This is a genomic window from Microbacterium alkaliflavum (assembly GCF_044325405.1).
In the GTDB taxonomy this organism is placed as follows: Bacteria; Actinomycetota; Actinomycetes; order Actinomycetales; family Microbacteriaceae; genus Microbacterium; species Microbacterium alkaliflavum.
Genome location: NZ_JBIQWL010000006.1, coordinates 1 through 57,671, shown reverse-complemented (window position 1 = coordinate 57,671; position 57,671 = coordinate 1). Strand labels below are relative to the sequence as shown.

Genomic DNA, 57,671 nt, shown 5'->3' with positions numbered 1-57,671 from the left:
GAATGACGACGATGGGCCGCGCGTCGCCCGATCTGAAGTCCTCGCGCCTGCCCGGACGCAGCGTGCCGCGCACCTGCCAGTAGGCGGCGTAGGCGTAGTCATTGCCCCACCACGACAGGATCCGCCCCAGGCTCGCCACGAGACGGAAGAATACTGCTCATGTCTGCACAACGCGTCCTCTTCCTCGGCGGCACCGGCACGATCAGCGCATCCTGTGTGGCCGACGCCGTCCGCGCCGGCCACGACGTCACCGTCCTCAACCGCGGATCCGGGCGCCGCGAGCTCCCCGACGGTGTGCGCGAGATCGTCGGCGACATCAGGGATGCGGCATCCGTCCGCGAGGCGGTGGGGGATGCCGAGTACGACGTCGTCGCCGAGTTCCTCGCCTTCACCCCCGACCACGTGCAGGCCGACCTCGACCTGTTCGAAGGCCGGACGGGTCAGTACGTCTTCATCAGCTCGGCGTCGGCGTACGACAAGCCGCCGCGCTCGGTGCCCGTCACCGAGTCGACGCCGCTGCGCAACCCGTTCTGGCAGTACTCGCGCGACAAGATCGCGTGCGAAGACCTCCTGGTCGACGCGTACCGCGAGCGCGGCCTGCCCATCACGATCGTGCGGCCGTCGCACACGTACGACCGCGGCCTGCTGCCCACGACGGGCCACTGGACCGACATCGCCCGGATGCGCGCCGGAAAGCCCGTCGTGGTCCACGGCGACGGCACGAGCCTGTGGACCCTCACACACGCCCGCGACTTCGCCGTCGGGTTCACGGGCCTGCTCGGACACCCCGCCGCGATCGGCGAGGCCTTCACCATCACGGGCGACCACGCGCCGAGCTGGAATCAGATCTACGAGTGGCTCGCGGATGCCGCGGGAGTCGCCGACCCCGAGTTCGTGCACATCGCGTCGGAGACGATCGCGGCATTCCTTCCCGATGCCGGTCCGGGGCTGCTCGGCGACAAGGCGCACACGGCGCTGTTCGACAACAGCAAGATCAAGGCGCTCGTGCCCGCGTTCGGAACGACGATCCGCTACGACGAAGGCGCACGCGAGACCATCGCGCACTACGACGCGCGGCCCGACCTGCAGCAGATCGACCCCGACCAGGATGCCGCCTTCGATCGCATGATCGCCCACGCCCGCTCCGCCGGCTGACCCCGGCTCCCTTTGGTCCCCGAGCTTGTCGAGGGGTCGACCCCGCGCTTCCCCGGTCCCCGAGCTTGTCGAGGGGTCGACCCCGTGCTTCCCCGGTCCCCGAGCTTGTCGAGGGGTCGACCCCGTGCTTCCCCGGTCCCCGAGCTTGTCGAGGGGTCGACCCCGTGCCTACGAGGAGCCTGAGACGACCTCGAACAGGTCGACCGGCCCGACCTGCCCGCCCTTCAGCAGCAGCTCGAGACCGTCGATCGCGGGATCGGCCGAACCCGCCCGCAGCAGCACGACGTTGGCGACCGGGTTCGCGACGATCGACAGCGACTCGACGCCCAGCAGACGCGCGACGCGGCTCGAGGTGTCTCCACCGCACACGATCACGCGGCGGGTCGCGCCCGCGCGCACGGCCGTGGAGACGACGGATGCCGCGGCCCGCGCGATCCGCTCGAGCGACACGTCGCCGTCCGCGTCGTCCGACGTGAGTGCGACGCTGCGCCCCGACGCGAGCGCCGCCACGACCCCGGGGGCCTGCCCGTCGTCGAACCGCAGCGGCTCCACCGTCCAGCCGGCGGCGGCTGCGGCATCCACCTGCCGTCTCGTCTGCGGCGAGCGGCTGCCCGATACCGCAAGCACGGGTCCCGAGGCCTCGGTGGGTGTCGGCAGCGACACCGGTGCGCCGAGCCCGGCGGCGAGGCCGCGGCTCAGCCCGCCCGACCCGATCGCGAACACCGGCGCCGGCAGGGCGCGCACGGCCCGGCCGACGAGTTCGACGTGCTCGTCGGTGAGCGCGTCGAGCACGACGGCTGCGGCATCCATCCCCTCGATCCGGCGCGTGAGATCGCCGTCGTACTCGGCCCACGGGATCGAGCCGATCGGCAACGCCGTCTGCGCCGCGAAGTGCGCCGCGAGGTCGGCCTCGCGCATCGGCGTCGACGGATGCCGCGACATCGTCGGCTGCCGATCGAGCCGGTAGACCGTGTCGCCCTCCCGCGCGAAGTGGTGTCCGAAGACGGTGTACCGGCCGAAGTCCGGCTGGGCGAAGAGCATCGGGATCGCACGCTCGCCGAACGATGCCCGCGCGAGCTCGATGACCCTGCCGATCGAGCCCACCGTCGGAGACGAGTCGGCCGTCGAGCACGCCTTGTACTGCACGACGTCGGCGCCGACCTCGCGCAGCGCGGCGAAGACGGGAGCCACCTCCGCCTCGAGCTCGTCCACGCCGAGCGACCGCGCGATGCCGGCCACGCCGACGACATCGACCTCGTCGGCGGCGGCACGCAGGGCGGCCGCCGACGGCAGCTGCGTGAAGAGCCGCCCCGCGAGCCCGAAGCGCGCGAACTGCAGCAGCACGTCGACGCTTCCCGTGAAGTCGTCGCCGTAGAACGCGACGGCGGCTCTCGTCACCGCGGCGGTCCGAACCGTTCGACGGCTCGCCGGAAGTCCGGAGACGCGGAAAGCGCGTCCGTGACGGTCTCCCCGCGCAGCGCGGAGTCCCAGGCCGCGCGCATGCTCGCGACGCCCGCAGCGGAGCCGTCGGGATGACCGTGGATGCCGCCACCGGCCAGCACGAGCAGGTCGGCCGTGCCCACGGAGGCGTAGGTCGCGTGCGCGAGCCCGGCCCACTGGCCCGACGAGAGGACGGGCACCGTCGGCACCAGGTCGAGCAGGGGAGCCCGCACGGCGGCGATCGAGTCGAGCACCTCGGCATCCGATTCGTAGAACTTGTTCGAGATGCCGTTGGTGTGCAGGTGATCGGCACCGGCGAGGCGTGCGAGCTGCTGCCACGCGCGGAAGCCGATGCCGACCTGGGCGGAGCGGCTGATCGCGCCGAAGCCGGCCCGGTGCCCGTGGATCGGCACCTGGGTCCGCCGAGACAGATACTCGAGCCCGGCCAGCCCCACGTTCGGGATCACGACCATGACGCACGTGCCGCCTGCGGCGACCACGAGGTCGTGGTTGGCCTCGAGCCGGTCGATGTCGTCGGTGATGTTGAAGGCGTACATCGGCTTCACGCCGGTGCGGTCGGCATGGCGTTCGAGCACGGGCATGACGGCACGCACGCGCTCCGCGAGAGGTGCCGACGGCCCATTGCCCTGCAGCTCGTCGTCTTTGATGAAGTCGACGCCCGCCTCGGCGAGCTCCGTCACGAGCGAGGCCAGATCGGGCGGCGAGAGCCCGATCGACGGCTTGACGATCGTGCCGATCATCGCGCCCTCCGGACGGCCCATGAGCGCCCGCGTGCCGGCCACGCCGAAGCGTGGGCCGCCGTACCGCGAGCCGAACGGGGCCGGCAGGTCGAGGTCGACGAGCTTGAGCGCCGCGAACTCTTTCAGCTCGAACAGGTTGCCCGCGACCGCGGCGAGGAGGTTCGGCAGCGACGGCCCGAAGTTGTCGAGCGGGAAGCGCAGCGTCAGCCGCGCTCGCCGCATTGGTCCGTCGCCGACCGTGCCGGGCAGGGCGGCGGCCCCGCCGGGCGGCAGCTCCGCGACCGACTCGACCTGCGCCGCGAACCGTGCCCGCAGGTCGTCGGTCTCGCGGGCGACCCGCACGAAGGTCCCGGTCGACTGCTCACCCGCGAGCACCTCGGCGGCGCGCTCGAGCGGCAGCGCCGTCTCGACGACGTACGTCGCCCGGACGGACCCCTCCATCACCACACCAACGGGAGCCACACCGACATCTCGGACGGCCCGCGGTTGCCCCACGCGAAGTACGGGATGAGCCGTGCCGGCGCGGTGCCGAGCGCCGTGTCGTCGAGGTCGGAGTACAGGCCGTCGTCGCCGTTGCGCGGAAGCACGGCGAAGTCGCCCGCGAGCTCGACGATCCGGTGGCCCTCGATGTCGCCCTCGCGAGGCTGCAGCTCGACGCCGCGCCGCAGCGCGACCTGCTCGAGCACGACGCCGTCGGGAAGGTCAGAGCTCTCCAGGCAGTACACGACGGGTCCGCGCTGCACGGCGACCTGGCCGGTGAGCTCCTCCGCGAGCCGGTGTCCACGCAGCACCCGCACGGGCATCGGCAGCGTCAGGACGACGACGTCGCCGACCTCCCACTCCCGCTCGATCGCGGTGTACGTGCCGGGCGCGGATGCCGCGACCAGCGCGCCGTTCACCTCGAGCACGGCTCCCGAAGACCATCCCGGCACGCGCAGGTGCAGCGGCATCCCGCTCCCGATCGCTTCGGTGACGGTGAACGTGATCCGCCCGTCCCACGGGTAGTCGCTGTCTTCGCGCAGAGCGAGCACGCGACCGTCGGGTGCCTCGCAGCGGAGGTCGCTGCCGCCGTACTGGTGCACGAACAGGCCCTCCGGCGAGACGGATGCCACCCGCTCGTGGAATCGCGCGAGCGTGCGGGCGAGGTTCGGCGGGCAGCAGAAGCAGCTGAGGTACGGCTCTCGGAGGCGCTCGTCCGACGCGGGAGGAGCGGGCACGGGGTGCAGGCCCGTGTCGCCGGGGCGGCGCAGCTCGAACGGCAGGTCGCGCACCTGGCGCAGGGCGTTCGTGTAGAAGTAGTCGGTGCCGGCGAGCGAGATGCCCGCGAGCAGCGTGTTGAACGCGATGCGCTCGATGACGTCGGCGTATTCGGCGTCGCCCGTGAGCGACAGCATCCGCTCGCTCCACAGGATCATGCCGATGTTGGCGCACGTCTCGCTGTGGGCCGTCGTGTGCGGCAGCTGGTAGGCGCGGCCGTAGGCCTGGTGCACGCGGCTGATCTGCTCCTGCCATGGCGAGCCGTCGGGCGAGGCCCCGTCGTACAGCGCGCCGCAGCCGCCGGTGAGGTAGAGCTTCGTGTCGACGACGTCGGTCCAGAGGTTCTCGAGCACACCCTGCAGCTCGGTGTCGCCGGTCTCGGCGACGAGGTCGGCGAGGCCCGCGTAGAGGTAGTTCGCCCGCACGGCGTGCCCGGCGACCACCGCCTGCTCGCGCACGGGGAGGCGGTCCTGGTTGTCGTCGCCGCCGTCGAAGTCGTCGCGGACGCGCAGGAACGCCTCGGCGAGCCGCAGGTACTGCTCGTCGTCCGTCGCGCGGTAGAGCTCGACGACCGCCATGTAGTGCGAGGGACAGATGGCGCTGCGGGCGAGTTCGAGCGGCTTGTTCGTCGCGAGGTCTTCCAGGAAGGATGCCGCGCCCCGGGCGACGTCGAGGAGGGTCGCCGAGCCCGTCACCTCGTAGTGCCGCACCCCGGCGGTGATGAGGTGGCCGAGGTTGTAGGTCTCGAAGTTGAAGCGGTCGGCGAGCGCGACCAAAGCCGGTCCCTGAGCCTGTCGAAGGGCGCGCGCCGAGATGATCGTCGGCGTGTGGACGTAGCCGTCCGCGCGCTGCACCGACGCGATGAGCTGGGCGACCTCCTCGATCGTCTCGGCGAGCCATGGCTCGGGGTCGGTCTCGAGCTGCGCGATCGCGGCCTCGAGCCACTTGTAGAAGTCGCCGTCCATGAACGGCGGTCCCTCATGGTCGCCCTCTTCGAGCCCCGCCGCGACGCGGAAGTTCTTCAGGCCCGCGCTCACGGACGGGTCGCTGAGCGAGCGCCACATCGCCGGAACGGTCGTCGCACGCGTGCGCTGATGGATGCCTCCCCAGAACCCGCGCGCCCACCGCGCGTTCGACGCCCCGAGCGGCGTGAGGCGCTGGGCCGGGTACGGTCCCCGAGCCTGTCGAGGGGTCGACGCGTCCACAGTCGTCATCGCTCCACCTCAGCGCCGCGCACGACCTCGCGCAGCCGCTCGATGCCCGGCCCGATGCTCGTGAGGACGGGCACGTCGACGGCTGCGGCATCGGCGGCCGAGGCCATCGACGCCTGTGCGAGCACGACGACGTCGGCGTCGGCAGCACGGCGCTCGACGGCGGCCGCGACGAGCTCGTCGTGGCGGGCCCGGTCGCCCGACGAGACGGCTGCGAACGCGCCCTCGACGATCTCCGTCACGATCGAGGGTGAGCGCCCCGCGAGTGCCGCACGCTCGCGGAGGAGCGCGACCGTCGGCGCGAGCGTCGTCGGCAGCGTGGCGATGACGGCGAGGCGGTCGCCTGCGGCGACGGCGTCATCGGCCATCGCCTCGTCGATGCGCAGCACCGGGATGCCCGCCTCGGCCGTGAGCGATTCCGCGAGCGGCGAGATCGACGAGCAGGTGAGCATCACGACGTCGGCCCCTCCCGCGCGTGCGGCGTGGACGAGGTCGGCGATGCGCCCCGGCACGGATGCAGCTCGCCCGGGGTCGCCCAGGTCTGCGACGATGCGGTCGTCGAGGTAGTTGACGAAGGTCGCGTCGGGAAGTGCCGCCCGTGCGCGCTCCGAGACGGGGCCGATGTTGACGGCTCCCGTGTGCAGGAATGCGATACGCGTCGCCTCGCTCATGCGATCTCCTTCACCCGTGCGGGCACCGTGCGCTCGTGCGTGCCGTGCCCGAGCATCTCGGGCTCTTCGCCCTCGAGGTCGAGGACGCCCTCGGCGCCGACCGGCACGACGACGCGCACCCGCAGGCCCTCCTCATCGAGCTGCCACGCTATCTCGGCCTCTCCGTAAGGGGTGACGTGGCGGGCGCTCGCCGAGGTGAGCCCGCCGCCGGGTCGCGGCGCGAAGCGGATGCGGCGGTAGCCGGGTGCGTCGGGTGCGAGACCCGCGACCACCCGGTGCAGCCAGTCGGCGACGGCGCCGAGCGCGTAGTGATTGAACGACGTCATCGACCCGGAGTTCACGGTGCCGTCGGGCAGCATCGAGTCCCAGCGCTCCCAGATCGTCGTCGCCCCCATCTGCACCTGGTACAGCCACGACGGGCACTCCTGCTCCAGGAGGAGGTCGTACGCCGTGTCGAGACGACCGTGGGCGCTCAGCGCGTCGGCGAGCACCGGTGTGCCGACGAATCCCGTCGCGATGCGGTTGCCCGCGTCGCGCACGAGTTCGGCGAGGCGCTCGGCCGCGGCATCCCTCAGTCCCTCGGGGAGGAGGTCGAAGCGCAGCGCGAGCGCATACGCGGTCTGCGCGTCGGAGGTCATTCGCCCGTGTTCGTCGACGTAGCGTGCGACGAAGGCGGCACGCACCTCGTCGGCGAGCGTGCCGTACCGCGCGGCCGACTCGGCGTCGCCGAGCGCGTCCGCCATGCCGGCGACGAGGCTCGCCGAGAGGGCGAAGTAGGCCGTCGCGACGAGGTGACGGTCGGTGCGCGCGTCGGCGGGATCGTGCGGCGGCGCCGCCGGGTCGAGCCAGTCGCCGAGCTGGAACCCGGTGTCCCACAGGCGTGAGGGTCCGGAGATCTCCGCCTGCAGATCGACCCACTTGCGTGCGCTCTCGTACTGCGCGCGCAGCACTCCGAGGTCGCCGAATCGCTCGTAGAGCGTCCACGGCACGACGGTCGCGGCGTCGCCCCACGCGGCGCCGGGGCGCTGCGGCGTCCACATCGTGTCGGCCGGGATGACCGGCACGAACCAGGGCACGGTGCCGTCGGGCAGCTGCTCGGCCTCGAGGTCGCGCAGCCATCCGGAGAGCATGCCGGAGCAGTCGTAGAGGAACGACGCCGTCGGAGCGAAGACCTGGATGTCGCCGGTCCAGCCCAGGCGCTCGTCGCGCTGCGGGCAGTCGGTGGGCACGTCGACGAAGTTGCCGCGCATGCCCCACACGACGTTGTCGTGGAGCTTGTTCAGGAGCGGATCCGACGACTCGAACCAGCCCGTGCGGGCGAGGTCGGTGTGGATGACGCGGGCGACGAGCGCGCCGTCCGCGACGGCGGCGTCCAGATCGCCGACCCAGCCGTCGACCTCGACGTAGCGGAAGCCGTGGAACGTGAACCGGGGCTCCCACTCCTCGCCGTCCCGGCGGCCCGCGAAGGTGTAGCGGTCGGTCGACTTCGCCTCGCGGAGCGGCCTCGTGTAGAGCTCGCCGTCCTGCAGCACTTCTGCGGTGCGCAGCGTCACGGTCGTCCCGGCCGGTGCCGAGCCCCGCAGGCGGACGAACCCGACGAGGTTCTGACCGAAATCGAGGATGCGGCGGCCCGACGGCGTCGTGAGCACCGCGACGGGATGCACCTCCTGCGTCACCCGCACGGGGGGCCCGGTCGGTGCGACGAGGGTCGCGGGGTCGCGTCGGCGCAGCTGGACTCGGCTCCACTCGCCGTCGTCGAATCCTGCATGCGACCATCCGGCGAGCTCTTCGCGGGCGTCGTAGTCCTCGCCGTCGTAGATGCCCGACGCGACGATGGGGCTCCGTGCGGCCTTCCACGTCGTGTCGGTCGCGACGACCTCGCGCGTGCCGTCGTCATACGTGAGCTCGAGCTGGCCGAGGAACGAGAGGTCGTCGCCCGAGAGGTTGCGGAAGCCGCCGCGCCAGCCGAGGCGGCCACGGTACCAGCCGTCGCCGAGCCACGCGCCGATCGCGTTGGCGCCCGGCTCGACGAGCTCCGTCACGTCGTACGTGTAGTAGCGGAGGCGCTCGCGGTAGACGGTCCAGCCGGGGGAGAGCAGGTCGTCGCCGACGCGCCTGCCGTTGAGCTCGACCTGGTACACGCCGTGCGCCGTCGCGTACAGCCGCGCGCGCACGATCCCTGGCCGGGCCGAGAACTCGGAGCGCAGCAGCGCGGGGCGCCGACGATCGGAGTGCGGATTCTCGTTCCAGATCGCCCCGATCGGTCCTGCCGTCCAGTCCGCCGCAGCGAGCAGACCGGCCTCGATGCTCGTCCAGTCGCTCGCCGGTGACCACGCGCCGTCGGCGCCGCGTGCGGCGATCCTCACTTCGGCCCGCTCGCGCGAGGCGAGCGGCGCGGAGGGCCAGGGCACGAGGACCTGATCGGCGGTGTTCCTTTCGAACGACTCGACGACACCCTCACGGCTGATCTCGACGCGGTACCCCGCCTGACGCCAGCCCGCCGGCGCGCTCGTCACGGCCCACGACAGGCGCGGGGTCGACTCGCCGATCCCGAGGGCCTCGCGGTGATGCTCGACGCGGGGGGCGGATACCGTGACCGTCATTGGACACTCCAGGTTCGAAGTCGAAACGTTTCATTTTGAACTATAGTCGATGCATAACGACTGAGACAACGAAGTTGTGACGTTTCAAACACGCGCCGCCGAGCGTGAGGCGATACGGTGGCGCCGACGCGGAGGAAGCCATGTTCATCGGTGTGACGGGAAGCGGCGGCAAGCTCGGGCGGGCGACCGTCGCGGCGCTGCGTGAGCGGGGCCACAACGTCGTCGGGTTCGACCTGACGGGAACGCCCGGCCCGGGTTTCGTGCGCGTCGACCTCACCGACTACGGACAGGTCCTCGACGCCTTCCTGGGCGTCACCGCCCGGCATGACGGGCTCGACGCGCTCGTGCATCTCGCCGCGCTGCCCGTCAACGGCCTCGTTCCGGATGCCGCGACGTTCGACAACAACGTGAGTGTGACGTTCCACGCCCTGTTCGCGGCGCATCGCGCCGGCGTCCGCCGGATCGTGAGCGCGTCGAGCATCACGGCGATGGGCTTCCCGTTCGAGACCGCGCCGCCGTTCCTCCCCGTCGACGAGACGTACACCCAGGCGAACAACACCTACGGACTCGGCAAGGTCGTCGAGGAGGCCATGGCCGGTCAGCTCGCGTCGTGGCATCCCGAATCCTCCATCACCGCGCTGCGCTTCACCAATGTCGTCGACGAGACCGAGTACGCGACCTTCGAGCGGGCGGGCGATCCCGGCTACCGTCGCGACCTCATCGGCACGTGGATCGACGCGCGCGACGGTGCGACGGCCGTCGTGCTCGCCCTCGAGGCCGCGCAGCCGGGCTTCGAGGTCTACAACGTCGCAGCGCCCGAATCGGGCCTGTCGATCCCGTCGCGCGAGCTCGCCGGCCGCTGGTTCCCCGGCACGCCGGTCGCCGACGACCTCGGCGAGTTCGAGTCGCTCGTCTCGACGCGCAAGCTCCGCGAGCGCCTCGGGTTCGTCGCGCAGCACGACTGGCGCTGACCCGCGGCCGCGATCGGCGCGGACGGCACGAAGGGCGGCGGATCCGGCATCCACCGCCCTTCGCATCGGTCAGCCCTTGACGGCGCCTGCCGCCAGGCCCTTCATGATCCGCTGGTTGAGGAAGAGGTAGAGGATCAGGATGCCGAACGTCGTGATGCAGATCGCGGCGAACAGGGGACCGTAGTTGATCGCGCCGTACTCGCCAGAGAAGTTGAGCAGGCCGACCTGGATCGTGTTGAGGCTGCGCTTGCCGCCGAAGATGAGCGCGATGAGCAGGTCGTTCCAGATGAGGAAGAACTGCACGATCGCGACCGTGATGACGGCGTTGCGCATCATCGGGAAGCCGATCGCGAAGAAGGACCGGGTCATCGAGGCGCCGTCGATCGTGGCGGCTTCGAAGATCTCGCGGGGGATGGCACGGAAATAGGTCGCCATCATGAACACCGTCAGCGGGAGGCCCGCTGCCGTGTAGATGAGGATCATCGGCAGGTACGAGTTGTTGATGCCGAGCTTGAAGAACGCGTTGAACAGCGGCAGCACGATCATCTGGCCGGGGATCATGATGCCCGCGAGGAACACCAGCAGGATCGTGCCGCGGCCCTTGAACACCAGGATCTCGAGCGCGTAGCCCGCCGCCGTGCCCAGCAGCACGATGAACACGAGCGAGGGGATCGTCACGATGAGCGAGTTGGTGATCGTGGTGGCGAGGTTTCCGGTCTCCCACGCGATGACGTAGTTCTCCCAGTGCCATTCCGCGGGCAGGGCGTACGACGGATTGCTCAGGAAGTCGGCGTTCGACTTGAGGGAGTTGATCACCATCCAGAACAGCGGATAGATGAACACGACGAGCAGGAGCGCGATCGTGATCCAGGCCGGGATGCGGCGCATGGCGTGGAGAAAGGCCTGACCGGGCGTGCGGCGCTGCGGCTCGAAGGCCCGCGGCGTGTGGACCGCGGTGGTCTGCGGGTCGATGGTCGAAGTCATGGTCGTCGCTCCCTCAGACGGTGTTGTCGCGTCGCGACGAGCGGAAGATGAGCAGGGTGACGATGAGGCACATGATCGTCAGCAGGAGCGCGATCGTCGAGCCGTAGCCGAAGTCGCTGTACTGGAACGCCGTGCGGTACATGTACAGCGTCAGCGGCGTCGTGGAGTTGCCGGGCCCGCCGCCGGTAAGGGCGAAGACCGAGTCGAACACCTTGATCGTGCCGTTGATGCTGAAGATGAACGACGCGAAGAGGATCGGCAGCGACATCGGCAGGATGATGTGGCGGAAGAGCTTGAACGACTTGGCGCCGTCCATGCGGGCCGACTCGATGATGTCGTCGGGGATGTCGAGAAGGCCCGAGAAGATCAGCACGCCGTAGAACCCGACGGAGCGCCACACGTCCATGATCACGATGACGACGAACGCCGTCGTGCCGGCGCCGAGCCAGTCGACCGACTGCAGGCCGACGTTGACGAGAAGCTCGTTGACGAGGCCGTCGCTCGGAGCCGACTGGAAGAGCTTCTGATACAGGATCGCGATCGCGACGGTCGGCAGCACGACCGGGAAGAAGACGAAGGTGCGCACGATGACCGACGACCTGCGCAGCACGAACTGGTAGAGCAGTGCCAGGCCGTAGCCGAGCACGACCTGCAGCAGGGTCATGAGCACGGCGTACTTCACCGTGAACCAGAACGCGTCCCACACGTACGGGTCGTTGAACAGCCGCTCGAAGTTCTTGAGCCCGGTGAACTCGAACCCGGTCAGCACGCTCCCCGTGAAGAACGTGAGGCCGAACGACCAGGCGACCGGGAGAAGGATGATGAGCGTGTAGACGAGGAGCGCCGGCGTCAGCAGCAGCGTGATCGCCTTGCGGTCGCCGAGGACGGACTTCATGAGCGGCGGCCTTTCGGGTAAGCGGGTCGGGGGCTTGGGGTGCGCGAGGGTGGCGCCCCGGTGCGCCTGCCGAGGAGACAGGCGCACAGGGACGGCGGGCGTCAGCCCTGGTCGAGGGCGTCCTGGACGGACTTCATGAAGTCCTCCGGCGACATCTGGCCGGTGACGAGAAGCGCGGCGTTGGTGGACGAGATGTTGCTCGCCTTGGCGTTGAACAGCGCCTCGAACCACAGGACGCTGTCCTTGGCGGTGGAGATCTCGTCGGCGATCGTCTGCGAGATCGCGGGCAGGTCGACCTTCTCGTCGGCGATGAAGCCGGTGATCTGGCCCTGCTTGAGCGCCTCGTTGCCGTAGTTGGTCGCGATGCACTTCAGCCAGTCGCCGACGCCGTTGTCCTTCGAGTATGTCTTGGCGTTGAAGGTGGCGGGAAGGCCGACGTTCGAGGGGTACTCGTCGATCGAGCCCTTGCCGCCGTCGACGGCCGGGAACTTGAAGAACCCGACGTTGTCGGCGCCGATCTGATTGCCGTCGCCGTTGATGTTGCCCAGCAGCCAGCTGCCCATGTAGATCATGGCGGCCTTGCCGGTGAGGAACTCGTTGGTCGCGGCGTCGTAGTCCAGCGACGCGACGTTGTCGCCGAAGTAGCCCTTCGCGCCGAGGTCGGCGATCGCGGCGGCGGCCTTGACGTACTCGGGGTCGGTCAGCTTGGCCTTCCCGTCCGCGACCTTCTGCAGTGCGTCGGCGCCGAGCGTGCGGAAGAGATAGCCGCTCACGAGGCGCGTGAGGGGCCAGCCCTGCTCGCCGGAGGCCGCGAACGGCGTGAGGCCGGCAGCCTTCGCCTCGCCCGCGATCTTCAGCAGGTCGTCCCACGTCGTCGGGACCTCCCAGCCGTTGTCGGCGAAGACCTGCCTGTTGTAGAAGATCCCCTCGATGTTGTACTGGTAAGGCAGGAACGTGAACTCGCCGCCGTAGAGCTTCTTGATCGTCGAGACGGCGCCCTCCGCGATCTTGTCGCGGACGCCGAGCTCGGTGAGCGCCTTGTCGAAGTCGACGAGGTAGCCGTTCTTCGCGAGCTTCGCGCCCTCGGCGGGGTTGCCGCCGGCGGAGAACATGGGGGGCAGCCCGTCCTGCGTCGCGAGGAGCTGGATCTGCGCGTCGAGGTCGGCCTGGGGGATCGAGCTGACCTCGAGCGGCATGGCCTTGTTCTCGGTGGTGCACTCGTTGTCGCTGAGGGCCTTGAGCACGGGCTCCGTGGTCGTGTTCTCGGCGTTCTTGAGGAACTCGAAGCTCGAGGGGCTGTCGGTGCTGCTGGATCCGCCGCCGCCGGAACAGCCGACGAGCACGAGCGCGCTGGCGCCGAGGAGAACCGCTGAACCCAAGAGCGGCTTCCGCAGACGCCGCCGTCCTGCTGTGAACACATTTCCTCCTTGAAAAGTGGGAGCGTCTTCTTTGAGACGTTTCAAGTCTGATCGTAGAATGCCGGTAACGGCGCTGTCAAGAAGATTGAAACGTCACAAACAGGTAACACCGGGAGTGCTGTACAGTGCTGTTCAATCTGCGGGCGACGACGCTGCGCGATCCAGAAGGAGCTGTGCAATGGCCAGGACCGGCATTCGGGGGGTTGCCGAACTCGCGGGGGTGGCGATCGGCACCGTGTCGAACTACCTCAACCATCCCGATCGCGTTTCCGCCGACAAGGCACAGCGCATCCAGGCGGCGATCGACGAGATCGGCTTCGTCCCCAGCAACGCCGGCCGGCAGCTGCGTCTCGGCGTCTCGAGCGTCATCGGCTACATCTCGCCAAACGTGAGCAATCCCTACGTGTCGGAGATCGCGGAGAGCGTCGAGCGACGCGCGACCGAGCGCGGCGTCACGGTCTTCCTCGCCAACTCGCACCGCAGTCGCGAGCGCGAAGACGACTACCTCGCGGTCTTCGAGCAGCATCAGGTGCTCGGGCTCCTCGTGTCGTCCGACGGACCGATCGAAGACCGGCTCGCCAGTGTGCGTCGCCGCGGCACGCCCTCCGTGCTCGTCGGTCAGCGCGCCATGTCGTCAGGACAGCCCTCCGTCTCGATCGACGACGTGTCGGGCGGTCGCCAGGCGGGGCGCCATCTCCTGGAGATCGGATGCCGCCGCCTCGCCGTCGTCGGCGGGCCCCTGAGTCTCGCGCAGATCGCAGACCGCTTCGCGGGCCTCAGCGAGGTCGTGCGCGAGTCGGGAGGTGCGACCCTCGAGTTCATCGATGAGACCGACCGCAGCGTGCGGGGCGGCCTCGCCGTCGGGGCGGCGCTCATGGCCCGCCCGCCCGAGCTGCGGCCCGACGGCATCTTCGCCGTCAACGACCTCCTCGCCCTCGGCATCCTGCGGGTGCTCGTGGGTGCGGGAGTCGGCGTGCCGCACGATGTCGCGATCATCGGCTACGACGACACGGCCTTCGCCGAGGGCTCGGTCATCCCGCTCACGAGCGTGCGCGGTCGCCACGACAGCTACGGCACGGCCGTCGTCGACATGCTGTTCGACGTCGTCGAGGGGCGCACGATCGACGAGCCGCACCGCGTGTTCGCGCCGGATCTCGTCGTCCGAGCCAGCACCGACGGCTTCGGCCGCCGCTGAGGCATCCCGCCCCCCTTTGCGGCGGCCGAGCCGGGTTCAGAACTCCGCGACGGTCCTGCGCCCCTCGAGGTGGGCGATCATGTTCATCACGAGGAAATTCCAGTTCTGGAACCCGTGCGTGACGATGGGCTCGCCGCTGTCGGGGTGGTAGTACTCGTGCAGCGAGCCGTTCGTCTCGAGGTCCCGTCCGAAAAGGCGCACGGTCTTCTCGGCCAGCTCGGCCGCGTCATCCGCGAACCCGTACTTGAGGAGTCCGCGGAACACGAGGTAGTTGCTGATGCCCCAGATCGGCCCGAGCCAGTTCGACGGGTTGTTCGAGGCGCGCAGGTCGTACATCTTCTCGAGGCGTGACAGCGTGCGGATGCCGTAGTTCGCCGAGAAGGTGCGCTCGTCGCGGTAGCGGTCGACCATGCGCTCGGCCTGCTCCTGCGACGCGAAGCCCGCCCACAGAGGGAGGAAGCTCGACCAGTTGTCGATGCGGATCGGGAGCGAGCTCCACCGCCGGGGCGCGCCGCGGTGCAGCCAGTCCTCGGGATCGATCGCGCGCAGTCCGAGGTCGACGCTGTAGAACGTGCCGTCGCGCTCGTCCCACGCGAAGCGGTTGAGGGCGTCGACGAGGTCCTGCGCCTGGCCGCGCGCAGTGTTGGCCGCGGGCACGTCGCCGGCGAGCTCGAGCAGGTAGCCGTAGGCGAGCAGCTCGCGGTACAGGAGGCTGTTGAGGTAGATCGCCGCCGTGCTCTTCTCAGGCCGGTAGTAGACCGACGGATCGTTGTCGACGCCGACCGCGAAGTCGGTCTGCCAGTACGCGAGGCCCGTCTCCGCGTGCACGTGGCTCTCGAGGTAGCGCTGTACGAACCGGCCGATCGTCTCGAGGTGCGGCCGCACCCAGTCCACGTCGCCGCGCCGCTGCACGAGCAGGGCGGCGTGCTGCGCCAGCACGGGCTTGTGCATGTTCTGCGCGAACCCGCCCGCGCGCCCCGGGTCGCCGTGCGTCAGCGAGCCCTTCGGGCTGAGCTGGATGGGCATGACGCCGTCGGCGCCGGTGTGGTCGATGAAGTTCAGGATGCTGCCGCGCTCGTACTCGAAGAACCGTCCCGGCTGGTCCGTGTCGGCCTCGACCTGGCCGAGCGCGATGCTGATCGTCCAGGAGTCCCAGTCCCACAGGGCACTCGAGTAGTACGGCGATCCTGGGCTGCTCGGAACCGTGTACGGGTGCGCGAGGATCCCCTCGGGCTCGCGCGTCATCTCCTGTGCGCTCTCGAGGATGTACTCCTCGAGCAGTCGGGCCCAGCGGTCGTGCATCGTTGCTCCTGTGCTCTCCCCGGGCTCCGGGGATCGTGGGGTGGGGGACTTCAGATCTGCAGTGCGAGCCAGCCTTCGGCGGGTACGGATGCCGCGTGCTCGGCGCCGTCCACGCCGATGACGAGGTCGCGCGCCGACGTGTCGAGGTTCGCGACGAGCACCGTGCGGCCGCCGCCGACGGCCCACACGAGGCCGTCGGGACTCGTCGCAGAGCGCAGCGGGCTGCCCGCCAGCGCGGCGAGGGCGCGGAGCACCGCCGCGACGGGTCGTTCGGTGCCGTCGGCACGGACCACCCCGCGCGGGCCCCACTTCTCGAAGTAGGCGACGCTCGCGACGCCGGGCACGGCGAGGGCCGCGGCGCTCGCGACGGTCCAGGCGGCGAGCTGCGGGGAGTCCTGCCGGTCGTCGTCGGCGTCGGCGAACTGCGGGCCGTAACCGCGAGCGAGGTCGATGTCGGCCGGCATGGGCGGGCGCACCGTCGCGACGTCGTTGAACCGCGGACGCAGCGCGACGGGGCCGATGTGCACGGGTGCACCGCCGGCGAGGCGCACGGCCTGCTCGGCGACGAGCCGCTGCATCCCGAGCGACTCGAGGAGCTGCTCGGTCGTGAGGCTGTGGAAGAGGGGCGTCGTGCTGAAGACGATCCCGTCGAGGTCGGTGGGGATGCGGTGGCGCTCGCGGTTGAGCTCCGTGAAGTGCGCACGCGAGCCGCCGACGACGGGAACATCGAGGCCGGCCCGTGCCGCGGCCGCGCGCAGGGCATCGGCGACGTGGACGTCGGTGACGTGCGTGAGCGGATCGAAGGCGCCCACGCGCACGACGGGCAGGCCCACGAGGCCCGCGACGAGCTCGTCGAGCGCGGCGGGGTTCTCGGGGTCGAGCACGAGCCGCACGTCGAGGGGGCGACCGGATGCCACGGCCCGCGCGAGCGCCGCGTGCCGGCTGGGGGCCGCGAGGTCGAGTTCGACGAGCACCGCCGTCGCGAGCGCGATCACCGGGGGTGCGGGATCCGGCGCCGACGAGGCGCCGACGACAAGCGCCGGGAACGGCGTGCCGGTGTCTTCGAGGACGAGGCGATCGGGGTCGGCCTGCGTCTCCGGCTCGGCGATCCGCTTCACCCGCACGGCGATCGCCTGGCGCACGCGCTCACCCGCGTCGAGCGGATAGGGGAAGGGCTCGGCCAGCGGACGGCTGTACGTCTTGAACGAGGCATCCGTCCAGTTGCGCTGGTCTTCCATCTCGAAGACGTCGCCCGTGAAGCGGAGGTCGACGGCGAGGCCGTCGTCGTCCCACTCGAGGCCCGCGATGTCGAAAGCCGGCTGGTGCGGGCTGATCTCCTGGGGGAACGCGGATGCCTCGACCGATGCGTCGGAATGCGTCACGGCGAGGAGCCGTCCGGCCACCTGCGGCGGGTGGAGCACGACGAGCCCCGTGCGGTTGGTCTGGAACGGCGTCGTCGAGATCGCGTCGAAGCTCACGACGAGCAGGTCGCCGGCCGCGTCGACGCGCACGGTGCCGCGCAGCTCGGCGTCGTATCCCTCGGTGTGCACGAGCACTTCGAGGGTCGACTCGGTCACGGCGACCTGCTCGACGATCCACGGGGCCGTGTTCCAGTCGCGGTCGCGCACCACGGCGCGGACGCTGCGCAGCACGCGGCGCCCGTCGTAGGTGAGGTCGGCGAGCTCGTCGTCGCGGAGCTCGAGCGCCCAGAGCCCGCCCCGCCAGAAGCGGGACGGGCTGTGCGAGGAATGCCAGATGTCGGTCATGTCAGAGCGAGGTCATCCCGCCGTCGACCTGGAACAGCGCTCCGGTTGCGAAGGCTCCGTCGTCGCTGGCGAGATACACCATGATGCCCGCGACGTCGTCGGGAGTGCCCGCACGGCCGATCGGGATGCGGCTGATGATCGCGGCGCGCGACTCGGGGTCCTCGCTGATCGCGGCCACGAGCGGCGTCTCGGTGTAGGCGGGCTGCACCGTGTTGACGCGGATCCCCTTGGAGGCATATGCCGCGGCGACGGTACGGCCGAGGCCGTGGATGCCGGCCTTCGACGAGCTGTACGCCGTGAAGTCCTTGCCTTCGCCGTTGACGCCAGTGGGGCTGCCGGTCAGGATGATCGACCCGCCCCCGCGCGGCAGCATCGAGCGCACCGCGTGCTTGACCGTGAGGAATGTGCCCGTCAGGTTGATGTCGATCGTGCGACGCCAGACGTCGAGGTCGAGGTCGGCCGCAGGCGCGTCCTGCCCGAAGAGCTGCACGCCGGCGTTCGCGACGACGACGTCCGGCGCCCAGCCGTCGGCCTCGATCTCGGCGAAGGCCGCTTCGACCGCCGCCTCCTCGGAGATGTCCATCGTCACGGCGCGCGCGTTCGGGCCGATCTCGGCCGCGGCGGCCGTCGCACCCTCGCCGTTGCGATCGGCGAGCACGACACGGGCGCCCTCGCGGGCGAACCGCTGGGCGACGGCGAGGCCGATGCCCAGCGCACCTCCCGTGACGAGCGCGGTCTTGCCTTCGAGCTGGCCCATGGTCAGCGCTCGATGTGGTCGAGGTGGAGCATGCGGGCGAGGTTGCGGTCGAGCTCGTCGTCGCGGAAGATCTTCTTCCAGTCGTCCTTGATGATCGACTCGCGGCCGTAGTCCATCGCGATGAGGCACGCGTCGCTGAACGGGTTGTCGCCGCGCAGGCCGTTGGCGAGGGCGACCTGGGTGTGGCCGTACAGGATGCTGCGCGCGGCCGCCTCGGGGACGCCCATCGTGTGGATGGCCTCGTCGAGGGCCTCGTTGAGGAGCGCGCCGATCATGCAGGCGACGGTCTCGACGAGGGTCGGCTCGAGCTGGGCGAGCTGCTTGACGGTGACGAAGTGCACGTCGATGACGGGCGCGTAGATGGCGCGGACCGTGGCCTCGACGATCGCCTTGTGCGCGGGGTCGTCGCTTTCGACGGCGGCGATGGCGTCCTGCGGGGCGGCGATGCCGCCGAACGTGTCGGCCCATTCCTCCTTCGTCGTGCGCTCGAGGAACACCGACGGGTGGCACGGGTGCGCGACGGCCTGGATGACGTCGTCGCGGGTCGTGAGCAGGCCCGCGTAGGCGGCGGCCGGGTCGAGTGTCAGCACGATCGCGCCGGACTTCAGCTGCGGCACGAGGTCGGCGGTGACGGGGCCCAGGGCGAGGTCGGGAACGGCGAGGACGACGATGTCGGCGTCGGCGACGGCGGTGGCGGCATCCGTCAGCTCACGGCCCGCGTCGATCGTGCGCTGCCGGCCGGCGGGGGAGTTCTCGACGTACCAGACGGTGTGGTCGGTCCCTGCGAGGTTGTTGGACACGCGCATGCCCATCTTCCCGCCGGCGCCGACGACGGCGATCTTGTACGCGACGTCAGTCGCGGCCTGCCCTGAGCTTGCGGCCTGCCCTGAGCTTGTCGAAGGGTCCGTGGTGGTGCTCATGATGTGCTCCTCAGATAATCGATGGTGGCGCGGGTCCATTCCCGCTCGGTTCGGATGGTGGTCTCGGCGTCGCCCTGCCAGGGCAGCCAGTGCTCGACGATCTCGTCGATGCCCCGCTCGCGCGGCCGCACCGTCTCGAGCAGGTGGGGGTAGTCGTGCAGTCCCGTGCCCATCGACGCGCCGCTGTAGGTGAAGCCGACCCAGCCGGCCTGGCGGTCGAAGGCGAAGTCCTTGACGTGCACGTTCGCGACGAGGTCGGCGGTGAGGCCGACGCAGTCGCGGGGGAGTTCGAGGCGCGCGACGACGTTGGCGGGGTCGAGGCAGATCCCGAGCTGCGGGCTGCCGAACGACGCGACGAGCTTCACGAGGTCGGCGGTCGCGACCTGCTCGTACGTCTCGAGGGCGAGACCGACCCCCGCGGCCTCGTAGGCGGGCAGCGCCTCGCGGAGCCACACCTCGGCCTGCGCCGGCGTGGGGCGCGAGTCGGGGCCGTACAGCATGCTGCGCACGAGCCGAGCGTCGAAGGCTTCGGCGAGGCGCAGGTAGCGCTCGAGGCGGGCGGGGTCGATGCCCTTCGTGCCGAGCTGGATCGTGAGGCCCAGGTCGCGCGCGACCGCGGCCGCGTCAGCGACCTCGGCGTCGGACATCGCGTCGAGCGGCGCGTAGTCGCAGATCTGGAAGAGGTCGACGCCCGCGTCCCGCGTGGCCGTGAACGCCCCGGTGAGCGACAGCGGCTCGGCACCGCGGCCTGCGTGCTGCCAGAAGAACGCGTACGTTCCGAGCCCGATCATGCCGACGCTCCCCGCCCCGGACGCTGAGCCTCCACCTGGCTGCCGAGAGCGCGGGTGGCACCCGCGGTCTCGGCAGTCCGCTGGAGGCTCACGGATGCGGCGTGCGCGGCGGCCTCGTCGAGCACCGCCACGAGGTTGTCGACGTCGTGCGCGAAGCGGCCGAGGAAGAGGCCGTCGACGGCGTCGCCGAGCTCGGTCAGCAGGCCCGGACCGGCGGAGCCGCCGTAGATCACGACGCTGCCCGCGCGGTCGGGGAGCGCGTCGAGGGCTGCGCGCAGCGCGCGGGCGACCGTGGCGATGTGCTCGACGGGCGCCGGCTCGGGCGCGCCGATCGCCCAGACCGGCTCGTATGCCACGATGACGGGCCCCGCGGGCGCGCCGGCGAGATCGGCGTGCAGCTGCGCGATCGTGGCGGTCGCCGCATCCGCTCCGGAAAGACGGGATGCCTCGCCGATGCACAGCACGGGCGTGACGCCGTGGCGCAGCGCGGCGGTCGACTTGGCGGCGACGACGTCATCGGTCTCGCCGAAGAGGCGGCGGCGCTCGGCGTGCCCGATCTCGGCGACGCGGACGCCCGCCTCGACGAGCTCCGCGGCGGTCACTTCGCCGGTGTAGGCGCCGGGCTCGAACTGCGACACGTCCTGCGCGCCGACCAGCACGGGGGTGCCCGCGAACGCGTCGAGGGCGGGCAGGACGCCGAGGTAGCTGGGGATGACGAAGATGACGACATCGCCGGATGCCACGGCCGGGTGCGTGCGCACGCGTTCGGCGACGCGCGCGCACCAGTCGATCGCCTGATGATGGCCGAAGTAGGCCTTCAGGCTCACGCCGACCGTGGTCTTGGGCATCAGCAGGACCCTGTCGTCTCGTATTCGCTGATCGCGGCGACCTTGGCGGCGGAGGCGGAGGTGGGGTCGAATCGGTAGGTGAGCCACTCCCGCACGAGCCGGCGGGCCAGTTCGAGGCCGACGACGCGCTGGCCCATGGTGAGCACCTGGGCGTCGTTGGAGAGCACGCTGCGCTCGACGGAGAACGAGTCGTGGGCGGTGACGGCGCGGATGCCGGCGACCTTGTTCGCCGAGATCGCGACGCCGAGGCCGGTGCCGCAGATGAGCAGGGCGCGGTCGGCGTCGCCGCGGGCGATCATCTCGGCGGCTTCGACGGCGACCTTGGGGTAGGGGGTGTGCCCGTCGGCGCCGACGCCGACGTCGGTGACGGACGCGACGAGGGGGTTGTTCTGAAGGTCCTTCTTGAGGGCTTCCTTGTATTCGAAGCCGGCGTCGTCGCAGCCGACGACGAGGCGGAGGGGCTCAGCCATGTCAGTTCCTTTCGGGCGTCTGTGAGGGGTCGGTGGAGGCCGCGTCGAGCACGTCGCCGATGGCCGTCACGATGAGTGCGAGCGAGACGGCGCCCGGGTCGGGGGTGCCGACGCTGTTCTGCCCGTGCGTGCGGGCGCGGCCCATGCGGGGGAGCAGGTCGGCAGTGGCGACGGCTGCGCGGCTGGCCGATTCGGCCGCGACGCGCCACGCGTCGGTGAGGCGCGCGCCCGCGTCGACCTGCTGCGTGAGGTCGCTCGAGAAGGGCACGAGCGCGTCGACCATCGTCTTGTCACCGACCTCGGCCTTGCCGTAGGCCATGACGCCGGCGACACCGGCCGCGACTCCGGTCGCGACGGCGTGGCGGGAGGGGCGGCCGGTGTCGCCGAGGGAGCCTGAGACGGCGTTGAGGATGACGCCCCACAGGGCGCCGGAGGTGCCGCCGGCCTTGTCCGACCACGCGTCGGCCGCGCGGGCCAGGGTCGTGCCGGCGCCGGCGCCGGCCTGCTGCGCGGCGCGCGCGGCGTCGAGGGCGGCGTGCGAGCCGCGCTGCATGCCGATGCCGTGGTCGCCGTCCCCGGCGATCGCGTCGATCCGGCCCAGCTCGTCGACATGGGAGTCGATCGTCCGGGCGATCGTCTCCACGGCTGTGAGGACCGTCGTCGCGGCCTCCCGCGAGGCGTCGTCGGCCGGGGGGATCACGTCGTCGCCGGTGGATGCCTCGGCTGAGGCATCCCGGGTCTGTCGGGGTGCGACCGATCCGCGGCGGTAGGCGGGAGTGTCGACGGGGGTGTCCCACAGCTGGGCGAGTTCGTCGTCGAGCCAGAACAGGGTCAGCGACACGCCGGCCATGTCGAAGCTCGTGCAGTACTCACCCACATGCGGGTCCACGAGCTGCACACCCGCGTCGGTCAGCAGCTGCGCGACGCGGCGGTACACGACGAACAGCTCCTCGTACTTGAGCGAGCCGAGCCCGTTCAGCACCGGCACGACCCGGGCACCCGGCACCTCGACCCCGTCGGGGACCTCGTCCAGGAGCTTCTCGACGAGCAGCTCGGCCAGCCCGTCGGCGGTGGGGATGTCCGTCTCGTCGATGCCGGGCTCGCCGTGGATGCCCAGTCCGATCGCCATCCGCCCTTCCGGGACGGTGAACAGGGGCTGCTCGGCGCCGGGCAGGGTGCAGCCGGTGAACGCTACCCCGAACGACCGGGTCCGCTCGTTCGCCACCGTGGCCACCCGGGTCACCTCGGCCAGGTCGTAGCCGGCCTCGGCCGCGGCGGCGGCGGCGCGGAACACGGTCAGATCCCCCGCGATCCCGCGGCGCTTGTGCTTGTCCGCCGGCGTCGCGCTGAAGATGTCGTCCGTGACGGTGACGGTCTCGCAGGCGATGCCGTCGGCGCGCAGGCGGTCCTGGGCGGCGTCGAAGTTGAGCACGTCGCCGGCGTAGTTGCCGTAGCTGAAGAACACCCCGCCGCCGTTGTCGGCGGCCTTGGCGACCGCGACGATCTGCTGCGTGGACGGGGACGCGAACAGGTTCCCCATCGCGGCGCCGTGCGCCAGGCCCGGCCCGACCAGGCCCCCGAACGCGGGGTAGTGGCCCGAACCGCCGCCGATCACCACAGCGACCTGACCCGCCGGCGACACCGTCGACCGCGCCACCCCGCCGGGGACGCGGCGCACGGAGCGGCCATTGGCCGCGACGAAACCGTCGACCATCTCATCCGCGAACGCGGACGGCTCGTTCCACAACCGGGTCATCGCGGTCAGACCTCCTTGGCCTTGGTCTCGGCGACCTCGACGCGCGCGTCGGTGTCCGCCTGCTCATCGATGATGCGCTCGACCGGGACGATCCGGTTGCTGCGCGCGAGCAGCAGCATGAGCGCGGCCGACACGAGCATGAAGAACCCGACGATGAACATCGGCACTTCGTAGCCGCCCGTCCAGTCGTGCACGGCGCCCGTGATGTACGGCGCGCTGAAGCCCGCCAGGTTGCCGATCGTGTTGATGAGCGCGACGCCCGCGGCGGCCGCGGCGCCCGTGAGGAAGCGCGTCGGCAGGGTCCAGAAGTTCGGCAGGGCGGCGAAGATCGCGGAGGCCGTGACCGTGATGACGGCGATCGTCGCGGCGGGCGAGCCGGCGAAGAGGGCGATCGGGATGCTGATGCCGCCGACGAGCGCCGGGATCGCGATGTGCCACGTCTTGAGGCCGCGCTTGGAGGCATCCCGTGCCCAGATGAACATGATGATCGCGGCCGGCAGGTAGGGGATCGCCGTGATGAGGCCCTTCTGGAAGAAGTCGAAGGTCACGCCCGTCTGCGACTGGAAGCCCTCGATGATCGTCGGCAGGAAGAACGCCAAGGCGTACAGGCCGTAGATGAAGCCGAAGTAGATGAAGGAGAGCACCCACACGCGGCCCGACTTGAAGGCGAAGCGCACCGAGACGTGCTTCTCGCGGGCCTCCGTCGTCTTGCGCTCGGTCTCGAGCGCGTCGGTCAGCCACACCTGCTCGTCGCTGGTGAGCCACTTCGCATCGGTGGGCTTGTCCTTGAGGTAGAACCACGCGATGACGCCGACGATGATCGCGGGGATCGCGACGCCGAGGAACATGAAGCGCCAGCCCTCGAGGCCGCCGACCTCCTGCTGGATGAGCCAGCCGGCGAGCGGGGCGCCGAAGACGGTCGTGAGGGGCTGCGCCAGGTAGAAGAGCATGAGGATGCGGCTGCGGTACTGCGACGGCACCCAGAGGCTCAGGAAGAGGATCGCACCGGGGAAGAAGCCGGCCTCGGCGACGCCGAGGAGGAAGCGCAGGAAGACGAGCTGCTCGAAGTTCTGCACCCACGTGAACAGAAGCGCGACGATGCCCCAGCTGACCATGATGCGCGACAGCCAGCGGCGGGCGCCGAAGCGGTGCAGCGCCAGGTTCGAGGGCACCTCGAGCAGGATGTAGCCGATGAAGAAGACGCCCGACGCGAAGCCGAACTGAGCGGCGCTGAGGCCGAGGTCTTCGTTCATGCCGTTGGGGGCGGCGAACCCGATCGCGGTGCGGTCGAGGTAGTTGATGAAGAACATCAGCGCCACGAAGGGAACGAGGCGCCACGCCACCTTCCGGACTGCTGAACGCGCGACGTCTGCGCGCGATGGGATCTGGGTCTGGTCCACGTTGACTCCGGGATTCAATCGACGACGATCTGGGACGGGCGGGGGTTTCGTCCAGTATGACAAACCGGTTGACCAATTGCAATACCGTTCGCTGAGCCGAGCCTGTAGGTTGTCGTCATGCCCGCGTACCCCGGCGACCGATCGGCGGAGATCACCGCCGCCCTCGGCGCGCTTCCCGCGGGCACCCCGGTGTCGGAGGTCGCGCGGCGGCTGCTCGATCTCTTCACGAGCGGTTCGATCGCCCCCGGCACGCGGCTTCCCCCCGAGCGGCAGCTCGCCGCGACGCTCGAGGTGGGCCGCTCCGCCGTCCGCGAGGCACTCGCGGCGCTCGAGATCCTCGGCATCGTGCAGGTGCGTCCCGGCTCGGGCACGTACCTCCGCGGCAACGCGAGCGAGCTCCTGCCGCAGACGCTGCGATGGGGCCTGCTGATCGGCGAGCGCAACACGGCCGAGCTGCTCGAGCTGCGGTCGGGACTCGAGATCTACGTCGCACGGCTCGCCGCGGCGAGGGTCGAGGCATCCGACCTGGAGGCGCTCGGCGCGAGCCTCGACCGCATGCGGCAGAGCGTCGGCGCGCTCAAGGCCTTCGCGAAGGCCGACCTCGACTTCCACGATGCCCTCGCCCGGGCGGCCGACAACCACATGCTCGTCGACATGCTGCACGTCGTGCGGTCGCTCCTGCAGGTCTACGCCGACCGCGCCGTGCACGACGAGGCGGCGGCGATGATCGCGATCGAAGAGCACGACACGGTGTTCCGGGCGATCGAGCGCGGCGACGAAGACGGCGCGGCCTCGGCGATGGCCGTGCACATGGCGACGGCATCGGCGCGCGTCGCCGCCGAAGCCGCCACCTGAGAAGCCGGCCGCGACGGCCGGAACCGGAGAAGGGATCAGGATGCCGCGCAACTGGGCAGGCACGTACGAATACCGCGCACCGCGCATCGAGTCCGCCTCGACCGAGGAAGACGTGCAGCGGATCGTGCGCGAGGGCGGTCCTGTCCACGCGCTCGGCACGCGCCACTCGTTCACGGACCTTCCCGACACCGAAGGCACCCTCATCGACGTATCGGGGCTCACCGGCGGGATCACGATCGACGAGGATGCGCGCACCGTCACGGTCGCGGCCGGCACGCGGTACGGCATCGTCGCCGGTGAACTCGACGAGCAGGGGTGGGCCCTCCACAACCTCGGTTCGCTGCCGCACATCTCGGTCGGCGGTGCGACCGCCACGGGTACGCACGGCTCGGGCGACGCCAACGGCGTGCTCACGACGGCGGTCCGCGGCATCCGGTATGTCGGCGCCGACGGGGAGGTGCATGAGGCGCACCGCGGCGACGACGATTTCGCGGCGCTCGCCGTGGGCGCGGGTGCCTTCGGCATCCTGACCGCCCTCACCCTCGACATCCAGCCCGCCTACCGGGCCCGGCAGGACATCTATGCGGGAGTGTCGTGGGATGCCGCGCTCGCCGACCTCGACGCGCTCACGGGCGCCGGATACAGCGTCTCGCTCTTCACGCGGTGGGAGCCCGACACGATCGAGGCCGTATGGGTCAAGACGCGGCTCGCGTCGGACGACGACGCCGTGTCCGACACGCTCCTCGACGGTCAGCGCGTCGTCGGGGTCGAGGGGCCGCTCGGCAGCGGAGACAACATCACCGAGGTCGGGGGAGTGCCCGGGCCCTGGATGCTGCGACTCCCGCACTTCCGCCTCGACAGCGAGCCGTCGTTCGGCGAGGAGATCCAGACCGAGTACTTCGTGCCGCGTACGCACGGCGCCGCTGCCCTCGACGCGGTGCGGGCGCTGGGCGACAGCATCCGTCCCCATCTCGTGTGGAGCGAGATCCGCACGGCGGCGCGCGACGACCTCTGGCTGAGCGGCGCGTACGGGCAGGACGTCGTGATCATCCACTTCACGTGGTTCGACCGCCCGGAGGAGGTCGGCGCACTCCTGCCGCCGATCGAGGAGGCGCTGCGACCGTTCGGTGCGCGTCCGCACTGGGGCAAGGTGCACCGGTTCGACCGGCCGGCGCTCGAGCGCGTGCATCCCCGTATCGGCGACGCGCGTGCGGTGTTCGAGCGCCTCGACCCCGAGGGACGCTTCTCGAACGCGCACCTCGAGCGACTGGGTCTGCGCGAAGCCCGCTGACACCGCGCGCTGTCGCATCCACAGCCCGTGCACTCACCCGGGTCGCTTCTCGTCGATAGCCCGTGCTGTGGCCGAAAGCCCGCGATATGACCCGTGCGAAACACGGGCGCTCGGCGAGAGCACGGGCTATGGACACCCAGCCGGGGTCGGAAGCGCATGCGCGGTGTACGGCACCGACGACACAATGGGAGTCGACCCAGGGAGGCTCCAGTGACCGAAACCTCGCCCGCGCGCATGCACGCCCTCTCGGACGAGACACGCGCGACCGTCGACGTCGTGCTCGACTACGCGCGACGGCGCGCGCTGTACGAAGACGTGCCGCTCGACAAGCCGCTGACTCCGCGGGAGCTCGCGCGCCTCGCGTCGGGATCGATCACGCCCGCGGGCATCGGCGCGCGCCGCGCGGCGGCGCTGTTCGAGAACGTGCTCGCGCCCGCCTGCGTCTCGACCGACCATCCGGGCTACCTGTCGTTCATCCCGTCGGCGCCGACGAAGGCCGCCATCGCGTTCGACCTCATCGTGTCGGCATCCGCCATCTACGGGGGTTCGTGGATGGAGGGCTCCGGCGCGATCTATGCCGAGAACGAGGTGCTGCACTGGCTCGCCCGCGAGTTCGGCCTGCCGGAAGGCTCGGGCGGCGTCTTCGTGCAGGGCGGCACGATCGGGAACCTCTCGGCCCTGGTGGCGGCACGGGATGCTGCGCGCCGGCGCAACCGCGAGGCGGGTCGTGCCGATCCCGCCCGCTGGATCGTCGTGTGCAGCCGTGAGGCGCACTCGTCGATCGCCTCGGCGGCGGCCGTCATGGACGTCGACGTCGTCGGCGTCGCCCCCGACTCCTCGGGCCGGCTGCACGGCGAGCCCGTCGCGCAGGCGCTGGACGAGCATGGCGACGCCGTGTTCGCCGTCGTCGCGACCGGCGGCACGACGAACTTCGGCATCGTCGACGACATCGCGTCGGTCGCCGCAGTCACGAGGGAGCGCGGCGTGTGGCTGCACATCGACGGCGCGTATGGCCTCGCCGCGATGCTCGTCGAGGAGATGCGCCCCGCGTTCGCCGGCGTCCAGGATGCCGACTCGGTCATCGTCGATCCGCACAAGTGGCTTTTCGCGCCGTTCGACGCGTGCGCGCTCATCTACCGAGAGCCGTCGCAGGCGCTGCTCGCCCACACGCAGAAGGCCGAGTACCTCGACACGATCACGGAGAAGGCGGACTGGAATCCGTCCGACCTCGGCGTGCAGCTCACCCGGCGCGCCCGGGGCCTGCCGCTCTGGTACTCGCTCGCGACGTACGGCACCGACGAGTACCGCGCCGCGATCTCGTACGGCATCGACCTCGCGCGGCGGATCGCCGACGAGATCGAGTCGCGCGACGGCCTCTCGCTCGTGCGGGACCCGCAGCTGTCGGTCGTGGTCTTCCGACGCGACGGCTGGACGCTCGCCGACTACCAGGCCTGGTCCGACCACCTCCTCGACGAGCAGCTGGCCTTCGTCGTGCCCAGCTCGCACGCCGGCGAGCCCGTGCTGCGCTTCGCGATCATCAGCCCCCTGACGACCTACGACCTGCTCGTGGAGATCCTCGACACCCTGGCCTGACCGGTCGCCTCGCGGCGCCCTCCACGTCGACGTTCGGGTCGGATGGACCCGGGCGACTCGCCGACCGATCCGGTCACCACGGAAGGGGAAGGCCGTCGCGCGTCAGACTGCCCGGCTCGACGGCTCCGTCGAGGGGTGCCAGCACGCTGCGCGCACCGTCCGCCACGGGGCGCGCGCCGAAGTCCTCCATGCCGGGCGAGGTCGCGGTCAGTCCGGGGTCGGTCACGAACACGCGCACCCCTTCGCCTCCCACCTCGGCTGCCAGCTTGTGCATGAGGGCGTGGAGCGCGGCCTTGGACGCCGCGTAGCTCGCGGCACCGGGATTGGCGGCGACCCCGAAGCGGGGATCGCCGTGCGAGCCCGAACCGCTTCCCACCGCGATGACGGTGCCGCCGGCGCGGCGCACCGCGGGCAGAGCGGCCTGCAGCACGCGCCACGTGCCGAAGACGTTCGTCGCGAAGACCCGTTCGGCCTGGGCCAGATCGGCGCCAGAGACGGACTCCTCCCATGGCGCGAATCGGGCCGCGTTGAGGACGAGGAGCGCGAGCGGGCGGTCACTCAGCGCGGAAGCGACCTGCGTCGTGACGTCGGCGCGGTCGATGTCGAGGACGGCTGTCTCGAGCGGCCGGACGCCCGCCTCGCGGCCCAGGTGCGCGAGCGACGAGGCGTCACGGCCGCTCGCGATCACCCGGTACCCGCGATCGAGCAGCTGGAGGGCGACGGCCCGGCCGATTCCGCGTGTGGCACCCGTGACGAGCGCGAGTTCGGCTCCCACTGTCTTCCCCTTCCTCTCCGTCCAGGAGCATCTTCACGTTGTCCTTCGAGAAGTCATTCACCCGGGAGCGACGATTCGGATGCGGGCGAAGGGGCGGTTCGCGACGTCGATCGCGGATCAGGCGGCCGGAACCTCCCGGGCGAGCCCCTCGATCACCTCGGCACCGGGCAGTGCGCCGAGCACCGCGCCGGGCACGGAGAGCTTCGCGCCCCGGATGCCCGCACCGACGATCGCCCACGTGAGCGCGGCGACGCGCGGGTCGACGAGGATCACCCAGTCGGACGGCAGCCCGATCGGGGTGATGCCGCCGTACTCCATGCCGGTCAGCGCCACGGCGTCGTCCATCGGCGCGAAGCTCGCGCGCCGCGCGCCGAGGAACTTCCGCACCGTGCCGTTCACGTCGAGCCGCGTCGTGCCGATCACGAGGCACGCGGCATACGTCGTCACGTCGCCGCGGGTCCCCGCGACGACGATGCAGTTCGCACCCTCGTCCATGCCCACTCCGTACGCCTCGCAGAACGAGGCCGTGTCGGCGAGCGTGGGGTCGATCGGCGTCGCGCGAACCTGGGCGGCAAGCGCTGGATCCAGGCCGAGCAGCCCCGCGCGGACTGGAGCCGCGAGCAGCTCGGGACGGTCGAGGGCGGGGGAGAAGTCGAGCGACGGCACGCTTCGACGCTACGGCACCGCCGCATCGACGAGTCGAGGTCTCGGGCACGAGTCGAGCCGTCCTGCGCCTCGACTCGGCGCCGAAAGCTCGACTCGGCGCCGAAAGCTCGACTCCACGCCGAAACCCCGACTCACCAGGGCCGGGGCGCTGGCCGGCCGGGGCGCTGGCGGGCCGGGGCGCTGGCGGGCCGGGGCGCTCAGCCGAGCCGAGGCGTCCGCGGCGGCTCGGTGCGCCGGGTGCCCGTCGCCTCGAACGCCGCCGCGAGCCGCAGCAGGGCCGAGTCGTCGTACGCGCGCCCGGCGAAGGTCAGGCCCACCGGCATCCCGATGTCGGCCATCGTGCCCATCGGCACCGTGACCGTCGGGATGCCGAGGTGCCGGATCGCGAGGTTGCCGTTGGCGACCCACACGCCGTTGCGCCAGCCGAGATCGGCGGATGCCTCCACCCGGTCCATGTCGGCGGGGCCGACGTCGGCGACCGCGGGGAAGACGACGGCGTCGAGGCCGAGGCCGTCCATCCACTCCTCCAGGTCGAGGCGCCGCGTCTCTTCGAGCCCGCGGAGGCCGTCGGCGAGCTCGGGCATGTCGGCCCACGGAGTCGCACCCGGATGCTCGCGCACCCAGCCCGGGTACTCGGCGATGTCGTCGTCGAAGCCCGTGTAGCGGTCGGGGAGGGCGCCCTCGGGGTGGGGGAAGATCCGCGCGCCGTCGACGTCGGAGAGCGTCGACAGGGCGGGGTCGCCGTTGGCGGCGAGGAAGTCGTCCCAGCCCCACGCAGAGAGGTCGATGATCTCGCGCTTGAGGTACTCGGGCGCGACGAGCCCGCGCGTCGCGATCGTCGGCGCGCCCGCGCGGTCGCCCTCGTAGTTCGACACGACGGGGAAGTCGACGTCGACGACCCTGGCCCCGGCCTCCTCGAGCGCACGGCGCGCGGCCTCCCAGAGGGCGACCACCGATGCGCGGGTCTCGATGCGCTCGCCGGTCGGCCCGCCGATGCCCGTGCCGGTTCCGGCGTCCGGATCGGCGTTGACGTACATGCGCGGGATGCCGATGCGCCGCCCCGCGAGAGCGTCGGCGTCGACGAGCCCCGGGTACGAGGCGGGCCGGACGTCGGCGACCAGCGGAAGGTCGATCCACGGCTGCGCGCGCCAGAAGTCGCCGCGCGTCTCGGCATCCGGGGCGACGATCACGTCGAGCACCTCGAGCATGTCGGCCATCGTGCGCGTGTGCGGCACGACGACGTCCATCGTCGGAACGAGCGGCCAGTTGCCGCGCACCGAGATCACCCCGCGTGAGGGCGTGTAGGCGCAGAGGGCGTTGTTCGAGGCCGGACCGCGGCCGCTCGACCACGTCTCCTCGCCCAGCCCGAACGCCGCGAAACTCGCCGCCGTCGCCGTGCCCGAGCCGTTCGACGAACCTGAGCCGAACGGAGCGGTCAGGAAGTCGGCGTTGTACGGGCTCTCGGCACGGCCGTATTCCCCGCGCTGCATGCCTCCGTTGGCCATGGGCGGCATGTTCGTGAGGCCGAGGCAGATCGCGCCGGCCTCGCGCAGCCGCTCGATCGTGAAGGCGTCGCGCTGCGCGACGAGCTCGGCGAACGCCGGGCTTCCCGCGGCGGCCGTCAGCCCGCGAACGAGGTAGCTGTCCTTCGCCGTGTACGGGATGCCGTCGAGAGGTCCCCGCTGCTCACCGCGCGCCCGGCGGGCATCGGATGCCTCGGCCTCGTCGATCGCCTCGGGATTGCGCACCACGAGGGCGTTGAGGTCGCCGTCGTACGCGTCGATGCGTGCGAGGTACGCCCGCACGAGGCCGACGGCCGTGGCTTCGCCGGCCTCGAGCGCCGCGCGCAGCTCGGCGATGGTGGCTTCGACGACGTCGATCATGACGCTGCTCCTTGCTCTTGCCCCGCGAACCCGCACTCGATGCTCGAACCCACATCCGTTGTGCGTCCGCGCGGTGTGGGGTCGACCACGGGGTGTGGGCTCGGGAAGTTCGCCCGCGTCACGACGCCACCGCCGGCTGCTGCTGCGTGATGCAGTGGATGCCGCCGCCGCGGTCGAAGATGGGGCGGGCGTCGACCGTCACGACGCGGCGGCCGGGATACGCCTCGGCGAGGATCTCGCGGGCCCGGGCGTCGGCCTCGTCATCGCCGAAGCCGCAGGCGATGACGCCGCCGTTGACGACGGTGTGGTTGACGTAGCTCCAGTCGACGAAGCCCTCGTGGTCCTTCAGCGTCGCGGGCGCGGGGAGGTCGATGATCTCGAAGGCGCGGCCGGCGGCATCCCGAGCCTGCGACAGCGTCTCGCGAAGCGAGCGCGACACCTCGTAGTCGGGGTGGTCGGGCGAGGTCTGCGCGTGCAGCAGCATGCGGCCCGGCGAGGGGAGGGTCGCGACGATGTCGACGTGGCCGTTGGTGCCGAAGTCGTCGTAGTCGCGCGTGAGGCCGCGGGGGAGCCAGACGAACGCCGTCGCACCGATCGTGCGAGCGAGCTCGGCCTCGACGCGGGCCTTGTCGGCGAAGCGGTTGCGACGCGGGTCGAGCTGCACCGTCTCGGTGAGCAGCACCGTTCCCTCGCCGTCGACGTGGATGCCGCCGCCCTCGTTCACGAGGAGGGAGCTGACGATCTCGGCGCCGGCGCGGCCGCCGGCGAATCGCCCGAGCTCTGCCGACAGCTGCCACTCGGCCCAGTCGGGAGCGCCCCAGCCGTTGAAGGTCCAGTCGACGGCGCCGAGCTCGCCGGGACGATCGTCGTCGACGACGAAGGTCGGGCCGACGTCGCGCATCCAGAACTCGTCGAGCGGTGCTTCGACGATCTCGATGCCGGAGCCGAGCATGCGGCGCGCGCGGTTCGCCTCCGACGGGTCGACGACCATCGTCAGCGGCTCGAACTCGGCCACGGCGTGGGCGACGGCGGTCCAGGCCGCATAGCCCTCCTCGCGCAGCGCTTCGGTGTCGCCGAGGGTGATGCCCTCGCGGGGGAACGCCATCCAGGTGCGCTCGTGGGGTGCGGTCTCGGCGGGCATGCGCCAGGTCATGCGAGAACCTCCGTCGGTGTCGTGTCGCCGCGATCTGCGGGCCGTTGACTTCTTGATCATGCGATCAATAAGATGAAGCGAAGGTAACCTCCGAGAGGCGACGATGTCAAGCACTCCGCGCAAGAAGGTCGCACGCAAATCGCCGGCCGAGCGGTCCGACGAGATCGCGCGAGCGGCCCGCGACCTCGCGCTCGAGCAGGGCCTCACGGCCGTCACGATGCGCTCGGTGGCAGCGCGCATCGACGTCGCACCGGCGCTCGTGGCGCACTACGAGCCGAGCATGGAATCCCTGGTCGCCTCAGCTTTCCGCGGCATCGTGTCTGCGGAGCTCGACGATGTGCGAGGCGAGCTGTCGCAGCATCCCTCACCCTCCGCGCGCATGGCGGCCCTCGTCGACACGCTGCTCGACGGCTCGCGCGAAGACGTCACCGTCGTCTGGGTCGAGGCCTGGGCCCTGGGCCGGCGCAACGAGACTCTCGCCGAGACCGTGCGGGAGCAGATGGATGCCTGGCAGGCCGTCGTGCAGACGCTCGTCGAGGAGGGCGTCGAGGCCGGCGAGTTCGAGACTCCGGATGCCGCCGACGTCGCGTGGCAGCTCCTCGGCATGATCGACGGGCTCAACGCGCAGGCGCTCGTCCGCTGGAACGACGAGCGCTCCCGCGGCTCGGCGCTCCACCGCGCCGTCGAGGGGATGCTCGGCCTCACCCGCCACGCCCTCGACCGCCCCTGAGACCGCCCTCGACGAGGTCCCTCTGTCGCCGAGACAGGGGATCTCGCCGAGACCGGGGCGCACGTCCCCTTGTCTCGGCGAAACCCCCTGCCTCGACGGGTTGGTCGGGCGCGGGTCAGGCGACCGGGGCGACGTCGACGTTGACCCGCAGGGTCGACTTCTTCGACTTCGTGAAGATCACGCCCTTGACGGGGGAGACGTCGCCGTAGTCGCGACCCCACGCCACCGTGACATAGCGCTCGTTCGCCCACTGGTTGTTCGTGGGGTCGATCGCGAGCCAGTCCGGTGAGCCGGGCATCCAGACGGCGAGCCACGCGTGCGAGGCGTCCGCGCCCACGACGCGCTCCTTGCCGGGCGGCGGCTGCGTCGCGAGGTAGCCGCTCACGTACCGGGCGGCGATGCCGTGACTTCGCAGGCACGCGAGCGCGAAGTGCGCGAAGTCCTGGCAGACGCCGGCGCGCTTGCGCAGCACGTCGGCGACGGTCGAGGTGACGGTCGTCGCGGTGCTGTCGTAGTCGAAGTCCGCGTAGATGCGGTGCATGAGATCGGTCGCGGCCTCGCCGATGGGGCGTCCGCGGACGAGGGATGCCGCGGCATAATCCGCGACGCCGGGCGCATGCGCTGCGCGCGACGACTCGAGCGCGAACTCGACGGCGGCCCAGGCATCCGGATCATCCGTGTTCAGGAGCGGTCGCGCCTTCTCCCACGGCACGGCGAGGGCGTCCTCGTCGTAGCGCGGCTCGACGACCGTGACATCGCTCGTCGAATCGATGACGAGCTCGCGGTGCGCCTCGGTCACCTGGAAGTAGGTGACGGCGTTTCCGTAGCAGTCGGTGTCCCGGTGCAGGTCGAGTGGCACAGGGTCGACGGTGACGGTGTGGTTGGCGACCTCCTGCCAAGGCAGCGCCCGCGGCGACAGGTGGTAGATGCCGCGGCTGTCGCGGACCGGAGAGCCGTATGTGTAGGCCGTGCGATGCGAGACGACGTACTTCATGAGGATTTCGCCCCCTGCACTTCGGTGAGCGACAGGGTCGAGAGGCTCTGCGGCGGGGGTCCGCTCGCGAAGTGCACGTCGCCGATCGAGTCGGCCAGCTGCATCAGCTGCGCGCGCGTGCCCTCGAAGAAGCGCAGCAGCCGCGGCCGGCGCGAGCCCGTCGGCGTCGCGAGCGCCGCGAGGTCGAGATTGTCGACGGCGGTCTCCAGGTGCTCGAGCAGGCGCTCCGGCCGGGTCGATCCGGTGGAGGCAGGCATCGCGGCCAGGTGGGTGCGCAGCTCGCGGAAGGCGAACGCGAGCGAGCGCGGGTTGTCGCGATCGACGAGCAGCAGTTCGAGCGCGCCGCTGGTGCGCACGTTGCCGCGATAGCGGCGGCGGAAGGTCACGGAGCTCTCGGCCGCCGTCAGCACGCCCTCGAGCACGTCGCGATCGGCGGCGACGCCATAGCGCACCGTCGTCGTCGAGCTCAGCAGCGTGCACAGCTGCAGCGCCCGCTCGAGGTGACGCCCGGCCTCGATCATGTGCCAGCCGGGGTCGCGGATCATGCTCGCCGTGACGCCGTGCAGCGACAGCACGGCTGTCAGCATGCGGCCCGCCGACTCCGTGATGCGGTGCGAGCGCTGCGACGAGCTGAGCGCTCTCTTGGCGCGGTCCGTGTGCGCGAAGACGCGCCAGGTGTCGCCCGACAGCTGATCGCGCACGCCCTCGAGCGCGTCGCGCAGCCGGTCGAGGGCCTGCGCCGCCGACCCGAGCCGGTCGCCGTCGAGCAGCAGCGAGCGGAATTCCTCCTCGGGCTCGTCCGAGCGCCGGCCGGCGAGCCGCCGCAGCACGCCGAGCAGGGCGCGCGCTGCGACGGCGTGCTCCGAGTCGATCGGCGCCGCGAGCTCCTCGAGGTGCGCGTCGGCCGTGAGGAGCAGACGCAGGAGGTCTTCCGCGCGCTCGGCGTACCGGCCCGCCCAGAACATGTCCTCCAGGGCGCGCGGCGAGAGTGCCGGGATGCTGGGACGGAACTCCAGCGGAGCGACGTCGACGATCCCCTGGTCGGGGTCTTCGGGAGCGCCCTTGACGACCCACACATCCTTCGTCACGGGCGCCGCGCGCGTGGTCATGACCGTCGCGAGGCCGCCGACGAGCGGGCGGAAGGCCGACCGGTAGCGCACCGTGAACGCGCGCACGACGACGGGCTGGGCATCCGCTCGCCCTTCGCTCGACCAGACGGGCGCCTGGGAGAGCGGCAGGCGCTCCTGGCCAACGAAGCGGTGCGGCGCCGCGAGGATGCGCTCGCGCAGCTCGTCGGGGGTGAGGTCGGCGTGCGCGCTGCGGGACTCGTCGATGCTGCGCACCACGAAGCTCTCCCCAGGCTCGCCCAGGCGGCTCAGCGCGACGTCGAGGCCGACGCGGTCGCCGCACCACCAGGTCGGCAGCGACGGGAGGCGCAGCTGCTCGCCGAGCAGCTCCTGGCAGATCGCGGGCATGAAGGGGAGGAGCGCCGGGTTCTCGAGCACGCCGGCGCCGAGTCCGTTGACGACGCGCACGCGGCCGCGCCTCACGGCTTCCGTGAGCCCTGCCACACCGAGGCGCGAATTGCCGCGCATCTCGAGCGGGTCGGCCCAGTCGGCGTCGACGCGGCGGAGGATGACGTCGACACGCTCGGCCGGGGCCGACTTCGGCCAGCCCGGAGGCTTGATCCAGATCCAGCCGCCGCGCACCGTGAGGTCGCTCGCCTGCACGAGCGGGAACCCGAGGGTGCTCGCGAGGGCCGCTTGGTCGTAGGCCGTCTCGGAGTGCGTGCCCGGTGACAGCACGACGACGCGCGGGTCGGTGACGCCCTCCGGCGCCGAGTTGAGCAGGGCCGAGCGCAGCGCCGCGAAGTACGGCTCCATGCGGTGCAGATCGCCCTCCTGATAGAGCGCCGGCATGACCTGCGAGATGACGCGGCGGTTCTCCATCGCGTAGCCGAGGCCCGACGGCGCCTGCACCCGGTCGGCGAGCACGTTCCACTCGCCGGACGCATCGCGGCCGAGGTCGGTCGCCGACAGGAGGAGGGGCTCGGGATCGTGGGCGCTCGGCCGCACGAGGGGCCGGAGGTAGCCGGCATGTCCGAAGATCGCCGCCGACGGGATGACGCCGGTGCGCAGCAGAGTCTGCTCGCCGTAGAGGTCGACGAGGAGGGCGTTGAGCAGCTCGGCGCGCTGCGCGAGCCCCACCTCGAGCCGCGCCCACGCCGGCGCCTCCATGACGAGCGGCACGGGGTCGAGCCGCCACGGCTGGGCGCCGCCGCCGCGCTGCACGTACGTCACGCCGTGGTCGGCGAGGAAGCGCGTGATCTCGCCGTTGACGCGCTTGAGCTCGTCGGGCGTCAGCCCGAGGGCGGCCTCGGCCAGCCCCTTCCAGGCGGGGCGGAGCGTGCCGTCGGGCGCGACGACCTCGTCGTAGCGCGTCGCGCCCAGGTCGCTCCCACCGAGGGGCAGCGTGGGCTGCGCCAGAGTCGTGGCGTAGTCGCGGAGCACCGTCACTGCTGGGGTGACCTCCGAAGGTCGAGGGTTCGGGGATAGTCCGGGCTCGCTGCGCGCCGGGCCTTCTCGCGCAGAGCCGCGACATCGACGGTACCGGACGTGTGGCCGTGCGGCTCGAATCGGCGGGCTCGCCGGGCCTCCGCCTCGTTGGCGTTGACGGGCGGATGCTCGTACGCACGTCCGCCGGGATGCACGACGTGGTAGGTGGCCCCGCCGAGGCTCGCGGCCGCCGCGACGTCGATGACGTCGAACGTGAGCGGCGCGTGCACGGGGATCATGGGGTGCAGCGCCGACCACGGCCGCCACGCCCGATAGCGCACGCCTGCGTAGTACTCGCCGAGGTGGCCCGTCGGCGTCAGCGGCACGGGCACCTGGTTGCACGTCACGAGGTGCCGGTGCGGATCGACGCCGTGCACCTTGACCTGCACCCGCTCCGTCGACGAGTCGACGTATCGCGCCGTGCCGCCCGCGGTCGCCTCCTCGCCGAGCACGTTCCACGGCTCGATCGCCTGGCGCAGCTCCAGGTCGACCCCGGAGCCCGAGCCCGTCGCGATGCGCGTCATCCCGATGCGCGGGAAGCGGAACTCCGTGAACGCGTCGAGCCACGTCTCCTCGAAGGCGATGCCGTGCGCGCGCAGATCGGCGACGACCTCGCCGATGTCGCGGATGGTGCCTTCGGGCAGCAGGAAGTCTTCGTGCAGTCGCGTGCCCCAGCGCACGAGCGGAGCGGCGAGCGGCTTCTCCCAGAACATCGCGACGAGGCTGCGCACGAGCAGCGCCTGCACGAGCGCGAGCTCGGGATGCGGCGGCATCTCGAAGCCGCGCAGCTCGAGCAGCCCCAGCCGGCCGCGGCTCGAATCGGGGCTGTAGAGCTTGTCGACGCAGAACTCGGCGCGGTGCGTGTTGCCCGTGAGGTCGGTCAGCAGATGCCGCAGCGATCGGTCGACGACCCACGGCAGGAGACTCCCGCCCTGCGCGGCGTCCGTGAGCCGCCGGATCTCGCCGAGCGCGATCTCCATCTCGTGCACGGCCTCCGGCCGCCCCTCGTCGAAGCGCGGAGCCTGGCTCGTGGGCCCGACGAAGCGTCCCGAGAACAGGTACGAGAGGGAGGGATGCCGCTGCCAGTATGTGATGAGGCTGGGGAGCAGGTCGGGCCGGCGCAGCAGCGGGGAGTCGATCGGCTGCGTGCCGCCCAGCGTGATGTGGTTGCCGCCGCCGGTGCCCTGGTGGGTGCCGTCGACGTCGAACTTCTCCGTCGTGAGGCGCACCTCGTGCGCGGCGTCGTAGAGCGTGAAGGTCAGCTCGCGCTGCTCGGCCCACGTCGAGGTGGGCTGCAGGTTGACCTCGACGACGCCGGGGTCGGGGGTCACGACGAGCTGGCGCAGCCGCGCGTCCGGCGGCGGCCCGTAGCCTTCGAGCACGAGCGGGGTCGCGGCATCCACCGCGGCCCGCTCGATGACGTGGAGCAGGTTCGCGTACGCGTCGAGCTCCTGCGTCGGCGGCAGGAAGACGTGCACGTGCCCGTCGCGCGCCTCGATCGTGAGCGCCGTCGTAAGGGCGCCGTCGGGGCTCACCACCGCGACCTGCGGCACCCCGGGCTCGAGCGGCGCACCGGCCTCGAGGTACGAGGGCTCGCCGGTCCACTCGGGGTCGTGCCACGACACCGAGTCGAGCGGCAGGCGCAGGCCGAGGGGGCTCGTCCCGTGCAGGAGCACGAGCCGGCCACGCCGGAAGCTCCACGCGGGGCTCGTCCACTCGCCGTCGGTCGTGAGCGGCAGCACCCACCCGACGGGCCGGGCCTCGGCGTGCTCGACGGCCTCGAGGTGGGCGGGGTCGAACTCGTCGGCGTCGGGGCGGGGGCCGTCGGGACGCCGCAGCTCGGCGACGAGCGCGCCGAGCGGGTCTTCGAACGCGGGAAGCAGCTGTCCGGGCGGAAGGCCGAGCACCTCGGTGATGCGGCGAGCGAGCGCTTCGGCGCGCGCGTCGCCGTCGGGCGCGGCATCCGGTTCCCACGGGTCGGCGAACAGCTCGGGATGCCGCCACAGCGGCTCACCGTCGGTGCGCCACTGCAGCGCGATGGCCCATCGGGGGAGCGGCTCGCCGGGGTACCACTTGCCCTGCCCGCGGTGGACGGCGCCGCCCATCGCGTAGACCTCGCGGAGACGCTGGGCGAGGCGGCTCGCCAGCTCGCGCTTGTGGGGGCCGTCGGCGTCGATGCGCCACTGCGCGCTGCGCGGGTCGTCGAGCGAGACGAACGTCGGCTCGCCGCCCATCGTGAGCCGCACGTCGTTCGCGTGCAGCCGCTCGTCGACGGCCTCGCCGAGCGCGTCGACGCGCTCCCACTGCTGCCGTGTGTACGGCCGGGTCGTGCGCGGATCCTCGTGCACGCGGCGCACCTCGTTGTGGAACGCGAAGGTCACCTCGACGGGCTCGGTCGTGCCGCTGATGGGGGCGGCGCTGCTCGGATGCGGCGTCGCCGACAGTGGGATGTGCCCTTCGCCCGCGAAGAGTGCGCTCGTCGGGTCGAGCCCGATCCACCCGGCGCCGGGCACGAAGACCTCGGCCCACGCGTGCAGGTCGGTGAAGTCCTGGGCCGGCCCGCTCGGGCCGTCGAGGGCGGCGCGGTCGGGGGCGAGCTGCACGAGGTAGCCCGACACGAATCGGGCGGCCAGACCGTACTTGCGCAGGATGCTGACGAGCAGCCACGCGCTGTCGCGGCACGAGCCGAGCTTCGCCTCGAGCGTGTGATCGGGCGTCTGCACGCCCTCCTCCATGCGGAGGCTGTACGCGACATCCCGGTACACGGCGCGGTTGAGGTCGGCGAGGAAGGTCACCGTCGGCACGCCGCCGTCGGGCAGCGCCGGCAGGTGCGACATCCATCCGTCCACCGAATCGCTCTCGGCGACGGGGCGGAGGTACGGCGCGAGATCGGCGGCCAGCGCAGGCTCGTACGCGAACGGGAAGCGCTCGGCATAGGACTCGATGAAGAAGTCGAGCGGGTTGATGACCATCATGTCGGCCACGAGCCCGACCGTGATCTCGAGCCGGCTCACCTTCTCGGGGAAGACGATCCGGGCGACCCAGTTGCCGAACGGGTCCTGCTGCCAGTTGATGAAGTGCTCTTTGGGACTGATCTCCAGCGAGTACGCCTCGATCGGCGTACGGGAGTGCGGCGCGGGGCGCAGGCGCACGACATGCGGCTGCACCGCGACGGGACGCGCGAACTCGTACGCCGTGTAATGCTCCAGCGCCACCTTGATCGACATAACCCCACCCTGGCCGACGAGTGTTGCACCGGCGTTACGGCAACCCTACCGAGCGGTCGCGGCGCGATTCCGGCGGTCGATCGTCGCCTGCCGGAAAGAGGCGTTGGCCGACGGCGTGTAGAGCAGGACGAGGCCGAACACGGCGAGCACGGCCGACGTGACGGCCGGCGTCGCGAGAAAGCGCAGGTCGGTGAGCGCGAAGACGACGGCGGCGATCTCGAAGAGGAAGACGACCGACAGGACGATCCGCGCCCACACGCGCGCGCGGAAGATCGCCAGGCACACGGGGAAGGTCGCGAGGCCCACGAGCAGGTGCAGCCACCCCGTGACGGGATGATCCCCCGCGACGAGCATGAGCACGCCGGCGAAGAGCTGCAGGACGCCGGAGATCCAGGCGAGCACTCCCACGAGCACGACGCCTCCGGCCGGTGTGGTGCGCATGCCGTCTCCTTCGCGGTTCCTGGGAAGACGCTACTCCGCGAGCCTCAGCCGTGCGCCGCCAGCTGGAGCGCGACGACACCGAGCGCGAGCGCGGCCTCGGCGCCGAGCGCGATGAGCCGCTGCCACCACTTCAGTGGGACCTTGCGCACCGCGATCCACCCGATCACGACGAGCGTCGCGACGAGCGTGATGATCGACGCGCGCATCGCCGTCTCGATCTGCATGACGCCGAGGGCTGCGAGCACGAGGAAGATCACGGGGACCGTCACGGCGCTGAGCGTGCCGAAGCTCGCGAACACGGCATGGCCTCGTTCGTCCGCCGTCATCGCGCGCTCGTGCGCCACGACGAACGAGATGATGTCGGCGACGAAGACCGCCAGCAGCGTGCCGAAGACGGTCACGAGGAGCGTCACGAGGGTGTCGACCGGTTCGGGATGCCCGTGCGAGTTGATCGCGAGCAGCACCGCGAGGGCCGCGAACGTCAGGTAGATGCGTTCCTTGAGGTGGTCGGCTCGGCGGCTGCGAGCCTCGAACTCGGCGTCTTGCACGTCGTCGGCGGGTGCGGACACGGATGCTCCCGGAGATGAGAGGGACGGATGCCGCGAGCCTACCGGGGCGATCGACACGCCCGGGTGGGCTACCGTGGACGGGTCGGAAGGGGCGGGATGTCGCTGGTGGTCATGGGAGTCTCGGGCTCCGGCAAATCCACCGTCGGAGCGGAGGTCGCCGAGCGCGCCGGTGCGACGTTCATCGACGCCGACGATCTGCATCCGGCGTCGAACGTCGCCAAGATGCACGCCGGGATCCCGCTGACCGACGAGGACCGGATGCCGTGGCTCCGCATCGTCGGCGAGACGATCGCGCAGCACTCGGGCGAGCGGGTCGTGATGGCCTGCTCGGCGCTCAAGCGCGTCTATCGCGACGTCATCCGAGAGCACGCCGGGCACGTGCTGTTCGCCGAGCTCGAGGGCACGCGCGAGCTGCTCGCCGAGCGCATGGGCGCCCGCCAGGACCACTTCATGCCGCTCACGCTCCTGGACTCGCAGCTCGCGACCCTCGAGCCGCTGCAGCCGGACGAGGAGGGCGTGACGGTCGACATCGCGCTCTCGCCCGACGAGATCTCAGACCGCATCCTCTCCCGCTGGCTCGCCACCCCCTGACCTCTTCGGGTCGGGATGTGCGCCGATTTCGGTCCCCGAGCTTGTCGAGGGGTCGATTCGGGGTTCATCGTTCTCGTCGGCGTCGGCGTCGGCGTCGGCGTCGACGCCTCGACAGGCTCGGCGACCAGCTAGCGCCGGCGACGGCGGAAGCGGCGACGCGGAGCGGCGGCCTCGACGGCGGCGCGGGTCTGGGCCTCGGCACGCCGGCGGGACTCGCCGCGCTCGAGCCATGCCGCCACCTCGGCGTCGACGTCGCGCGTCGGTGTGACGACGGGCGGACCGCCGAGCAGCTGGCGGCGCGCCTCGATGACGCGGCGGTTGAAGTCGTCGAGGTACTCGCGCACGTCGGCCTCGCGGGAGAGGTCGTCGAGCCGCGACTCGAGCTCGGCGTGCTCGACGCGCAGCATGAGGGCGGGCGGGCCGAGACCGCGCAGCTGCTCGGCCTCGATCTTGCGGCGGATCCACCAGTCCGGGTCGTGGCGGTCGCCGAGCCCCTCGAGCGGCTTGCCGGCACCCGGCAGATCGTCGAACTCACCGCGCCGGATCGCCTGCTGGATCGCCGTCTCGACGAACGCGGCGCGGTCGGCCGCCGTGGCGCTCCGCTGCGCGGCCGGAGGAGCCGCGGCAGCCGGTGGCAGCCCGTGCTCGCGCTGCCACTTCTCCAGGCGGTAGCGCTCGGCTGCTTCGCGGGGGTCTTCGGTCATGACCTCACACGTGGTCGCGCCAGGAATGCCGCGGGTCGAAGTCGAGCAGCCGTCGCGCCTTGTCGATCGACAGGAGTGTGTCGTTGGTGCCCAGGTCGCCCTTCAGCGGCACCTCGGGGAACACCTCGGCAACGAGTTCCGCGTTGGACCGGCTCATGACGGTGTCGGCCGCGGCGATGATGAAGCGGTCGAATCCCGGGGGAGCGGCATCCAGTGCCTTCTCGATCGCCTGCGCGCCGTCGCGGCCGTCGATGTAGCCCCAGAGGTTCCACTTGCGGGCCCGGGCGTCGGCGTCGAACGAGGGGAACGCGGCGTAGTCCTCGGGGTCCATGACGTTCGAGAAGCGCAGCGCCGTGATCGACAGATCGGGATGCCACCGCACGAGCTCGATCGCGAGCTGCTCCTCGAGGTGCTTGACGAGCGAGTACACCGACTCGGGGCGCGCGGGGTAGTCCTCGTCGACGGGGATGTACGGCGGATCGATGTCGAACGGCAGCCCGAGCACCGTCTCACTCGACGCGTACACGATCTTCCGGACGCCGAGCCGCACGGCGGCCCAGAACACATCGAAAGTCCCCAGGATGTTGTTGCGGAACGTCGCGATGTCGCTGCGGATGCCGTCGGCGGGGATCGCCGCGAGGTGCACGACGGCGTCGAACCCGCCGGATTTGCCGCGCACGCCGGTGAAGGCGTCGACGACCTGGCCGTAGTCGGTCAGGTCGACCTGCAGGAATCCCGGGCCGCGGACTCCCGCGACGTCCATTCCGACGACGTCGTGACCCGCGGCGCGGAGTTCACGGGCGACGACGGTTCCGAGCTTGCCGGACGAACCGGTGAGGGCGATGCGCATGCCTCCAGCCTGTCATGCGCCCAGGGCTTCAGGGTCCTCGCTCTCGAGGCGGCGCAGGCGCACACGGGCTCGCTCGTTCGCGCGCGGGCCGCCCGAGTTGAGCGCCCGCTCGATGAGGACGAGGCCGACCCGGGTGGTCGTGACGACCGGGAGGGGCGAGCGGCGGACGCCGAGCAGTCGCCGGTACCGACGCGGGATCGTCGCGACGGCCGACGCGAACAGGAGGCGGTAGCCGAGGCCGATGCGCCGGCCGTGGAAGGGCGGGCGGCGGAGGAACCGGACCACGTCGTGCACGCGCTCGTCGCCGCGCAGCTCGCCGCGGGCGAGGTAGTCGTCGAGGCGTGCGTGCAGCTCGGCCCTCGACGTCGGCGGATGCTCGACGCCCATGAACCGTCCGGCGAGCGCCCACTCCGCGACATAGGCGTCGGGACCGCCCGGGATGCCGCGCCCCCACGTCTCGTGGCACGTGAGGAACGCATCGGTGAAGGCGAGGTGAACCCAGTCCGAGAGGCCGGGATCGGAGGCCGTGTAGTCACGGCCCGCTCCGTGGCCGTCGACGTACGTCCCCGCGACGCGGGTGTGGAAGCGGGCGACCCGCGCCGTCTCGGCGTCGGCCTGCGTCGTCGAGCCGTAGGTGAGGCACAGGATCCAGCGCACCGTGCCGGACAGGCGCCCGAGCGGATCGTCCCGATAGCGGGACCAGTCGTGCACCCCCGCCAGGGGTCCGGGATGCAGTGCCTGCAGGAGCAGCGCGCGGATGCCGGCGACGAACGTCGCGGGCCCCTCGTGCACCGTCCACGCTGCGCCGTCCTCGACGAAGTAGCCGGCGTCGTCGCCCTGTTCGAGCGCACGCACCCACACGGGCGCGCCGTCGGGGTCGCCCGACACGGCAGTCAGGAGGCGCCTGCGCAGCGGGCCGAGCGGGTCGCGACGCCGTGGCGTGGCATCCATCGTCCGTGTCGCGTGCATGCGTCCAGCGTCGCACGCGGCGGCGGCACCGCGGGGTTTCTGTCCATAGCCCGCGCCCTTTCTGTCCATAGCCCGCACCCTTTCTGTCCATAGCCCGTGCTCTCGCCGAGAGCCCGTGTTTCGCACGGTGCACAACGTGGGCGCTCGGTGACAGCACGGGCTACGGGAGCTCCCGCGCCCGAGAAGTTCCCGAGAAAGGGGAGGGGCCCCGCCGGACGGATCCGGCGAGGCCCCTCGGGGTGACGTGCGGAGCGTCAGCTGCACGACCGTGCGGCGAACGGCGCCGTCACGGTCTTGCTCGCACCGTCTGCCGTCGCGACGACGCTGACCTCGCCCGCCGACACCGACGCGAGGCGCGTCGTGAAGGCGTACGACGCCGCGGCGCCCGCCGCGAGGGTCGCCGACTTCGTGCCGTACGGGGTCGTCACCACGATGGCGACGGCCTTGTCGGAGTCGTTCGCGACCTTCGTCGTCAGCGTGACCTTGCCCGTGACGCAGCGCGTCTCGTTCGTCGCGGAGACGTGCAGGGTGCTCTCGACGGTGACGGTCGCCTCGACCGGCTGGCGCGAGGCATCCTGAGCCACGCCCTTCACCGTGAAGGTGCCCGCCGTCGCGTACTTCGCCGGGGCGATCGCGTCCCACGTGACAGCCGCCGTCGCCTGCGAGCCGTCCTTCTTGGTCAGCTGCGCCGAGGGCAGCGTCGGGGCGACGCCTTCCTGCGTCGTGACCGAGATGGCGTTCACCGAGGTGACGGCGATCGCCGGCGCGTAGGCCTCGAGCACCTTCTGGTACTCGGCGCGCGTCACGGGGATGACCGTGCCGTGGCGCGGCTTGCCGCCGTCCGAGTTCTGCGGCAGGTTTGCGCGCAGCTTCGTGCCGAAGGGCTGCCACGAGTCGCCGCCTGCGATGTCGGTCGTGCCGAACGGGATGTAGTGGTTCGGGCCGCCGTGATAGTCGGGCTGGTCGATGAAGAGGTACCAGCTCATGTTGTTCACGTCGCCGTCGTTGGCCTTGAAGATACTCGGACCTTCACCGCTCGAGTACGTTCCGCCCGGCTCCCCGTTGGGGAGGCCGGTGGCGACCTTCTCCTTGACGAGCGTCCACTGGTCGGCCGCGCCGGTCGTGCCCGGGAGCGTGCCGCTCTCGGTCGCGAGCAGGTTGGTCGACTTCTCCTGGCGGATCGTCATCGACGCTTCGTCCTTCGTGAAGCGGTAGAAGACGTCGCCGACGCGAGCGACGGTCGAGTCGATGAGGCCGAGGCCGGTGCCGCGCTTGACGTCGCTCCAGACCTTCGGCTCGGAGAACGTCACGAAGTCGTCGGTCGTCGCGTACATCATGCGGTTGTACGTGACGGCCGTGCGGTCGGCCGCGTTCGCCGTGGGGTAGATGTTCGAGGCCCAGAACACGACGAACGTGTCGAGCTCCGCGTCCCAGTACGCCTCGGGCGCCCACGTGTTGCCGGCGAAGTCCGACGACACCTTGACGTGGCGCTGGTCCGACCAGTGCACGAGGTCGTCCGACTCCCACACCTCGATGTAGCGCGAGCCCGAGATCTGCGCCGTCGTGAAGCCGCCGGCCAGGCCGTCGACCTTCAGGTCGGTCGCGAGCATGTAGAAGCGGTCGCCCTCGGGGCTGCGGATGATGAACGGGTCGCGGAGGCCTGTCGTGCCCTGCGTCGAGGTGAACAGCGGCTGGCCGCCGTTCAGGGTGTTCCAGTCGAGCGCATCGTTGCCCTTCGAGGCGGCGAGGCTGACGCGCTCGGCGCCCGCGCCCTCACCCGTGAAGAAGGCCCACACGTATGCCTCGGTCTTGTCCGACCCTCCGGGCATCGGCTGCACCTTCGCGCGGAACTCGCGCGTCCGGGTCGCCGTGCCGTTGGTCGCCGTCGCCGTCAGCACGACGTCGGCGGCTGCGGCGCCCGCGGCGGGGCGCTTGACCTCGACGGTCTTCGACGCCGTCGACACGCCGTCGCGCAGCGTGGCGAACGCCGCACCGCTCGTGACGGCCCACGTGATCGTCGAGCCGAGCGAGCCGGCCGTGGAGACGGAGAAGTTCGTGCGGATGTCGTCGAGGTTGCGGATCGACAGGGCGTCGAGGTCCTGCTGCGCCTTGGAGTCGGCAGAGATGTCGGCCGGCACCGTGACGACGAACGTCTTGGTGCGGGTCTGCGACCCTGCCGTGAAGGTCGCCGTCAGCGTGACGCTCGCGTCGGGCTGCCCGGCGGCGGGACGGGTGACGGATGCCGCGCCCCCGCTGACCGCGATGGCTGCATTGTCCGACGCCCACGACACCTGCGTGCCGTAAGCGGTCGTCGGCAGCGTGAAGCTCGCGGTCGCCGTGGCGGGGACCGTCACTGACGCGACGGCCTTGTCGATCGCCTCGTCGGAGAAGAGCTGCTGAACGCTCGCGGTGTCGAGCGCCTGGCCGTAGACGGCGTAGTCGTCGACGTCGCCGCTCCAGTTCGCGTCGGCGTACGTCGATCGGCCCAGGTACGAGACGAGCGACGAGCCGAACGACGAGACGTTGCGCGCGATGGCCGTCGTCGAGATGAGTGCGCCGTTGACGTACACGCGGAGCTGGCCGTTCGTGCCGTCGATGACGGTCGTGTAGAGCGACATGCCCGTGGGGGTCTTGATGCCCGTGGTGGCGGCGTTCGTCGCGCCGGGACCGACCTCGGTGCCCCACGGAGCCGTCGCGCTGACGGTGTTGGTCACGACCGACTTGACGTAGCCGCTGGGGTTGGTGAGGTTGAGCAGCCAGTACGCCGACGAGTACGAGGCGCCGGAGGCGACCGGAGCGCCGATGAAGGCCGCGGCGACGTTGGCGGCGCCCGTCTTGCCCGACATCCACGTGGAGATCGTGAGGTCCTTCTTGCCGACGAGGCCCGTCGTCGGGATGTCGACGTAGGCGCCGGTGGCGCGGGCCCCGCCGGGCAGGCTAAGGACGCCGTTCTGGAACGTCGCGCCCGTCTGCTGGAGGGTCGCGTTGTAACCGTTGCCGCTCGTGTCCGCGATCGTCGTGCCGGACGCCGAGTCGAACGTGTAATGGATCAGGGGAGTGGCGGAGATGGCCGCGCTCGCCATCGTCGCGGGGACGACGGCGCCGGCCAGGGCGAGCGCTGCGGCGGTCGCGACCGCGGTGCCTCTCGCCAGGAATCGGGATCTGGTGCGCGCTCGCATGCGCTCGTGCCTCGCTCTCGTGGCTGGCGGCGACACGACTGCCGAGCATCGACGTCGCCGTCGCGTCGGTGATGTGCGTCTTCGCGCAGTCCTCGTCGGCCCCTCGGGGCGATGGTGGGGATGTTACCGAGAACATCCAGGGTTCATCCACGGTAGAAGCAGGGCTTGATGTGTGTCAAGACAGAAGTCTTGTTATGGATTTGCCGGAGCGTTACCGCTAACGTGAGCGCTAACAGCCTGTCCGACGATGTTCAGACACCCGATGGAGAGTGGAATGAGACTGTTCCCCCGCCGCAAGGCCGCAGTCGCGGTCGCCGCGATCGGCGCGATGATGCTGGGGCTCGGCGCCACCAGTGCCCAGGCCGCCGCGCCCGACCAGGGGCTCATCGCGCAGTACACGTTCGATCGCACGACGGGGGCCTCGGTGCCCAACACCGCCCCCGGGGCGACGTTGGGTGAGGCCACGGTGCAGAACCTGCAGGCCTCGGACTGGACGGGATCGGCCCTCACGCTGCGCGGCGGCGCCAAGACCTCGACGGGAAACTGGGTCCAGCTTCCGAACAACCTTCTGAGCGGCAAGACATCCACGACCGTCGTCGCCGAGGTGAAGGCGACGCAGGCCATGCTGGGCGGCTTCCACTTCCTGTGGAACATCGGCAACGACTCCTCCGCCACCGAGTACTTCTTCACGTCGCTCAACTGCGCATCCGGGCGCTCGCCCCTCGTCGGCCTCAAGTCGGCCGGCGTCGAGCGGCTCGTGCAATCGGGCTCGTGCGGCGTCACGGCGAACCAGTGGGTGAGCGTCGTCGCGGTCGTCGACGGCGCTGCGGGCACGGCATCCCTCTATCTGGACGGCGCTCGCGCCGCCAGCGGTGCGATGCCCGTGACGCCCGCCAACGTCGTCGACCAGTCGCTCAACGCCATCGCGCGCGGCCCGTGGCCCGACCCGCTGTTCCAGGGGGCGATCTCGTCGTTCCGCGTCTACGACCGCGCGCTCAGCGCCGCCGAGATCGCCGACGTCTCGAACGCCGACGCGCAGGCCCACGCGAGCGAGCTGCAGACGCAGGCGCAGGCGATCCTGACGGCCCTCAACCTCGCCGACCTCCAGACGAGCACCGACGTCGACCTCCCGACCTCCAACGGCCGCGTCACGTGGAGCTCCAGCAACCCCGCCGTCGTCGCGACCGACGGCACGGTCAACGCGCCCCTCGCGGGCCAGCCCTCCATCCCGGTGCAGCTCACCGCGACGGCCACGGTGCGGGGCGTCACCGCGACCAAGACCATCACCGTCACGGTGCTGCCCTCGACCGAGACCGCCGCGCAGCGCGCCGAGCGTCTCGCGCAGCGCTTCGTCGTCCCCGCCGTCGTCGAGTCGGGCACGGCGCTTCCCGCGGCACCCGACGGCACGACGGTCGCCGTGACCGGCACGACCGGCGGCATCACCGCCACCGACAGGATCTCGTCGGCGTCGGCATCCGCTGTCGACGGCACCGTCACCGTCCGCGTCACCGACCCGTCGACCGGCGCCACCGCCGACCGCACCTTCACGGTGCGCGTCCTTCCCGCGGCGACGACGTCGCAGCTGCTCGCCTACAGCCGCAACGCGACCACGGTCGGCGAGGCCAACAACGCCGACGTCGCGCTCAGCATGCACCTCGCGCTCGAGAACGGCGCCGGCTGGACCCCGCTCAACGAGAACTACGGCATCTTCTTCGCCAAGACCTCGACGACGCCGCCGGCGAGCGGCACGACCGACTCGATCATCCGGAGCCTCCGCAACCCGCACCTGTTCTACCTCGCGAACGGCGACTACGGCGTCGTCGCGACCCGCACAGCCCGCGGCGGAGCGTCCGACGGCACGCAGGCGTCGAGCCTCCTCTTCGCCCGCAGCTCCGACCTGCTCAGCTACCAGGAGGTGGGCCTCGTCAACCTCGGCGTGACGAGCGGCGTCAACGAGCCCGCGGTCGTCTGGGACTCGGCATCCCACCGCTACGTCGTATCGTGGACCTCTGACGCCGGCGCGCCCTTCTACACGACCTTCGCAGACCTGACGGATGCCTCGACCCGCGGCGCCGTGCTGCGCGGCGTCGTGGCGAGCACGGCCGGCAACGCCGGCACGGGTGTGGCGAACTACGCCTCGGGCAACGCCGTCGCGATTCCGAAGTCGGTCGTCGACGCTCTCGAGGTGCGCTTCGGCCGCATCGCGAACACGGGCGTCGCGGCGACGGGCGGCATCGAGCTCGAGCAGGGCGACGCCTTCACGGCCGCCGACCTCCCGAAGCGCGCCGAACTGTCGTACGACGACGGCACCGAGGCGACGCGGGCGATCGCGTGGGATGCCGCATCCCTCGCCGCCGTCGACACGTCCAAGCCCGGCACGTACCAGGTGACCGGCTCGGTCAAGCAGCCGGAGTACCCGACGCCGTTCGCCGACGAGCGCGCCGACCCGTCGGTGTTCCGGTACGACTGGAACGGCGCGACGAAGTTCCTGATGATCGCGACCGACGACCTGTACGGCAACAACATCGGCTCGGCGCACATGCCGATCCGCATTGCGAACAGCATCGAGGACCTGTCCGACTCGGCGATCGCCGCAGGACGCAACACCGAGATCGATCTGCTCAAGCGCGGTGACACGGATGCCGACGGAGCGGCCATGACCGGCTGCTACTGGGCGCCCGAGTTCCACGTCATCGGCGGCAAGCTCTCGATCCTGTTCATGCCCTGCTACAACACGAACGGCGCCCCGGACATGTGGACGGGCCGCGCGAGCATCATGCAGCTCAAGCAGGACGCGCAGGGCAACGACCTCGACCCGGCCGTGCCGGCGAACTGGACCAAGGTGCAGAAGGTGCTCCGCGCCGACGGCTCGATCCTCAACCCCATCCAGAACATCTCGCTCGACATGACGTACTTCGAGGACAAGGGCCAGTCGTACTACGTGTGGCAGATGGTCGGCGCCCTCTTCATCGCCAAGATGGACCCGGCCAACCCGACGCGTCTCACGTCGGCGCCCGTCCGCATCGGCGTGCCCGAGTACGCGTGGGACAACACGATCGCCGAGGGCCCCAACGTGCAGGCGCACGACGGCAAGCTCTTCCTGATCTACTCGGGCTCGACGGTCGGCGACACGTATACGACGGGCCTCCTCACCGCCACGTCGGGTGCCGACCTCACCGATCCCGCGTCGTGGGCGAAGCTGAACTACCCGATCCAGAAGTCGGGCCTGTTCAACGGGGCCTACCAGCTCGGCACGGGGCACGGCATGTGGTCGTACGACGAGGACGACAACCTCATCTACGTCTTCCACGCCCGTACCGACCACAACAACCTCTCCGGCCGCGACATGTTCGTGCGCCGCGTGCACTGGGCTGCCGACGGCCTGCCCGTGTTCGACATGGAGGAGGACGAGGAGGTCGCGCCCGCGAACCGCACCGTCACCGCGACGGTCACGGTGCTGGCGGCGCCCGACCTCGCGTACACGGCGACCACGACGGCACGTTGCGTCACGGGCAAGGTCGTCCAGACCGTGACCGTCACGAACACCGACGACGTCGCGCTCGCGCTCGACACCGTCTCTCCGTACGGCACGAAGTCGACGGCGTCGCTCGCACCGGGCAAGAGCGTCTCGTACGCCTTCACGACGCGTCTTGTGACGATGCCCGCGGGCAGCGTGACGGTCGCCGCACACGCGACGGTCGGCGGCAAGGCGCTCAGCGCGACGCAGTCGATCGCCTACCCGCAGTCGGTCTGCGGCTGAGCTCGAGAGGAATGACGATGAAGCTGCGCACGCGAACACTCCTGGGAGGCGCCGCGTGCGCAGCCCTCGTTCTGGGGGTCGCCCAGCCGTCGACGGCGGCCGGGCCCCTCGACGGCGTCGCCACCGATGGCCTGATCGCCGCCTACGACTTCTCCGAGACGTCGGGAACGGTGCTGACGGATGCCGCGACCGCGAACGGCGCCCAGAACGGCACCGTGACCGGCGGCACCGCCTGGGATCACGGCGTCATGAAGTTCACGGGTGCCAACTACGTGAAGCTCCCCGACAACCTCCTGACGGGGAAGACGGCGGCCTCGGTCGCGATCGAGATGAAGCCGACGGCGGCGACGCTCAGCGGCAACAACTTCGCCTGGAACATCGGCGGATCCGGCAACGCCGGAACGGGCCAGTTCTTCCTGCACACGCCGGGGCATCGGGCATCCATCTCCAAGACCAACTGGACGGGGGAGCAGACCGCGACCACCCCGTCGGCCTTCGCGGCCGAGAAGTGGCAGTCCGTCGTCGTCACGATCGCCCCCAACGCCGGCGCCTCGACGTCGACGATCATCGTCTATGTCGACGGCGTCGAGGCGGCGCGCAAGAGCGACTCGAGCAGCAACGTCGCCGACCTCGCCACGCAGACGAACAACCTCATCGGCGCCTCGGCCTACACGGCCGACCCCAAGTTCACGGGCGCCCTCAGCACGTACCGCCTCTACGATCGGGCACTGTCCGGCGCCGAGGTCGCGACGATCTCGGAGGTGGATGCCGTGTCCGTCGCGCAGGAGACCGTCGATGCGATCGCGCTCGGCGACCTCACCGCCGTGTCGCAGAATCTCACGCTGCCCACGAGCGGCGGCGTGACCTGGACGACGTCGGACCCCGCCGTCGTCGAGGCGAACGGCGCGATCCACCGGGCCGAGGGCGCCACTCCGTCGGCGACGCTGACCGCGACGGCGACTGTGCGCGGCAAGACCGCGACACGGACGTTCTCCGTGACCCTCGCCCCGCTGCCGGGTGTGAACGACCGTGCGCAGGCCGATCTCGACGCGATCGCACTCGGCGGGGCGAGCGGCCTCGGCGACGTGCGCGACAACCTCACGATCCCCGCGAAGGGCACGACCTACGCCTCCGCGATCACATGGACATCCGAGCCGCAGGGCATCATCTCGACGGCCGCGCAGGACGGGCGTGCGCCCGGCCTCGTGACGCGCCCCGCCTACGGCCAGCCCGACGCGCAGGTGCAGCTGACGGCGAAGGTCGCGGGGACGACCGCGACCCGGACGTTCGCCGTCACCGTCCGCGCGCTTCCTGAGCCGGAGGACACGTCGGCCTACCTGTTCGCGCACTTCACAGCGGGCCGCTCGCCGGCGGCGATCAACGAGCAGATCTACTTCGCCGCGAGCGAGAACGGCCAGACCTGGACCGACCTCAACGGCGAGCAGCCCGTCCTGCAGTCCACGGTCGGCGAGACCGGGGCACGCGACCCGTTCCTCGTCCGCGGACCGGGTGGCGACAAGTTCTACCTCATCGCGACCGACCTCAGCACGGCGAAGTACGGATGGCGGTACACCCCGACCAACCCGGGCAGCCGCAGCCTCGTCGTGTGGGAGTCGAACGACCTCGTCACGTGGTCGGCGCCCCGCCTCGTCGACGTCGCGTCGAAGATCCCGCAGGCGGGCAACGCGTGGGCACCCGAGGCGACCTACGACCCGGCGACGGGGCAGTACCTCGTCTACTGGGCGTCGTCGACGGGAGCCGGGGCATCCGATCCCCTCGGCAACACGTACGGCGACTACATGAACATGTACTACGCCACGACCCGCGACTTCGTGACCTTCTCCGACCCCGTGAAGTGGATCGACCGCACGAGCTCGATCATCGACACGACGATGATCGAGGTGGACGGCGTCTTCTACCGCGCCTCCGGCGACGGCCAGATCACGCTCGAGCGGAGCACCAACCCCTACGCGACCACGGTCAGCGACGCGGCGCTCGCGAGCAACCCCGGCGGCTGGGAGAAGGTCAGCACGCTGCGTGACATCTTCGGCACCGACAACTACTCGGGCGCGCGCCTGGAGGGTCCGGAGCTCTTCCGGTTCAACGACGAAGACGCGCTGACCGGGCCCTCGGGGCAGAAGGTGCCGACGTGGGGGCTCATCGCCGACCGCTACAGCGCCGGCACGGGCTACATGGCGTTCCGCTCGACGGACCTCGCGAGCACGACGCCCGCGACGGCGGGCGGCGGATGGTCGGTCGGCAGCGACATCACCTGGGACTCCGTGCTGAAGCGGCACGGCACGATCGTCCCCGTCACGCAGAGCGAGTACGACCGCCTGCTGCAGGGATTCGGGGATGCCGCGGCCAAGATCGCCTCGATCGCGGTGACCAGTGCGCCGACGAAGACCGCCTACACGGTCGGCGAGGCCTTCGCCGCCGAGGGGCTGAAAGTCACGGCGACGACCGCGAGCGGCTCGACGCGCGTGCTCGACGCGCGCGAGTACACGCTCTCGGGCTTCGACTCCGCCACGCCCGGCACTCGCACCGTTCGCGTGACGCTCGACGCGGCGCCGCAGATCTCGACGAGCTTCACCGTCTCGGTCGCGACCGCGCCCGTGCTCGCGGTGAACGCTTCGGTGACGGCACGCTGCGTCGCGGGCAAGGTCGTGCAGATCGTCACGGTGACCAACGCGGACGGCGCGCCGGTGACCGCCTCGGTCGCGTCGCCGTACGGCGCCAAGACGCTCCCGGTGGCCGCCGGCAAGTCGGCGTCGGCCTCCTTCACGACGCGGCTCGCCGCGATCGACCCCGGATCGGTCACGATCGCCGCCTCGGCCACCGTCGACGGCACGCAGGTCTCGATCGAGAAGACCGTCCCGTATCCCGCCGCGGACTGCGGCTGACACAGCCCGCGAAGCCGGGCGCAGACATTCCGTCGCGCCCGGCTTCGTGCCATCCGAATCGCTCCCGAGAGAAGAGGCACGCACCGATGGCCCGCATGACGATGGATGCCGCGCCCCCGCCCGAACCCCGCCCCTCAACCCTGCGCCGTCGCCTCGCGATGGCCACGACCCTCGCCGTGGGGCTGAGCGGCCTCGCGGCGCCCGCCCTGCTCGCCGTTCCCGCGCTCGCCGCCGATCCGCTTTCCGACGGTCTCGTCGCGCAGTACCTCTTCGACGAGACCTCGGGCGATGCCGTCCGCAACACCGCCGACGGCTCCGCGGCCGCCGGAGATCCGCTCGACGCGGTCGTGCGCAACTTCGTCGCCGACCAGCGCTCGGAGGCCGGCACGCTGCGCTTCACGGGCGGCGCGAAGACCTCGACCGGCGACTGGGTCGAGCTTCCCGACGACCTGCTCAAGACGGCGACGTCGGCCACGATCTCGATGGACGTCAAGGTCGACGCGGCGATGCTGACGAGCAACCACTTCCTCTGGAACATCGGCAACGACGTCAACCAGCAGTACTGGTTCGCGACGGCGCGCGGCCCGCGCGCGGCCATCACGACCTCTTCGAGCGCGGGCGAGAAGAACGGCACCGGCTACGCACTCACAGCGAACCGGTGGCACAGCGTCACCGCTGTGCTCGACGCCGACGCCGACACGATCACCCTCTACACCGACGGGCAGCGCTCAGGCGTCGGCAAGACGACCCTCACGCCCGCCGACATCTCGCAGACGCTCAACACGATCGGACGCTCGCCGTGGCCCGACGCCCTCTTCAAGGGCACGGTCGGCGCCTTCCACGTGTACAGCCGGGCGCTGAACTCCGCGGAGGTCGTCGCACTCTCCGACCGCGACGGCGCGGCGCACGCCGCAGACCTGGCCGCCGTCTCGAACGGAACGCTGGCGGCGATCGACCTCGGTGACACGTCGGCCGTGACGGGCGACCTCGACCTGTTCACGCTGCGCGGTGTGACGTGGGCATCGTCGACCCCGTCGGTCGTCACGTGCGACGGCGTCGTGACGCGGCCCGCACCGGGCTCGCCCGCGGCGACCGCGACGCTCGTCGCGACCGTCTCGACGCGCGGCGTCGCGGCATCCTCTCCCCGCTCCTTCACCGTGACGGTGCCCGCGCTGACTGCCGCCGACATCGCGGCCGACCGCGATGCGCTCTCGGTGCCCGACGTGGTGCGCGGCAACGTCACCCTGCCGGCGCGCGGCGCCGCGGGCGCGCCGATCACGTGGGTGTCGTCGAAGCCGGCGGTCATCACGGATGCCGCTGCCGGCGCCAAGGCCGCGGGCGTCGTGACGCGCCCCGCGTGGGGCTCGGGCGACGTGCCCGTGACGCTCACCGCGACGATCGGCTCGGGAGCTGCGGTCCTGACCCGGACGTTCGACGTCGCCGTCGCGGCATCCCCCCGTCCCGCTGTCGACGAGCGGTACATGTTCGCCTACTTCACGGCCGACACCGTCGCAGGCGAGAAGATCTCGCTCGCGGCGTCGCAGGGCGACAGCGCCATGAGCTGGGATGTCCTGAACGGCGGCAATCCCCTCATCACATCGACGAAGGGCACGACGGGGCTTCGGGATGCCTTCATCATGCGCTCGCGGGAGGGCGACCGGTTCTTCCTCATCGCGACCGACCTCTCGATCGGCAGCGGCACGACGTGGGACTCGGCGCTCGACGACGGCAGCTCGTACCTCGAGATCTGGGAGTCGACCGACCTCAAGACCTGGAGCGCACAGCGCCACGTCAAGGTGTCAGGGCCCTTCGCCTCGATGACGTGGGCGCCCGAGGCGTACTGGGACGACGCGGCCGGCGAGTACGTCGTGTACTGGTCGTCGCGCGTGTACCTCGATGCGACGCGTCCGTACGACAAGGTCGGCACGCCCAACTACACGTACTCGAAGGTCATGTACGCCACGACGCGTGACTTCCAGACGTTCTCGCGCGCGAAGGTCTGGCAGGACGCCGGCGACCGCATCGACTCCACGATGATCGAGGACGGCGGCACCTTCTACCGCTTCACGAAGGAGGTCACCGGCTGCGTCGACATCGTGCAGGAATCGTCCCCCGCGATGCGTGCGCTCTCGCTGCCCGGCGACTACGCCTGGAAGACGGATGCGTCCTGCATCTCCAAGACCGCTCGCAGCACGACCCGCACGACGGAGGGTCCGACGATCTTCCGCGCGAACAAGGGCGACACCTCGCTGCCCGCCGGTTCGACGAAGGGCTTCTACCTCTTCGTCGACGACTTCACCGGGGTCGGCTACCTGCCGCTGTTCACGGAGTCGCTCGCCGACCCGCAGTGGCGCACGGTGACCGGGGCACTGCCCAAGTCTCGTCACGGCAGCGTGCTGCCGGTGACCCTGAACCAGTGGGAGTCGGCCAAGGGCTCTGCGCTCACGAAGGTCGGGACGGCGACCGCGCTGACCGGGGTCTCGGCCGGAGACGCGCTCGAGCCCGGCTCTGTGGTCTCGGCGCGCGTGTCGGCTGCCGACGGGGGAGCGGTCGCGGGGACGGTGCGCTTCGGCTTCGGTGCGGCGACGGTGGATGCTGCGGTGCGCCCCAGCGGCGACGGCTTCGTCGCCGAGACCACCGTGCCCGACCTCCACGGCGACGTGTCGCTGTCGGCGTCGTTCGCCGGATACGACGTGCTCGCCGGGTCGTCGGCGGCGGCGGTCGAGGTGACGGTGGGCTCACCCGCTCCCGTCGTGTCGGGCGTCGTGGCGGCGCGCTGCGTCGCCGGCAAGGTCGTGCAGACGGTGACCGTGACCAACACCAACGACGTCGATGCCTCTGTCGCCGTCGTGTCGCCGTACGGCTCGAAGAACCTCGGCCCGATCGCGCCGGGCAAGGCGTCCTCGGCCGCGTTCACGACGCGCCTCGCGGCGATCCCCGCCGGCTCGGTCACGCTGACTGCCTCGGGTGCCGTCGACGGCAAGCCCGTGACGGCCCAGCAGGAGGTGCCCTTCCCCGCCGCGACCTGCTGACCTCCCGACGAGCCGGGCGTGCGCTCCGTCGCGCGCCCGGCTTTCGTCGTGCCCTTCGTGCGGCTTGTGCGCGTGAGAACCATCCGGAAACCCCATTGAACTTCGGACTCACGCAGTTGGACGCGGGACCCGTCGTTCCGCCCGTCACCGCGTGCCCCTCGCCTCGGGTGGCGTGACACGCGGCATCCCTTCTCGCGAGCCCCCCGCGTCGAGTCACCTGAGCGATGGCGCTGGCGGAGGTATCCCGCGCCCCTTGATGTCTCGCGGCCGTGACGACATCGTGTGTTGGGTCAAGTCCCGTGGCGTGGTGTCATTCCGTTGCTTCCTGAGGGTGGGTGGTGGTCAGGCGGTGAGGTAGAGCTCGGGACGTGCGGGCTCGG

At 71.0% G+C, this 57,671-nt stretch carries 42 protein-coding genes (1 of these 42 running past the window's edge); 11 read left to right on the top strand and 31 right to left on the bottom strand.

Annotated elements, in window-relative coordinates; translation table 11 throughout:
• Nucleotides 1-139, bottom strand: partial view of an esterase/lipase family protein gene (locus tag ACH3VR_RS15865; protein WP_397557294.1) — the beginning only. Its footprint begins 683 nt before the window's first position; 139 of the gene's 822 nt are visible here — the first part of the coding sequence; its start codon is at nucleotides 137-139; the stop codon falls past the left edge of the window.
• A 20-nt stretch (nucleotides 140-159) separates the two neighbouring features.
• On the opposite strand from ACH3VR_RS15865, the gene ACH3VR_RS15860 reads away from it, so the two are divergent.
• Nucleotides 160-1,155: an SDR family oxidoreductase gene (locus ACH3VR_RS15860; RefSeq protein ID WP_397557293.1), complete on the top strand. Its 996-nt coding sequence runs from the start codon at nucleotides 160-162 to the stop codon at nucleotides 1,153-1,155.
• A 168-nt stretch (nucleotides 1,156-1,323) separates the two neighbouring features.
• Here the strand turns inward: ACH3VR_RS15860 and ACH3VR_RS15855 are convergent, their stop codons facing one another.
• From ACH3VR_RS15855 to ACH3VR_RS15835, 5 genes are read right to left on the bottom strand one after another with little or no spacing between them, the layout of a single operon-like run.
• Nucleotides 1,324-2,553 carry a four-carbon acid sugar kinase family protein gene (locus ACH3VR_RS15855; protein WP_397557292.1) on the bottom strand — a complete coding sequence of 410 codons (1,230 nt, stop codon included), beginning with the start codon at nucleotides 2,551-2,553 and terminating at the stop codon, nucleotides 1,324-1,326.
• Entirely contained in the window at nucleotides 2,550-3,797 is a 1,248-nt protein-coding gene (locus tag ACH3VR_RS15850; protein ID WP_397557291.1) for a RuBisCO large subunit C-terminal-like domain-containing protein, read from the bottom strand. The genes ACH3VR_RS15855 and ACH3VR_RS15850 overlap by 4 nt, the downstream gene beginning before the upstream one ends.
• Nucleotides 3,797-5,827 (bottom strand): glycoside hydrolase family 127 protein, encoded by a 2,031-nt coding sequence (locus ACH3VR_RS15845; RefSeq protein ID WP_397557290.1) that lies wholly within the window; start codon nucleotides 5,825-5,827, stop codon nucleotides 3,797-3,799. Before ACH3VR_RS15845 ends, ACH3VR_RS15850 begins: the two co-directional genes overlap by 1 nt.
• Nucleotides 5,824-6,495 (bottom strand): aspartate/glutamate racemase family protein, encoded by a 672-nt coding sequence (locus tag ACH3VR_RS15840; RefSeq protein ID WP_397557289.1) that lies wholly within the window; start codon nucleotides 6,493-6,495, stop codon nucleotides 5,824-5,826. Before ACH3VR_RS15840 ends, ACH3VR_RS15845 begins: the two co-directional genes overlap by 4 nt.
• Complete coding sequence (locus ACH3VR_RS15835) at nucleotides 6,492-9,098, bottom strand: family 78 glycoside hydrolase catalytic domain (protein WP_397557288.1); 2,607 nt, start codon at nucleotides 9,096-9,098, stop codon at nucleotides 6,492-6,494. Before ACH3VR_RS15835 ends, ACH3VR_RS15840 begins: the two co-directional genes overlap by 4 nt.
• 140 nt (nucleotides 9,099-9,238) lie before the next feature.
• On the opposite strand from ACH3VR_RS15835, the gene ACH3VR_RS15830 reads away from it, so the two are divergent.
• Nucleotides 9,239-10,069 (top strand): NAD-dependent epimerase/dehydratase family protein, encoded by an 831-nt coding sequence (locus tag ACH3VR_RS15830; protein ID WP_397557287.1) that lies wholly within the window; start codon nucleotides 9,239-9,241, stop codon nucleotides 10,067-10,069.
• 69 nt (nucleotides 10,070-10,138) lie between these two features.
• On the opposite strand, the gene ACH3VR_RS15825 is transcribed toward ACH3VR_RS15830, so the two are convergent.
• The 3 genes from ACH3VR_RS15825 to ACH3VR_RS15815 all read right to left on the bottom strand — a co-directional run bounded on the left by ACH3VR_RS15825 (nucleotide 10,139) and on the right by ACH3VR_RS15815 (nucleotide 13,366).
• Nucleotides 10,139-11,053: a carbohydrate ABC transporter permease gene (locus ACH3VR_RS15825; protein WP_397557286.1), complete on the bottom strand. Its 915-nt coding sequence runs from the start codon at nucleotides 11,051-11,053 to the stop codon at nucleotides 10,139-10,141.
• A gap of 13 nt (nucleotides 11,054-11,066) precedes the next feature.
• Entirely contained in the window at nucleotides 11,067-11,948 is an 882-nt protein-coding gene (locus ACH3VR_RS15820) for a carbohydrate ABC transporter permease (protein WP_397557285.1), read from the bottom strand.
• Between the two features lie 101 nt (nucleotides 11,949-12,049).
• The gene (locus tag ACH3VR_RS15815; RefSeq protein ID WP_397557284.1) at nucleotides 12,050-13,366 is read right to left on the bottom strand and encodes an ABC transporter substrate-binding protein; all 1,317 of its coding nucleotides are present in this window, start codon (nucleotides 13,364-13,366) and stop codon (nucleotides 12,050-12,052) included.
• A gap of 178 nt (nucleotides 13,367-13,544) precedes the next feature.
• Here ACH3VR_RS15815 and ACH3VR_RS15810 point away from each other — a divergent pair, with 178 nt between their 5' ends.
• Nucleotides 13,545-14,561: a LacI family DNA-binding transcriptional regulator gene (locus ACH3VR_RS15810; protein WP_397557283.1), complete on the top strand. Its 1,017-nt coding sequence runs from the start codon at nucleotides 13,545-13,547 to the stop codon at nucleotides 14,559-14,561.
• Between the two features lie 36 nt (nucleotides 14,562-14,597).
• On the opposite strand, the gene ACH3VR_RS15805 is transcribed toward ACH3VR_RS15810, so the two are convergent.
• Genes ACH3VR_RS15805 through ACH3VR_RS15765 form a run of 9 tightly spaced genes read right to left on the bottom strand, consistent with a single transcriptional unit; the run spans nucleotide 14,598 to nucleotide 24,481 of the window.
• On the bottom strand, nucleotides 14,598-15,863 hold the full coding sequence (locus ACH3VR_RS15805; protein WP_397557282.1) for an MGH1-like glycoside hydrolase domain-containing protein: 1,266 nt from the start codon (nucleotides 15,861-15,863) through the stop codon (nucleotides 14,598-14,600).
• A gap of 50 nt (nucleotides 15,864-15,913) precedes the next feature.
• Complete coding sequence (locus ACH3VR_RS15800) at nucleotides 15,914-17,629, bottom strand: hypothetical protein (RefSeq protein ID WP_397557281.1); 1,716 nt, start codon at nucleotides 17,627-17,629, stop codon at nucleotides 15,914-15,916.
• 1 nt (nucleotide 17,630) lies between these two features.
• Nucleotides 17,631-18,386, bottom strand: coding sequence for an SDR family NAD(P)-dependent oxidoreductase (locus ACH3VR_RS15795; RefSeq protein ID WP_397557280.1), 756 nt, complete (start codon nucleotides 18,384-18,386; stop codon nucleotides 17,631-17,633).
• A gap of 2 nt (nucleotides 18,387-18,388) precedes the next feature.
• A complete protein-coding gene (locus tag ACH3VR_RS15790) occupies nucleotides 18,389-19,309 on the bottom strand; it encodes a phosphogluconate dehydrogenase C-terminal domain-containing protein (protein WP_397557462.1) in 921 nt (306 codons plus the stop codon).
• The gene (locus ACH3VR_RS15785) at nucleotides 19,303-20,097 is read right to left on the bottom strand and encodes a sugar phosphate isomerase/epimerase family protein (RefSeq protein ID WP_397557279.1); all 795 of its coding nucleotides are present in this window, start codon (nucleotides 20,095-20,097) and stop codon (nucleotides 19,303-19,305) included. The genes ACH3VR_RS15790 and ACH3VR_RS15785 overlap by 7 nt, the downstream gene beginning before the upstream one ends.
• On the bottom strand, nucleotides 20,094-20,945 hold the full coding sequence (locus ACH3VR_RS15780) for a triose-phosphate isomerase family protein (RefSeq protein ID WP_397557278.1): 852 nt from the start codon (nucleotides 20,943-20,945) through the stop codon (nucleotides 20,094-20,096). The genes ACH3VR_RS15785 and ACH3VR_RS15780 overlap by 4 nt, the downstream gene beginning before the upstream one ends.
• Nucleotides 20,945-21,415, bottom strand: a complete 471-nt coding sequence (locus ACH3VR_RS15775; RefSeq protein WP_397557277.1) for a ribose-5-phosphate isomerase — start codon at nucleotides 21,413-21,415, stop codon at nucleotides 20,945-20,947. The genes ACH3VR_RS15780 and ACH3VR_RS15775 overlap by 1 nt, the downstream gene beginning before the upstream one ends.
• Before the next feature lies 1 nt (nucleotide 21,416).
• Nucleotides 21,417-23,171: a dihydroxyacetone kinase family protein gene (locus tag ACH3VR_RS15770; protein WP_397557276.1), complete on the bottom strand. Its 1,755-nt coding sequence runs from the start codon at nucleotides 23,169-23,171 to the stop codon at nucleotides 21,417-21,419.
• Between the two features lie 5 nt (nucleotides 23,172-23,176).
• Nucleotides 23,177-24,481, bottom strand: coding sequence for an MFS transporter (locus ACH3VR_RS15765; protein ID WP_397557461.1), 1,305 nt, complete (start codon nucleotides 24,479-24,481; stop codon nucleotides 23,177-23,179).
• A 207-nt stretch (nucleotides 24,482-24,688) separates the two neighbouring features.
• Here ACH3VR_RS15765 and ACH3VR_RS15760 point away from each other — a divergent pair, with 207 nt between their 5' ends.
• From ACH3VR_RS15760 to ACH3VR_RS15750, 3 genes are all read left to right on the top strand, one after another.
• A complete protein-coding gene (locus tag ACH3VR_RS15760) occupies nucleotides 24,689-25,426 on the top strand; it encodes a FadR/GntR family transcriptional regulator (RefSeq protein WP_397557275.1) in 738 nt (245 codons plus the stop codon).
• Nucleotides 25,427-25,466: 40 nt separating this feature from the next.
• On the top strand, nucleotides 25,467-26,717 hold the full coding sequence (locus tag ACH3VR_RS15755; protein ID WP_397557274.1) for an FAD-binding protein: 1,251 nt from the start codon (nucleotides 25,467-25,469) through the stop codon (nucleotides 26,715-26,717).
• A 234-nt stretch (nucleotides 26,718-26,951) separates the two neighbouring features.
• Entirely contained in the window at nucleotides 26,952-28,310 is a 1,359-nt protein-coding gene (locus ACH3VR_RS15750) for a pyridoxal phosphate-dependent decarboxylase family protein (protein WP_397557460.1), read from the top strand.
• 73 nt (nucleotides 28,311-28,383) lie between these two features.
• Here ACH3VR_RS15750 and ACH3VR_RS15745 read toward each other — a convergent pair whose 3' ends face one another.
• The 4 genes from ACH3VR_RS15745 to ACH3VR_RS15730 all read right to left on the bottom strand — a co-directional run bounded on the left by ACH3VR_RS15745 (nucleotide 28,384) and on the right by ACH3VR_RS15730 (nucleotide 32,787).
• Complete coding sequence (locus tag ACH3VR_RS15745) at nucleotides 28,384-29,085, bottom strand: SDR family oxidoreductase (protein ID WP_397557273.1); 702 nt, start codon at nucleotides 29,083-29,085, stop codon at nucleotides 28,384-28,386.
• Between the two features lie 117 nt (nucleotides 29,086-29,202).
• The gene (locus tag ACH3VR_RS15740) at nucleotides 29,203-29,751 is read right to left on the bottom strand and encodes a YbaK/EbsC family protein (RefSeq protein WP_397557272.1); all 549 of its coding nucleotides are present in this window, start codon (nucleotides 29,749-29,751) and stop codon (nucleotides 29,203-29,205) included.
• Between the two features lie 197 nt (nucleotides 29,752-29,948).
• Entirely contained in the window at nucleotides 29,949-31,634 is a 1,686-nt protein-coding gene (locus ACH3VR_RS15735; RefSeq protein ID WP_397557271.1) for an amidase, read from the bottom strand.
• A gap of 118 nt (nucleotides 31,635-31,752) precedes the next feature.
• Complete coding sequence (locus ACH3VR_RS15730; RefSeq protein ID WP_397557270.1) at nucleotides 31,753-32,787, bottom strand: agmatine deiminase family protein; 1,035 nt, start codon at nucleotides 32,785-32,787, stop codon at nucleotides 31,753-31,755.
• A 103-nt stretch (nucleotides 32,788-32,890) separates the two neighbouring features.
• On the opposite strand from ACH3VR_RS15730, the gene ACH3VR_RS15725 reads away from it, so the two are divergent.
• Nucleotides 32,891-33,517 carry a TetR/AcrR family transcriptional regulator gene (locus ACH3VR_RS15725; protein ID WP_397557269.1) on the top strand — a complete coding sequence of 209 codons (627 nt, stop codon included), beginning with the start codon at nucleotides 32,891-32,893 and terminating at the stop codon, nucleotides 33,515-33,517.
• A gap of 115 nt (nucleotides 33,518-33,632) precedes the next feature.
• On the opposite strand, the gene ACH3VR_RS15720 is transcribed toward ACH3VR_RS15725, so the two are convergent.
• Genes ACH3VR_RS15720 through ACH3VR_RS15700 form a run of 5 tightly spaced genes read right to left on the bottom strand, consistent with a single transcriptional unit; the run spans nucleotide 33,633 to nucleotide 41,303 of the window.
• Nucleotides 33,633-34,511, bottom strand: a complete 879-nt coding sequence (locus ACH3VR_RS15720) for a transglutaminase family protein (protein ID WP_397557268.1) — start codon at nucleotides 34,509-34,511, stop codon at nucleotides 33,633-33,635.
• Nucleotides 34,508-37,027, bottom strand: a complete 2,520-nt coding sequence (locus tag ACH3VR_RS15715; protein ID WP_397557267.1) for a circularly permuted type 2 ATP-grasp protein — start codon at nucleotides 37,025-37,027, stop codon at nucleotides 34,508-34,510. Before ACH3VR_RS15715 ends, ACH3VR_RS15720 begins: the two co-directional genes overlap by 4 nt.
• Nucleotides 37,024-40,293 (bottom strand): transglutaminase family protein, encoded by a 3,270-nt coding sequence (locus ACH3VR_RS15710; RefSeq protein WP_397557266.1) that lies wholly within the window; start codon nucleotides 40,291-40,293, stop codon nucleotides 37,024-37,026. Before ACH3VR_RS15710 ends, ACH3VR_RS15715 begins: the two co-directional genes overlap by 4 nt.
• A 45-nt stretch (nucleotides 40,294-40,338) precedes the next feature.
• Nucleotides 40,339-40,734, bottom strand: a complete 396-nt coding sequence (locus tag ACH3VR_RS15705; protein WP_397557265.1) for a hypothetical protein — start codon at nucleotides 40,732-40,734, stop codon at nucleotides 40,339-40,341.
• A gap of 44 nt (nucleotides 40,735-40,778) precedes the next feature.
• A complete protein-coding gene (locus ACH3VR_RS15700) occupies nucleotides 40,779-41,303 on the bottom strand; it encodes a hypothetical protein (protein WP_397557264.1) in 525 nt (174 codons plus the stop codon).
• A gap of 96 nt (nucleotides 41,304-41,399) precedes the next feature.
• Here ACH3VR_RS15700 and ACH3VR_RS15695 point away from each other — a divergent pair, with 96 nt between their 5' ends.
• A complete protein-coding gene (locus tag ACH3VR_RS15695) occupies nucleotides 41,400-41,894 on the top strand; it encodes a gluconokinase (protein ID WP_397557263.1) in 495 nt (164 codons plus the stop codon).
• Between the two features lie 128 nt (nucleotides 41,895-42,022).
• On the opposite strand, the gene ACH3VR_RS15690 is transcribed toward ACH3VR_RS15695, so the two are convergent.
• From ACH3VR_RS15690 to ACH3VR_RS15675, 4 genes are all read right to left on the bottom strand, one after another.
• Complete coding sequence (locus ACH3VR_RS15690) at nucleotides 42,023-42,598, bottom strand: DnaJ family domain-containing protein (protein WP_397557262.1); 576 nt, start codon at nucleotides 42,596-42,598, stop codon at nucleotides 42,023-42,025.
• 4 nt (nucleotides 42,599-42,602) lie between these two features.
• Nucleotides 42,603-43,448: an NAD-dependent epimerase/dehydratase family protein gene (locus ACH3VR_RS15685; RefSeq protein ID WP_397557261.1), complete on the bottom strand. Its 846-nt coding sequence runs from the start codon at nucleotides 43,446-43,448 to the stop codon at nucleotides 42,603-42,605.
• A gap of 12 nt (nucleotides 43,449-43,460) precedes the next feature.
• Nucleotides 43,461-44,417 carry an oxygenase MpaB family protein gene (locus ACH3VR_RS15680; RefSeq protein ID WP_397557260.1) on the bottom strand — a complete coding sequence of 319 codons (957 nt, stop codon included), beginning with the start codon at nucleotides 44,415-44,417 and terminating at the stop codon, nucleotides 43,461-43,463.
• A gap of 254 nt (nucleotides 44,418-44,671) precedes the next feature.
• On the bottom strand, nucleotides 44,672-47,596 hold the full coding sequence (locus ACH3VR_RS15675; protein ID WP_397557259.1) for an immunoglobulin-like domain-containing protein: 2,925 nt from the start codon (nucleotides 47,594-47,596) through the stop codon (nucleotides 44,672-44,674).
• 274 nt (nucleotides 47,597-47,870) lie between these two features.
• On the opposite strand from ACH3VR_RS15675, the gene ACH3VR_RS15670 reads away from it, so the two are divergent.
• From ACH3VR_RS15670 to ACH3VR_RS15660, 3 genes are all read left to right on the top strand, one after another.
• On the top strand, nucleotides 47,871-51,356 hold the full coding sequence (locus ACH3VR_RS15670; RefSeq protein ID WP_397557258.1) for a family 43 glycosylhydrolase: 3,486 nt from the start codon (nucleotides 47,871-47,873) through the stop codon (nucleotides 51,354-51,356).
• Between the two features lie 17 nt (nucleotides 51,357-51,373).
• On the top strand, nucleotides 51,374-54,259 hold the full coding sequence (locus tag ACH3VR_RS15665; protein WP_397557257.1) for an immunoglobulin-like domain-containing protein: 2,886 nt from the start codon (nucleotides 51,374-51,376) through the stop codon (nucleotides 54,257-54,259).
• An 86-nt stretch (nucleotides 54,260-54,345) separates the two neighbouring features.
• Entirely contained in the window at nucleotides 54,346-57,291 is a 2,946-nt protein-coding gene (locus ACH3VR_RS15660) for an immunoglobulin-like domain-containing protein (protein WP_397557256.1), read from the top strand.
• The last annotated feature ends 380 nt before the right edge of the window (nucleotides 57,292-57,671 follow it).

What these genes read in the sequence shown, in the direction of transcription:
- ACH3VR_RS15860 (WP_397557293.1), top strand. Translation starts at nt 160, where the DNA reads ATGTCTGCACAACGCGTCCTCTTCCTCGGCGGCACCGGCACGATCAGC.
- ACH3VR_RS15850 (WP_397557291.1), bottom strand. Translation starts at nt 3,797, where the DNA reads ATGGAGGGGTCCGTCCGGGCGACGTACGTCGTCGAGACGGCGCTGCCG.
- ACH3VR_RS15845 (WP_397557290.1), bottom strand. Translation starts at nt 5,827, where the DNA reads ATGACGACTGTGGACGCGTCGACCCCTCGACAGGCTCGGGGACCGTAC.
- ACH3VR_RS15840 (WP_397557289.1), bottom strand. Translation starts at nt 6,495, where the DNA reads ATGAGCGAGGCGACGCGTATCGCATTCCTGCACACGGGAGCCGTCAAC.
- ACH3VR_RS15835 (WP_397557288.1), bottom strand. Translation starts at nt 9,098, where the DNA reads ATGACGGTCACGGTATCCGCCCCCCGCGTCGAGCATCACCGCGAGGCC.
- ACH3VR_RS15830 (WP_397557287.1), top strand. Translation starts at nt 9,239, where the DNA reads ATGTTCATCGGTGTGACGGGAAGCGGCGGCAAGCTCGGGCGGGCGACC.
- ACH3VR_RS15825 (WP_397557286.1), bottom strand. Translation starts at nt 11,053, where the DNA reads ATGACTTCGACCATCGACCCGCAGACCACCGCGGTCCACACGCCGCGG.
- ACH3VR_RS15820 (WP_397557285.1), bottom strand. Translation starts at nt 11,948, where the DNA reads ATGAAGTCCGTCCTCGGCGACCGCAAGGCGATCACGCTGCTGCTGACG.
- ACH3VR_RS15810 (WP_397557283.1), top strand. Translation starts at nt 13,545, where the DNA reads ATGGCCAGGACCGGCATTCGGGGGGTTGCCGAACTCGCGGGGGTGGCG.
- ACH3VR_RS15805 (WP_397557282.1), bottom strand. Translation starts at nt 15,863, where the DNA reads ATGCACGACCGCTGGGCCCGACTGCTCGAGGAGTACATCCTCGAGAGC.
- ACH3VR_RS15800 (WP_397557281.1), bottom strand. Translation starts at nt 17,629, where the DNA reads ATGACCGACATCTGGCATTCCTCGCACAGCCCGTCCCGCTTCTGGCGG.
- ACH3VR_RS15795 (WP_397557280.1), bottom strand. Translation starts at nt 18,386, where the DNA reads ATGGGCCAGCTCGAAGGCAAGACCGCGCTCGTCACGGGAGGTGCGCTG.
- ACH3VR_RS15785 (WP_397557279.1), bottom strand. Translation starts at nt 20,097, where the DNA reads ATGATCGGGCTCGGAACGTACGCGTTCTTCTGGCAGCACGCAGGCCGC.
- ACH3VR_RS15780 (WP_397557278.1), bottom strand. Translation starts at nt 20,945, where the DNA reads ATGCCCAAGACCACGGTCGGCGTGAGCCTGAAGGCCTACTTCGGCCAT.
- ACH3VR_RS15775 (WP_397557277.1), bottom strand. Translation starts at nt 21,415, where the DNA reads ATGGCTGAGCCCCTCCGCCTCGTCGTCGGCTGCGACGACGCCGGCTTC.
- ACH3VR_RS15770 (WP_397557276.1), bottom strand. Translation starts at nt 23,171, where the DNA reads ATGACCCGGTTGTGGAACGAGCCGTCCGCGTTCGCGGATGAGATGGTC.
- ACH3VR_RS15765 (WP_397557461.1), bottom strand. Translation starts at nt 24,481, where the DNA reads ATGTTCTTCATCAACTACCTCGACCGCACCGCGATCGGGTTCGCCGCC.
- ACH3VR_RS15760 (WP_397557275.1), top strand. Translation starts at nt 24,689, where the DNA reads ATGCCCGCGTACCCCGGCGACCGATCGGCGGAGATCACCGCCGCCCTC.
- ACH3VR_RS15755 (WP_397557274.1), top strand. Translation starts at nt 25,467, where the DNA reads ATGCCGCGCAACTGGGCAGGCACGTACGAATACCGCGCACCGCGCATC.
- ACH3VR_RS15750 (WP_397557460.1), top strand. Translation starts at nt 26,952, where the DNA reads ATGCACGCCCTCTCGGACGAGACACGCGCGACCGTCGACGTCGTGCTC.
- ACH3VR_RS15735 (WP_397557271.1), bottom strand. Translation starts at nt 31,634, where the DNA reads ATGATCGACGTCGTCGAAGCCACCATCGCCGAGCTGCGCGCGGCGCTC.
- ACH3VR_RS15730 (WP_397557270.1), bottom strand. Translation starts at nt 32,787, where the DNA reads ATGACCTGGCGCATGCCCGCCGAGACCGCACCCCACGAGCGCACCTGG.
- ACH3VR_RS15725 (WP_397557269.1), top strand. Translation starts at nt 32,891, where the DNA reads ATGTCAAGCACTCCGCGCAAGAAGGTCGCACGCAAATCGCCGGCCGAG.
- ACH3VR_RS15720 (WP_397557268.1), bottom strand. Translation starts at nt 34,511, where the DNA reads ATGAAGTACGTCGTCTCGCATCGCACGGCCTACACATACGGCTCTCCG.
- ACH3VR_RS15710 (WP_397557266.1), bottom strand. Translation starts at nt 40,293, where the DNA reads ATGTCGATCAAGGTGGCGCTGGAGCATTACACGGCGTACGAGTTCGCG.
- ACH3VR_RS15705 (WP_397557265.1), bottom strand. Translation starts at nt 40,734, where the DNA reads ATGCGCACCACACCGGCCGGAGGCGTCGTGCTCGTGGGAGTGCTCGCC.
- ACH3VR_RS15695 (WP_397557263.1), top strand. Translation starts at nt 41,400, where the DNA reads ATGTCGCTGGTGGTCATGGGAGTCTCGGGCTCCGGCAAATCCACCGTC.
- ACH3VR_RS15690 (WP_397557262.1), bottom strand. Translation starts at nt 42,598, where the DNA reads ATGACCGAAGACCCCCGCGAAGCAGCCGAGCGCTACCGCCTGGAGAAG.
- ACH3VR_RS15685 (WP_397557261.1), bottom strand. Translation starts at nt 43,448, where the DNA reads ATGCGCATCGCCCTCACCGGTTCGTCCGGCAAGCTCGGAACCGTCGTC.
- ACH3VR_RS15680 (WP_397557260.1), bottom strand. Translation starts at nt 44,417, where the DNA reads ATGCACGCGACACGGACGATGGATGCCACGCCACGGCGTCGCGACCCG.
- ACH3VR_RS15675 (WP_397557259.1), bottom strand. Translation starts at nt 47,596, where the DNA reads ATGCGAGCGCGCACCAGATCCCGATTCCTGGCGAGAGGCACCGCGGTC.
- ACH3VR_RS15670 (WP_397557258.1), top strand. Translation starts at nt 47,871, where the DNA reads ATGAGACTGTTCCCCCGCCGCAAGGCCGCAGTCGCGGTCGCCGCGATC.
- ACH3VR_RS15665 (WP_397557257.1), top strand. Translation starts at nt 51,374, where the DNA reads ATGAAGCTGCGCACGCGAACACTCCTGGGAGGCGCCGCGTGCGCAGCC.
- ACH3VR_RS15660 (WP_397557256.1), top strand. Translation starts at nt 54,346, where the DNA reads ATGGCCCGCATGACGATGGATGCCGCGCCCCCGCCCGAACCCCGCCCC.